The organism is Rhizobium sp. 01T444, assembly GCF_056398305.1.
The window spans coordinates 1-56,938 of the sequence record NZ_JBFTPD010000036.1; the positions used below are offsets into that span (position 1 = coordinate 1).

General features: G+C 59.5%; 54 protein-coding genes (1 of these 54 cut by a window edge). 36 read left to right on the forward strand and 18 right to left on the reverse strand.

Features of this window, described 5'->3' with window-relative positions; translation table 11 throughout:
* From AC1DTN_RS31925 to AC1DTN_RS31935, 3 genes are all read left to right on the forward strand, one after another.
* A partial coding sequence (locus AC1DTN_RS31925; protein ID WP_477924150.1) for a c-type cytochrome occupies positions 1–1,698 on the forward strand: 1,698 nt, incomplete at its 5' end.
* A 2-nt stretch (positions 1,699–1,700) separates the two neighbouring features.
* Positions 1,701–3,494, forward strand: a complete 1,794-nt coding sequence (locus tag AC1DTN_RS31930) for a GMC family oxidoreductase (RefSeq protein WP_477924152.1) — start codon at positions 1,701–1,703, stop codon at positions 3,492–3,494.
* A gap of 14 nt (positions 3,495–3,508) precedes the next feature.
* On the forward strand, positions 3,509–6,403 hold the full coding sequence (locus tag AC1DTN_RS31935) for a hypothetical protein (protein ID WP_477924153.1): 2,895 nt from the start codon (positions 3,509–3,511) through the stop codon (positions 6,401–6,403).
* Between the two features lie 131 nt (positions 6,404–6,534).
* Here AC1DTN_RS31935 and AC1DTN_RS31940 read toward each other — a convergent pair whose 3' ends face one another.
* A complete protein-coding gene (locus AC1DTN_RS31940) occupies positions 6,535–7,650 on the reverse strand; it encodes a zinc-dependent alcohol dehydrogenase family protein (RefSeq protein WP_442206586.1) in 1,116 nt (371 codons plus the stop codon).
* Between AC1DTN_RS31940 and AC1DTN_RS31945 the strand changes: the two genes are divergently transcribed.
* Positions 7,649–8,521: a LysR family transcriptional regulator gene (locus AC1DTN_RS31945; protein WP_477924154.1), complete on the forward strand. Its 873-nt coding sequence runs from the start codon at positions 7,649–7,651 to the stop codon at positions 8,519–8,521. The genes AC1DTN_RS31940 and AC1DTN_RS31945 overlap by 2 nt on opposite strands.
* A 202-nt stretch (positions 8,522–8,723) precedes the next feature.
* Here AC1DTN_RS31945 and AC1DTN_RS31950 read toward each other — a convergent pair whose 3' ends face one another.
* Together AC1DTN_RS31950 and AC1DTN_RS31955 are read right to left on the reverse strand one after the other, a co-directional pair.
* Positions 8,724–9,995, reverse strand: a complete 1,272-nt coding sequence (locus AC1DTN_RS31950; RefSeq protein WP_113320849.1) for an RNA polymerase sigma factor — start codon at positions 9,993–9,995, stop codon at positions 8,724–8,726.
* 31 nt (positions 9,996–10,026) lie between these two features.
* On the reverse strand, positions 10,027–10,419 hold the full coding sequence (locus tag AC1DTN_RS31955) for a YciI family protein (RefSeq protein WP_113320821.1): 393 nt from the start codon (positions 10,417–10,419) through the stop codon (positions 10,027–10,029).
* A 378-nt stretch (positions 10,420–10,797) separates the two neighbouring features.
* On the opposite strand from AC1DTN_RS31955, the gene AC1DTN_RS31960 reads away from it, so the two are divergent.
* Positions 10,798–11,019, forward strand: a complete 222-nt coding sequence (locus tag AC1DTN_RS31960) for a hypothetical protein (protein ID WP_113320822.1) — start codon at positions 10,798–10,800, stop codon at positions 11,017–11,019.
* 107 nt (positions 11,020–11,126) lie between these two features.
* Here the strand turns inward: AC1DTN_RS31960 and AC1DTN_RS31965 are convergent, their stop codons facing one another.
* Complete coding sequence (locus AC1DTN_RS31965) at positions 11,127–11,591, reverse strand: Lrp/AsnC family transcriptional regulator (protein WP_113320823.1); 465 nt, start codon at positions 11,589–11,591, stop codon at positions 11,127–11,129.
* 162 nt (positions 11,592–11,753) lie between these two features.
* On the opposite strand from AC1DTN_RS31965, the gene AC1DTN_RS31970 reads away from it, so the two are divergent.
* The 5 genes from AC1DTN_RS31970 (at position 11,754) to AC1DTN_RS31990 (ending at position 15,820) form a co-directional block, all read left to right on the forward strand.
* Positions 11,754–12,533 carry an ABC transporter ATP-binding protein gene (locus tag AC1DTN_RS31970; RefSeq protein WP_113320824.1) on the forward strand — a complete coding sequence of 260 codons (780 nt, stop codon included), beginning with the start codon at positions 11,754–11,756 and terminating at the stop codon, positions 12,531–12,533.
* 44 nt (positions 12,534–12,577) lie between these two features.
* Positions 12,578–13,351 (forward strand): transporter substrate-binding domain-containing protein, encoded by a 774-nt coding sequence (locus AC1DTN_RS31975; protein ID WP_113320825.1) that lies wholly within the window; start codon positions 12,578–12,580, stop codon positions 13,349–13,351.
* 12 nt (positions 13,352–13,363) lie between these two features.
* Positions 13,364–14,089, forward strand: coding sequence for an ABC transporter permease (locus AC1DTN_RS31980; RefSeq protein ID WP_477924156.1), 726 nt, complete (start codon positions 13,364–13,366; stop codon positions 14,087–14,089).
* A gap of 12 nt (positions 14,090–14,101) precedes the next feature.
* Positions 14,102–14,791 (forward strand): ABC transporter permease, encoded by a 690-nt coding sequence (locus AC1DTN_RS31985; protein WP_477924157.1) that lies wholly within the window; start codon positions 14,102–14,104, stop codon positions 14,789–14,791.
* A gap of 120 nt (positions 14,792–14,911) precedes the next feature.
* Complete coding sequence (locus AC1DTN_RS31990) at positions 14,912–15,820, forward strand: homocysteine S-methyltransferase family protein (protein WP_439018300.1); 909 nt, start codon at positions 14,912–14,914, stop codon at positions 15,818–15,820.
* A 52-nt stretch (positions 15,821–15,872) separates the two neighbouring features.
* On the opposite strand, the gene AC1DTN_RS31995 is transcribed toward AC1DTN_RS31990, so the two are convergent.
* The 8 genes from AC1DTN_RS31995 to AC1DTN_RS32030 all read right to left on the reverse strand — a co-directional run bounded on the left by AC1DTN_RS31995 (position 15,873) and on the right by AC1DTN_RS32030 (position 23,223).
* Entirely contained in the window at positions 15,873–16,079 is a 207-nt protein-coding gene (locus tag AC1DTN_RS31995; protein WP_477924211.1) for a helix-turn-helix domain-containing protein, read from the reverse strand.
* Positions 16,080–16,408: 329 nt separating this feature from the next.
* Positions 16,409–17,296, reverse strand: coding sequence for an MBL fold metallo-hydrolase (locus AC1DTN_RS32000; RefSeq protein ID WP_477924158.1), 888 nt, complete (start codon positions 17,294–17,296; stop codon positions 16,409–16,411).
* Positions 17,297–17,344: 48 nt separating this feature from the next.
* Complete coding sequence (locus tag AC1DTN_RS32005; RefSeq protein ID WP_477924160.1) at positions 17,345–18,730, reverse strand: zinc-binding metallopeptidase family protein; 1,386 nt, start codon at positions 18,728–18,730, stop codon at positions 17,345–17,347.
* A gap of 1 nt (position 18,731) precedes the next feature.
* Positions 18,732–19,352 carry a cysteine hydrolase family protein gene (locus AC1DTN_RS32010; protein WP_113320833.1) on the reverse strand — a complete coding sequence of 207 codons (621 nt, stop codon included), beginning with the start codon at positions 19,350–19,352 and terminating at the stop codon, positions 18,732–18,734.
* Positions 19,353–19,368: 16 nt separating this feature from the next.
* Entirely contained in the window at positions 19,369–20,169 is an 801-nt protein-coding gene (locus AC1DTN_RS32015; RefSeq protein ID WP_477924161.1) for an ABC transporter permease, read from the reverse strand.
* Complete coding sequence (locus AC1DTN_RS32020; protein WP_439018298.1) at positions 20,166–21,038, reverse strand: ABC transporter permease; 873 nt, start codon at positions 21,036–21,038, stop codon at positions 20,166–20,168. Before AC1DTN_RS32020 ends, AC1DTN_RS32015 begins: the two co-directional genes overlap by 4 nt.
* Positions 21,039–21,040: 2 nt before the next feature.
* A complete protein-coding gene (locus tag AC1DTN_RS32025) occupies positions 21,041–22,093 on the reverse strand; it encodes an ABC transporter ATP-binding protein (protein WP_477924162.1) in 1,053 nt (350 codons plus the stop codon).
* 14 nt (positions 22,094–22,107) lie between these two features.
* Positions 22,108–23,223: an ABC transporter substrate-binding protein gene (locus AC1DTN_RS32030; RefSeq protein ID WP_477924164.1), complete on the reverse strand. Its 1,116-nt coding sequence runs from the start codon at positions 23,221–23,223 to the stop codon at positions 22,108–22,110.
* 304 nt (positions 23,224–23,527) lie between these two features.
* Between AC1DTN_RS32030 and AC1DTN_RS32035 the strand changes: the two genes are divergently transcribed.
* The 3 genes from AC1DTN_RS32035 to AC1DTN_RS32045 are packed head-to-tail and all read left to right on the forward strand — an operon-like array spanning position 23,528 to position 26,360.
* Positions 23,528–24,163 carry a cysteine hydrolase family protein gene (locus AC1DTN_RS32035; RefSeq protein WP_477924166.1) on the forward strand — a complete coding sequence of 212 codons (636 nt, stop codon included), beginning with the start codon at positions 23,528–23,530 and terminating at the stop codon, positions 24,161–24,163.
* Between the two features lie 11 nt (positions 24,164–24,174).
* Complete coding sequence (locus tag AC1DTN_RS32040) at positions 24,175–25,605, forward strand: MATE family efflux transporter (RefSeq protein ID WP_477924167.1); 1,431 nt, start codon at positions 24,175–24,177, stop codon at positions 25,603–25,605.
* A gap of 35 nt (positions 25,606–25,640) precedes the next feature.
* The gene (locus tag AC1DTN_RS32045) at positions 25,641–26,360 is read left to right on the forward strand and encodes a GntR family transcriptional regulator (protein ID WP_310381635.1); all 720 of its coding nucleotides are present in this window, start codon (positions 25,641–25,643) and stop codon (positions 26,358–26,360) included.
* Between the two features lie 212 nt (positions 26,361–26,572).
* Here AC1DTN_RS32045 and AC1DTN_RS32050 read toward each other — a convergent pair whose 3' ends face one another.
* Positions 26,573–27,649: a LacI family DNA-binding transcriptional regulator gene (locus AC1DTN_RS32050; protein WP_477924168.1), complete on the reverse strand. Its 1,077-nt coding sequence runs from the start codon at positions 27,647–27,649 to the stop codon at positions 26,573–26,575.
* Between the two features lie 227 nt (positions 27,650–27,876).
* Here AC1DTN_RS32050 and AC1DTN_RS32055 point away from each other — a divergent pair, with 227 nt between their 5' ends.
* The 13 genes from AC1DTN_RS32055 (at position 27,877) to AC1DTN_RS32115 (ending at position 40,717) form a co-directional block, all read left to right on the forward strand.
* Complete coding sequence (locus AC1DTN_RS32055; protein ID WP_477924169.1) at positions 27,877–28,710, forward strand: ABC transporter substrate-binding protein; 834 nt, start codon at positions 27,877–27,879, stop codon at positions 28,708–28,710.
* Between the two features lie 60 nt (positions 28,711–28,770).
* A complete protein-coding gene (locus AC1DTN_RS32060) occupies positions 28,771–30,279 on the forward strand; it encodes an amino acid ABC transporter permease/ATP-binding protein (RefSeq protein WP_113320840.1) in 1,509 nt (502 codons plus the stop codon).
* Positions 30,280–30,533: 254 nt separating this feature from the next.
* Positions 30,534–31,664, forward strand: a complete 1,131-nt coding sequence (locus AC1DTN_RS32065; RefSeq protein WP_477924170.1) for an NAD(P)/FAD-dependent oxidoreductase — start codon at positions 30,534–30,536, stop codon at positions 31,662–31,664.
* 324 nt (positions 31,665–31,988) lie between these two features.
* Positions 31,989–32,651 (forward strand): response regulator transcription factor, encoded by a 663-nt coding sequence (locus tag AC1DTN_RS32070; protein WP_113325174.1) that lies wholly within the window; start codon positions 31,989–31,991, stop codon positions 32,649–32,651.
* The gene (locus AC1DTN_RS32075; protein ID WP_477924171.1) at positions 32,648–34,018 is read left to right on the forward strand and encodes a sensor histidine kinase; all 1,371 of its coding nucleotides are present in this window, start codon (positions 32,648–32,650) and stop codon (positions 34,016–34,018) included. Before AC1DTN_RS32070 ends, AC1DTN_RS32075 begins: the two co-directional genes overlap by 4 nt.
* An 87-nt stretch (positions 34,019–34,105) precedes the next feature.
* Complete coding sequence (locus AC1DTN_RS32080; protein ID WP_113325176.1) at positions 34,106–34,792, forward strand: MtnX-like HAD-IB family phosphatase; 687 nt, start codon at positions 34,106–34,108, stop codon at positions 34,790–34,792.
* Positions 34,793–34,804: 12 nt separating this feature from the next.
* Complete coding sequence (locus AC1DTN_RS32085) at positions 34,805–36,217, forward strand: aspartate aminotransferase family protein (RefSeq protein ID WP_477924172.1); 1,413 nt, start codon at positions 34,805–34,807, stop codon at positions 36,215–36,217.
* A 4-nt stretch (positions 36,218–36,221) separates the two neighbouring features.
* Positions 36,222–37,175 (forward strand): arginase family protein, encoded by a 954-nt coding sequence (locus tag AC1DTN_RS32090; RefSeq protein WP_477924173.1) that lies wholly within the window; start codon positions 36,222–36,224, stop codon positions 37,173–37,175.
* A complete protein-coding gene (locus tag AC1DTN_RS32095; RefSeq protein ID WP_442206602.1) occupies positions 37,172–37,522 on the forward strand; it encodes a DMT family transporter in 351 nt (116 codons plus the stop codon). Before AC1DTN_RS32090 ends, AC1DTN_RS32095 begins: the two co-directional genes overlap by 4 nt.
* On the forward strand, positions 37,519–38,394 hold the full coding sequence (locus tag AC1DTN_RS32100; protein WP_477924174.1) for a fatty acid desaturase family protein: 876 nt from the start codon (positions 37,519–37,521) through the stop codon (positions 38,392–38,394). The genes AC1DTN_RS32095 and AC1DTN_RS32100 overlap by 4 nt, the downstream gene beginning before the upstream one ends.
* Positions 38,384–39,199: an alpha/beta hydrolase gene (locus AC1DTN_RS32105; protein ID WP_113325181.1), complete on the forward strand. Its 816-nt coding sequence runs from the start codon at positions 38,384–38,386 to the stop codon at positions 39,197–39,199. Before AC1DTN_RS32100 ends, AC1DTN_RS32105 begins: the two co-directional genes overlap by 11 nt.
* A gap of 52 nt (positions 39,200–39,251) precedes the next feature.
* Entirely contained in the window at positions 39,252–40,355 is a 1,104-nt protein-coding gene (locus AC1DTN_RS32110) for a peptidogalycan biosysnthesis protein (protein ID WP_442206653.1), read from the forward strand.
* Between the two features lie 5 nt (positions 40,356–40,360).
* Positions 40,361–40,717: an EamA family transporter gene (locus AC1DTN_RS32115; protein WP_442206603.1), complete on the forward strand. Its 357-nt coding sequence runs from the start codon at positions 40,361–40,363 to the stop codon at positions 40,715–40,717.
* 18 nt (positions 40,718–40,735) lie between these two features.
* On the opposite strand, the gene AC1DTN_RS32120 is transcribed toward AC1DTN_RS32115, so the two are convergent.
* Entirely contained in the window at positions 40,736–41,563 is an 828-nt protein-coding gene (locus tag AC1DTN_RS32120; protein ID WP_477924176.1) for a MipA/OmpV family protein, read from the reverse strand.
* A gap of 165 nt (positions 41,564–41,728) precedes the next feature.
* Positions 41,729–42,541 (reverse strand): AraC family transcriptional regulator, encoded by an 813-nt coding sequence (locus AC1DTN_RS32125; RefSeq protein ID WP_477924178.1) that lies wholly within the window; start codon positions 42,539–42,541, stop codon positions 41,729–41,731.
* A 109-nt stretch (positions 42,542–42,650) separates the two neighbouring features.
* Between AC1DTN_RS32125 and AC1DTN_RS32130 the strand changes: the two genes are divergently transcribed.
* Entirely contained in the window at positions 42,651–43,544 is an 894-nt protein-coding gene (locus AC1DTN_RS32130) for an NAD-dependent epimerase/dehydratase family protein (RefSeq protein ID WP_113325186.1), read from the forward strand.
* Positions 43,545–44,018: 474 nt separating this feature from the next.
* Here AC1DTN_RS32130 and AC1DTN_RS32135 read toward each other — a convergent pair whose 3' ends face one another.
* Entirely contained in the window at positions 44,019–45,026 is a 1,008-nt protein-coding gene (locus tag AC1DTN_RS32135; protein ID WP_477924180.1) for a zinc-dependent alcohol dehydrogenase family protein, read from the reverse strand.
* A 93-nt stretch (positions 45,027–45,119) separates the two neighbouring features.
* On the opposite strand from AC1DTN_RS32135, the gene AC1DTN_RS32140 reads away from it, so the two are divergent.
* On the forward strand, positions 45,120–46,061 hold the full coding sequence (locus tag AC1DTN_RS32140) for a LysR family transcriptional regulator (RefSeq protein ID WP_477924213.1): 942 nt from the start codon (positions 45,120–45,122) through the stop codon (positions 46,059–46,061).
* A gap of 161 nt (positions 46,062–46,222) precedes the next feature.
* On the opposite strand, the gene AC1DTN_RS32145 is transcribed toward AC1DTN_RS32140, so the two are convergent.
* On the reverse strand, positions 46,223–46,432 hold the full coding sequence (locus AC1DTN_RS32145) for an SDR family oxidoreductase (protein ID WP_442206607.1): 210 nt from the start codon (positions 46,430–46,432) through the stop codon (positions 46,223–46,225).
* Positions 46,433–46,810: 378 nt separating this feature from the next.
* Between AC1DTN_RS32145 and AC1DTN_RS32150 the strand changes: the two genes are divergently transcribed.
* The 5 genes from AC1DTN_RS32150 (at position 46,811) to AC1DTN_RS32170 (ending at position 53,054) form a co-directional block, all read left to right on the forward strand.
* Positions 46,811–48,601 (forward strand): ABC transporter ATP-binding protein, encoded by a 1,791-nt coding sequence (locus tag AC1DTN_RS32150; RefSeq protein ID WP_477924182.1) that lies wholly within the window; start codon positions 46,811–46,813, stop codon positions 48,599–48,601.
* Between the two features lie 302 nt (positions 48,602–48,903).
* Positions 48,904–49,818 carry a phosphotriesterase family protein gene (locus AC1DTN_RS32155; protein WP_477924184.1) on the forward strand — a complete coding sequence of 305 codons (915 nt, stop codon included), beginning with the start codon at positions 48,904–48,906 and terminating at the stop codon, positions 49,816–49,818.
* Between the two features lie 567 nt (positions 49,819–50,385).
* The gene (locus AC1DTN_RS32160) at positions 50,386–50,565 is read left to right on the forward strand and encodes a hypothetical protein (RefSeq protein ID WP_477924186.1); all 180 of its coding nucleotides are present in this window, start codon (positions 50,386–50,388) and stop codon (positions 50,563–50,565) included.
* A gap of 296 nt (positions 50,566–50,861) precedes the next feature.
* Positions 50,862–51,740, forward strand: coding sequence for an alpha/beta fold hydrolase (locus tag AC1DTN_RS32165; RefSeq protein WP_477924188.1), 879 nt, complete (start codon positions 50,862–50,864; stop codon positions 51,738–51,740).
* A 330-nt stretch (positions 51,741–52,070) separates the two neighbouring features.
* On the forward strand, positions 52,071–53,054 hold the full coding sequence (locus AC1DTN_RS32170) for a GGDEF domain-containing protein (RefSeq protein ID WP_477924191.1): 984 nt from the start codon (positions 52,071–52,073) through the stop codon (positions 53,052–53,054).
* A 97-nt stretch (positions 53,055–53,151) separates the two neighbouring features.
* Here AC1DTN_RS32170 and AC1DTN_RS32175 read toward each other — a convergent pair whose 3' ends face one another.
* Positions 53,152–54,294: a mandelate racemase/muconate lactonizing enzyme family protein gene (locus AC1DTN_RS32175; RefSeq protein ID WP_477924193.1), complete on the reverse strand. Its 1,143-nt coding sequence runs from the start codon at positions 54,292–54,294 to the stop codon at positions 53,152–53,154.
* 62 nt (positions 54,295–54,356) lie between these two features.
* On the opposite strand from AC1DTN_RS32175, the gene AC1DTN_RS32180 reads away from it, so the two are divergent.
* From AC1DTN_RS32180 to AC1DTN_RS32190, 3 genes are all read left to right on the forward strand, one after another.
* Positions 54,357–55,055: a GntR family transcriptional regulator gene (locus AC1DTN_RS32180; RefSeq protein WP_113324374.1), complete on the forward strand. Its 699-nt coding sequence runs from the start codon at positions 54,357–54,359 to the stop codon at positions 55,053–55,055.
* A 105-nt stretch (positions 55,056–55,160) separates the two neighbouring features.
* Positions 55,161–56,405, forward strand: a complete 1,245-nt coding sequence (locus tag AC1DTN_RS32185) for an ABC transporter substrate-binding protein (RefSeq protein WP_477924195.1) — start codon at positions 55,161–55,163, stop codon at positions 56,403–56,405.
* A gap of 69 nt (positions 56,406–56,474) precedes the next feature.
* On the forward strand, positions 56,475–56,938 hold the 5' portion of the coding sequence (locus AC1DTN_RS32190) for a carbohydrate ABC transporter permease (RefSeq protein WP_442206612.1). The gene runs 454 nt beyond the window's last position; the window shows 464 of its 918 coding nt (coding positions 1–464); its start codon is at positions 56,475–56,477; its stop codon lies off the right edge, out of view.

Sequence of the window (56,938 nt, forward strand, 5' to 3'; positions counted from 1 at the left end):
GATTACATGAACAATCCCCGCACGATGAATGCCGTCTACGACGTCCTGGAGCGGCTGCGCATCGGGGCAAAGACCGGCAAGGAGATCATCAAGGGGGACGAGAAGGACAACAAGCAGGCGCAGGACTATCCCCAGACCGCGGCCTTCGGTTCCCTCTACGACAAGGCGACCGGCACGGTCGCCTCGATGCGCGTCCTGAAGGACGGCGCCGATTCCGTCGGCACGCTCGGTGCGCTCAATCGCGTCTATCTCAATATCGGCCTCTTCAGCGAGGAATGGCTGCTGCACTTCCGCCCCTTCCTCGGCGGGCAGAAGATCTCGCCGATCCGCATCGCCGATGCCGAGAGGAACTCGGTCTACTGGCAGGCCACCGAGGCGATGACGCCTGACATGGCGATATTCTTCCTGGTCGCAGCCCGCGCCGATCACCTGAAGGATACGCCGGTCGGTGAAAAGGTGCTCGAAGCGCGCGATCCGGCCGAGGTCGAGCGCGGAAAGATCGTCTTTGCCGAAAACTGTGCCGCCTGCCATTCGAGCAAGCAGCCGGTGCCGGCGCCGGACCTCGGCGTCGATCAGGGCATCTGCGCAGGCGGCGGTGCCGGCCCGCATTATCGCGAATGCTGGGACCGCTACTGGGCCTGGGCGCAGTCGGATGCCTTCAAGCACGGCATGGTCAAACTCGTCACGCAAAAGGATGAGAACGGAAAGGATTTCCTCGACGGCAATTACCTGTCGACGGAACGGCGCGTGCCGATGGATGTCGTGCGCACCAATGCCTGCAGTGCGATCGCCACCAACGGTCTTTCGGGTGACATCTGGGACAATTTCACCTCCTCCACCTACAAGTCGCTGCCGCCTCCGCATGAGGTGACGGTCAATCATCCGGTTTCGGGGGCGGCAACGCCGCTACAGGCGGCAGGCAACGGGCGCGGCTATCTAAGGCCGCCATCGCTCGTCAGCCTCTGGTCGACCGCGCCCTTCCTGCTCAACAATTCCGTTGGCCACGAGGACAGCTATTACGGGACGGACTATTACAATCAGGACTATGCCGGCGGCTACGGCGCCGGTCGCGGCACCGCCTGCCCGGCGGCGGATGCGGGCGATCCCTATCTGCCCTGCGTCGAAAACAGGCTTGCGGTCTTCGACCGGTCGATCCGCCAGATGCTCTCGCCGCAAACGCGCCGGATGGATAAGATGACCGAGGCGCCGGTGCCGGGCTATATCTACCGCACCAGCGCTCCCTCATGCCTCAACGTGCCGCCGGGCTTCGTGCCCGACAAGGTGAAGCCCTTCACCGGCCTGCTGAACAAGGTCGCCGGCTGGGCCTTCAAGAAGGACGGCTCGATCACCGTCGGCCCCTTCCCAGCCGGTTTCCCTGTTAATGCGCTGACCAACACCGAGCTGTTGCCCGACAATGATGAGGAGAGCAAATTCGCCAATTACAAGCGCCTGATCGCCAACGGCCCGGCGCTGATCGGAGCCTTCTCCGAGCTCGGCGGGCAATGCACGCCGGAGGAACTCGCAGATCCCGCCGTGCTCGCCAAAGCCGAGAAGGTGGTGCGCGACACCAAGCTCATCGATCGCCTGGTGGGCTTGAGCAAATGCCCTGACTATGTGGTCAATGGTGGGCACACATTCGGCGCCGATCTCCCGCAATCGGACAAGAATGCCCTGATTTCCTATCTGAAGCAGTTCTGACGATGTCCGGCGGGCCGACTCACGATTATATCGTTATCGGCAGCGGTGCCGGCGGCGCCGTCCTCGCCGCGCGGCTGGCCGAAGAGGGGCGGACGGTGCTCGTCATCGAGGCCGGCGGCGATCCGCTGGCGAAGGCCGACGACGGCTCCGACATGCCGCTTGCCGATGCCTGTCGCGTGCCTGCCTTTCACGCCTTTGCCTCGGAACATCCCGGCATGGCCGAGAACCATTGGGTGCGCCACTACGAAAATCAGGAAATGCAGGAGCGCGACTGGCGCTACAGCAAAGAAAAGGACGGTGTGCTTTATCCACGCGTGCGCGGGCTCGGCGGCTGCACCGCCCATCATGCTATGATCATCGTGCGGCCCAATCATTGCGACTGGAACCACATCTTTGCGATTACCGGCGACGAAAGCTGGAAGGCTTCGCACATGCAGGGCTATTTCGAGCGCATCGAGCGCTGCCGCTACCGCTTCTTCCTGTGGCGGTGGCTCGCCGCGGCAACAGGCCTCAATCCGACGGGCCACGGATGGTGGGGGTGGATGACGACGGAGCGGGCCCTGCCACTGCGGGCTCTGCGCGACTGGCCGCTGTGGCGGGCGCTGCTGCGCTGCGTCGGCGCGGCCGCCGATGCCTTCGGCAAGCGGGGTTCCGACTGGGAGACGACCGAGATCGACCCCAACGACCACCGCAATTGGAACGTCGGCGCCTGCGGCGTGCGCGTCACACCGCTTTCGACGCGACGCCACACCAGGCAGGGGCCGCGCGAGCGGCTGCTCGACGTGATGAAGCGGCACCCCGACCGCCTGACGCTTCGTCTGAACACTCTGGTCACGCGCATCGAATTTGACGGCAAGCGCGCGGTCGCGGTTCGCTGCATTAACGGGGAGGGGCGCGAGGAAGTCATTCGGGCCGGCCGCGAGATCATCCTGTCAGGCGGCGCCTTCGCCTCGCCCCAGCTTCTGATGCTCTCCGGCATTGGCGATCCCGGCCATCTCGACGAGCACAATATTCCCGTCGTCGAGGCGCTTCCAGGCGTCGGGCGGAACCTGCAGGACCGCTACGAGGTCGGTGTCGTCAGCCGGATGAACGAACCCTGGTCGGCCCTCAAGGGCGTCACCTATACGACGGGCGACGCCCATTACCAGCGGTGGCGCAGATTTCGCATCGGCAACTATACGAGCAACGGTGTCATGTTTTCCCTGACGCTTAAATCCCGCGACACGCTGAGCGAACCAGACCTGCATTGCTTTTCGCTGCTGGCCGATTTCCGCGGCTATTATCCTCGCTATTCCGAGCGCATCCGCAAGCCTGATTACATGACCTGGGCGATCCTCAAGGCCTATACCGAAAACCAGGGCGGAACGGTGCGGTTGAGAAGCGCCGATCCCGCGGCCCTGCCTGCTGTCATGTTTCATTCCTTCTTCGAGGGAACAGGCAATTACGACCTCGATCTCGACGCCGTCGTCCATGCCATCCGTTTCGTAAGAAAGGTCAACGATGCGATGGACGCTCCGATCGCAAGCGAAGAGGAGCCCGGCCGGCAGAACGAGAGCGACGAGGCGCTTCGCCGCTATGTCGCGGAAAACGCCTGGGGCCACCATGCCTGCGGCACCTGCGCCATCGGCCCCCGCGAAGATGGCGGTGTGCTCGACAGCCGCTTCAGGGTGCACGGCTTCGAAGGCCTGCGCGTCGTTGACGCTTCGGTCTTTCCCCGCATTCCCGGCTACTTCCTTGCCACTGCCGTCTACATGGTCGCCGAGAAGGCGGCCGATGTCATTCTCACCGACAGCTGACTGGAAACACGCTGATGAGCGAACACCCCATCCATCGGGAAGCCAGCATCTACAATTGGCTCGGCGAACGCGTCCGGGGCTTCGTTCGATGGTGGCGGGAATTCGATGCCTGGCTGAACCAGCCGCTGCCGAAGGGGCGGCGCCTCGCGTGGCGATGGCTCGCGCCCGACGGCTATGCCTGGTTTGTGCCGCTGCTCCCGGGCATTCTGACCCTTGCCATGGCGCTCGGTCCGACCGTCGAGATGCGCTGGGGCAATCTCGGTCTGCTTGCGATCGGGTTCGCGCTTCTTTTCCTGCTGCATGCGGCAGCTAGCCGGCGAGCGGTCTTCAACCAGTATCTGCTTGCCGGACAGCTGGTGATCCTTGCGGCCCTCGCCGCGCTTCTCATCATCAATTCGCGCCCGGAAACCTACGGTATGATGACGGCGCGGCCCCGCCTGCATATCGGCGCCGCGATCGTCTGCGCACTCGTGCTTGCGCTGCCGGCGGCCTGGATGCTCTCGCGGTGCCTATTCCGCTCCAATGCAGGCGGCGGCCTTGCCGACAGCCTGCCTAAAGTGGAGCTTTTCTTGCCCAAGAATCGCTACGATTTCATGGGCCGCGGACCGATTGCCGCTCTGGTGTCGGCCCTTGTCATCGCCCCAATCCGCTATCCGGTCGAATTGCTTCTGCCCGGATCGCTGCTCACCCTGTTCGTGCCCGATCACTATCTCTGGTACGCTTTCTTGGTGACCGGTGTTGCCGCATGGATCGCCCTTTTCCTCGGCATCCTGTTCGATCGGTTGATGGAAATCCTGCAGACGATCGGGCGTCTTTTCTTCATTGGCCCGCAGCGGGTCATCAGCGTTCTCGTCATTGTCGTCGCAGTGCTTCGCCTCGCTGACGTCCATTACATCACCTATCTCTTCAATGCCGGCTCCGAAGGCTACGGCAACACGACTCTCATGCGCTATATCGCCTTCGCCTATGCCGTCGCCTGGTACTATGCCTTCTGGTGCGATCACTTCGTCGCGCGCCGGCTCATGCGTCTCATGGACAGGGAGCAGCAAGCGATCACTCCGGTCGAAATCGCTTACGACTATGAAGGCAGCGAGACCTTGAGCACGGTCCGCAACCAAGGCCGCGCGATCGCGCTGCATGGCGCGGGGCGCCTGAAGATCGAGGGCCGCTATGAGGATCAGTATCAGCGGCAGACCAAGGCCGCGTCTGACCGGGCGATCCAGTTCATGACGCCGGCGGAAGTGCTCGCGCAGTTTCGTGCCCAGCTGGAGCGCCTGCCCGCCGAGCAGGCGCCGGCCGGGGATCTGCTTGCGAGCCTGCGCAATTTCCAGCGCTCGACGCTCGTCTATCCCGCCCTCGTCGGCGCGCTGGCTTATGGCCTCATCGGCGGTCCTGCTGTCTTCAGTTTCCTGCGGGCGATCCAGCCTCCGGAACTTGCAATCCGCTCCGAACGACATGTGGGCAAGCAGCCCGCATCATTCCTATTCGAAAGCGGCCAACCCAACGGCGGCTGCGGTCCGCTCCAGCCCACAACGCCGAGAGTTGCAGTTATCGCCTCCGGTGGCGGCACGCGTGCGGCGATCTACACGGCCTCGCTGCTGCGGGGGCTGGCCGAGCACGACCAGATCTGCAACGTTGTGCTTGTCAGTGGCGTCTCTGGTGGCAGCGCTGCGCTCGGCTATTTCGCGCTTCATGAGCAGGAGCTTCGTCGGCCACGTGACAGCATGGACGTCAAGGCATGGGATGATTTTTCGCAAGCCATGGCGCTGCCCTTCATCGAACAGGTGATCGACAGTGCGAGCGATATGCGCTTCGCCTTCGGGCGCTGGCATTGGGCGTCCTCGGCCTGCCGTGAAGCTCAAAGGCCGGAGGAGGACGTGACGGGCTGGATACCGGCACGCTCGAGATTGGGCGCGATTCTCGCTGAATCCTTCGTCTGTCATATGGGTGCCGGGACGATGGGAGCGCCGTCCTTCGGCCTGATGCTCAACACCGCGATCGTCGGATCTTTTTCCGATGACAGCCCCTCCTGCCAAGCCGATCGGAGCCTTTCGCTTCCCGAGAGAGCGACGCGCTGCCGCCAATTTCTGGATGCCGCCCAGGCGGGCGGGCGGCTGGTGCTGACCAATCTTGCCGCGCCTGCGTCTCCGCCTGACGACGGATCGCTGCACATGCAGCTCGTCACACTCGACAATGCGGACATGTCGATCGCGCGCGCCGCAGCCCTGAGCGCAAACTTTCCGCCGGTCTTTCCCGATGCTGCAATCGACATCGAAGTATCCGGAGAAGCAAGGACACGATACTGGGTGACCGATGGCGGAGCGGTCGAAAACCGTGGCGCCATGACGCTCTACTACGCCATCCGCAATGCGTTCCACTCAGCGCCGCAATCACCGCAGACGCTGCCGCCGCTGCACGTCGTCATCGCCGATGTTTCAGCACCTGCCGGCCGCTATAGCGAGAGCTTCGGTTTTGGCTCGGTGCTTGGCGCCGGGGGCCAGTTGGGCCTCGGCCTCGAGACGGAGCTTCGCACGGCGATCGAGAAGCTCTATTGCGATCATAATTCTGAAGTCAGCATCCACGAGATCACCATGCCGCGTGTTTTACGAGATGGCGGAATCGGGACGCATTGGCTGCTTCCCAACTCGCTCTCGTTCACCAATCCCAAGAGCTTATCGGAGACCGAGATCCTGTCTGCCCGAGACGTCGAAACGCTGGTTCTGGCGCTGCATAGCGATGTCGCGGAAACCTATCAGGACGAGGCCGCAACCAAGAAAGTCAAACTTTGGGCTCAGCAGGACGACGTCACAAAGCATGACGAGCGGTGGAGGGATCTTCTGGCCAGTCTCGCGGAAGCAGGAGGCAAACACGGTTGCCGGGACATTCAGGGAGGAATGACGGGGCAATAGAAAAGGCAAGCCGGTGTCGCTGGCTCTCGGTTTGATCTAACACAGTGCTCGACAAAAATGTGGTTGTCCGTAGTTACGGCGAAGACATAGGTAGCGGAACCCACCTTCCGAGAGATCGTCCGCAGCATGCTTCATCCGGCGAGTTGCAGCACAACCTTTCCGAAACGGGAAGCGGCTGAGAAATAGCGCATCGAATTTGCAACGTCTGTCCAATCGAATACACGATCAATTACCGGCTTGAGGTCGAGGGCTTCTATGGCCCGGTTCATGGCTTCGAAGGATTCACGCGATCCGACAGGAATGCCGCGAACGTCTATTTGTTTTCGAAAGATATCGAGAGGATTGATCGTGCCCTGTATGCCACCAAGGTAGCCGATCACATTGATCTGGCCGCGACGGGATGCCGCCTTTAGCGACTGCTCAAAGCTTTTTGGTCCTCCGACCTCGATGATGTGGTCGACGCCACGACCGTCAGTCATATCGAGAACGGCGGCAGACCATTCCGGTGTGCGTCGATAGTTGATCCCACCAAATGCACCGAGACCCTTTGCGCGTTCCAGCTTTTCGTCGCTGCTGGAGGTGACGATCACACGAGCGCCGCTCGCGCGGGCGAACTGCAGTGCAAAAAGCGATACCGCACCGGTTCCCTGGACAAGAACGGTTTCTCCAGCCCTGATGTGCCCCTCCGTTACAAGGGCTTGCCACGCCGTAACGGCGGCGCACGGCAAGGTCGACGCTTCAATATCGCTCAGATTGCGCGGCGCGAAAACGGCTGCTTGTTCATCGAGAATTGCATATTCCGAAAGAAGCCCGTCGAGCGGGCCGCCGCGTTGGTAGGACGGTTCTGCCATCCGAAAGGAACCGCCGGTCCAGCGTTGCCAGAACGTGCTGCAGACCCTGTCGCCGATTTTGAAACGAGTTACGTCACGACCGACGGCAATCACCTCGCCGACGCCGTCCGACAAGGGGATGAGCGGCAGCCTGAATGCCGTATGATAATGTCCCTGCGCAATTTCGAGATCCCGATAGTTGAGTGCCGTTGCCTTGACGCGGATCAGGATTTCCTGGCGCTGGGGCTGTGGCATCGGGCGCTCTTGCAGTGTCAGATTGTCGAGGCTGCCTGCCTCGGTGAGGACGATCGCTTTCATCATATTTCTCCGGGTTGATTTATCCGTGCCCGCAAAATGACCTTGATATCCGTGATACTCAAATTCATAATATGCAAAATAAGTATGTGGAATGAACATGTTTGACGAGATGCGGACATTCGTGATGTTTGCCGATGAAGGATCGGTTCAAAGGGTCGCGCAACGTTTGCCGCTGACCCAGCCAGCCGTCAGTCGTCAGATCCAGAGATTTGAACAGGCACTCGGCGTCACGCTGCTCGACCGTCGGCAGAAGCCGCCGGTTCTGACGCCGGCAGGACGTGAAGTGCTGGCTCGTAGTCGCGATATTCTGACTGCTTTCGAGAACATGAAGGCCGTTGTGGCGGCGCCGGAGGCGCATGGCCTTTTCCGGCTCGGCGTGGCCAAGGGCCTTGCGCATGACAGTCTCGCCGGAGAACTCGGCTCGGTGACGGCATGTTTTCCTAAGGTGTCGATGCGGCTGAAATCGCAATGGAGCCAGGAACTTGTCGAGCAGTTCCGGTTGGGGCATCTCGATGCCGCCATCGTGTTATCCGAGCGATCCCGATATCCGCAGGCCGAAAATATCGGCGACGAAAAACTGATCGTCATCGGTGCCAGCGGAACCAGCAGAGCCGATGATCCAGCGAACAGGACGTGGATATTGAGCCCAGAACCCTGCGACGCTCGCCGTTGTCTCGCAGAGTTGTTGGCCGGCCAGCGCCAGCCCCTGACGATTGCGGCCGAAATTGAGGATGCAGGTATGCAGCTCGCGCTGGTGCGCAGGGGCTTCGGTCTCGGGTTGATGCCCAGACGCCTGTTTGAAAGCTCGCCGCCACATGGCATCGAGAGGGTCAACATAAGCGACCAGGATATGCATCTGGACGTCGTGATGCTGCGCTCTCCGCATCTTGGATCCATGTCGAAGGTTGCCGATGCGATTTCGGCCGTTGCGCGCAGTTTTATCACTGGCACGCAACCCGAAATCAGCTAGACCTACGTTCTGAGGAAGCCCCCCGAGCTCACCGGATCTTCCGCCTCACGCATCATCATCCGGGCAAGCGGCGTCAACCGCTTCAGCAGCGTCCATCCGGAAAAAGCGTAATAAGATCTGATCGTCTGGAGACCGGAGTCAGATGGGGCCGCCTTGAGACTCTAGAATAGCCTAAAGTAAAAAAGGGCCGCCCTCAGCCGGATCAACCCTTCGCAGCGGCGCCAGCTTCGCCAGCACGGCGCATGAGGAGATCACGCTCCCTCTTATTTTCGGCAAGCGCGGCTGCCGCTTCAAAGGCTCGCCCCGCTTCGTCGTATCGGCCAAGCTTATAAAGAAGATCGCCGCGGACGCTGGGCAGTAGATGATAGTTCTTCAATGCAGGCTCATCGCGCAGGCTTTCAATAATGTCCAGCGCCGCCTCGGTGCCTTCGACCATGCCGATGGCCACGGCTCGATTGAGTTCGACGATCGGCGAATGCAGAAGCCCGGCAAGTTCCGCATAGAGATCGGCGATCCGCCTCCAATCGGTTTCATCGGCGTTCATCGCTTTTGCGTGACATGCGATGATCGCGGCCTGCAGGGCATAGATCCCTCCGGCGCCGTGAAGCTCCTGTGCCCGCATCAACGCCTTCAACCCGCGCTGAATCTGCAATTGATCCCAGCGGCCGCGATTTTGTTCGAGCAGCAGGATCGGATTGCCGGCCGCATCCGTCCGCGCCGCAGCACGGGACGCGTTCAGCTCCATCAAAGCCAGCAAAGCGTGCGCCTCCGGCTCCTGCGGCGCCACTGACGTTAGAACCCGGCCCAGCCGAAGTGCCTCATTGCACAATTGCAACCGAAACCAGTTGTCGCCGCGGGCGGCCGTGTAACCCTCGTTGAAGATCAGGTAGATGACCTCCAGCACCGAGGCGAGACGTTGCGACAGCTGCTCGCCATGCGGTGTCTCATAGCCCAGCCCCGATTCAGACAACGTCTTCTTGGCGCGGACGATGCGTTGGGCGATCGCCGCTTCCGTCACCAGAAATGCCCGGGCGATTTCTGATGTCGTCAGGCCGCAGATCATCCGCAAGGCCAGGGCCACACGCGCCTCGCGCGAGATCAGCGGATGGCACGCCGTGAATATCAGGCGCAACATTTCATCGCCGATATCGTCATCCAGAGGCGTGTCTAGATCTGGCATGATCTGCTCTTCTGCTTCCATTTCCCGGATAATCATCTCGTGCTTCTGATCCAGCATCCGGCGATGCCGCAGATGATCGAGCGCCCGACGCTTGGCAGTGGTCATGAGCCATGCGCCGGGCCGCTCGGGGATTCCCGTCTTCGGCCATCGTTCCAGGGCGACAGTCAGCGTTTCCTGGGTCAGATCCTCGGCCAGCGGCACGTCACGCAGCAATCGTGCCAGGCTGGTGATAAGCCGCGGCTGTTCGATCCGCCAGACCGCCAGGATCGTTTGATGGGTGCCGGCGACCGTCACGGCCATCCGTCCCGATTACAGGTCGAGAGGATCATGCCCTTGCTTCGGCGAGCGGGTCGCAGATCCCCTCCGCACCCGGTTCAAAATAGGCGCGCACTTCACACGTGCCTTCCCAGCCGGGCATAAGATCCTTGTGCAACTGCATGAATTCGACCGCCAGCGCCACAGCCTCCTCCTTGCTTTGCAGCTCGAAGATCGCATAGCCGCCGACGACCTCCTTGGCTTCGACGAAAGGCCCGTCGATCACATTCAGCTTGCCCTCACGGATCGTGACGCGGGCACCGGTCGCGAGCGGCATCAGCCCTGCGGTGTCGAGCATGCGGCCGGCCTTGATTTCCCGATCGGCAAGCTTGCCGATAGCCTCGCCAAGCTCCGGCGTTGGATGCATGAAATCGGTAGATGTGACGATAGACATGAAACGCATTGGAAGATCCTCCGGTAGCGAGACGCCGGCACTATTGCCGCTGAACAAGCCCGCTCATATTGACAACGAAGCAGCCATTCGCAAATCGACAATAATCTTGAAAAGTCGGATTGGAGCAAAGCGCCGTCAAACCTGCATGGTCCCCGGAGCTCTTCAAGATCGCCATAAACGAATTCACCGCAGAAAATCCTTGGATCGAACGATCCGCCAAGCAATCGCTGCGCCTTTGACTTCCACTGGGCTCCTTGGGACAACCAGCGGAATAAATGTCGTAGTTCACAAGAACGTCCGATCCTGGACAGATCACGCCACGTCGAAGGCTGGCCTTTCCTGGCGCGAGTGGGTAAATCCTCGCTGCTGATCACAGGAGCCCAGCGCATGAACGATACAATCAAGATCGATAACCGCGGCGATTTCGGACTATGGGCAATCGAAATGGCCAAGCAAATCGTTGGCGACCAGGGCTTCGAGCTTGCAAGGGCAGCGCGGGACGGCACCGATGACGATGTTCGCCACGCCGGAAACGCGCTGGGTCAGGCGATCACCAACGCGCTCATGGATGTCTATGATGGCCTTCTTGAGGGCGTGCCCGAGGAATGAACTGTCAGGTCTGTTGAGCCTTGATTGTCACCCAATAAATGGCCGGTGCTACCTGCGGCCTCTCCGCTGCCCAAACCAAGCGGGGTGGCGGGACTATTGCTCGGACGCTATTCCAGCGGGACGAACAGACCGAGCTTGACGTCTCGCAGCACAACATTCGTGTGCATGCGGCGGATCTGCGGGTTTTCCGCCATGATCAGGGCCGCGATGTCGTCATAGTGCTCGACGTCGCGGGCGGTGACGATCGCGATCAGATCGACCGCACCTGTGACGTAATAGACCTGTTGTATGTGATCCTGCTTCTCTGCCCAGAGGCGGAACTTCGCCAGCGCGTCGTAATTGTCCCGCTCGATCTCCATCCCGACGATGAACACCATCGATGTCGCCGTCGCCTTGCGGTCGACGACGGCCACCTCCGCCTTGATGATTCCTTCCTCGCGCAGGCGCTTCAACCGCCTCTGCACGGCCGAGACCGATAGCCCGACCCGTTCGGCGATCGTTTCGGCTTTCAGCTGGCAGTCGCGCTGAACGATATCGAGAATGTCACGGTCAAAACGATCCAGTTGTTCCATTGTCCAGTCCAATTCTTGCCGCGACACTTCACGCATTCTGCCGCATTTGCCGCACAGGGAAGATTATTTTGCATAAAATATGCATAATGGATGAAAATTGCGCGAAAAAACCGCGTTATTTTATCATTATCCTTCGCAAATTCAGTTCAGCCGGAACCATGCATGTCGGATCAACCCTTTCCTGCTCTTCGCGTCGAAGATCTTCATAAAAGCTTCGGCTCGCAAGAGGTTCTCAAGGGTATTTCGGCGCAGGCCCACAAGTCCGATGTGATTTCGATCATCGGTTCGTCGGGCTCCGGTAAGAGCACCTTCCTCAGATGCATCAATTTCCTGGAAATGCCGGATCGTGGCCGGATTGCGGTCAACGGCGAGGAGATTGTGCTGAAGATCGGTCGGGGCGGACGGCCGCAGCCGCGCAGCTGGCGGCAGATCGAGCGGGTGCGGACCGGGCTGGGGATGGTCTTCCAGAGTTTCAATCTCTGGGCCCATCGGACGGTGCTGGAAAATGTCATCGAGGCGCCGGTGCACGTCATGGGCATTTCGCGGCGCGAGGCCATCGAAAAGGCCGAGGCACTGCTCCACAAGGTCGGGCTCTTCGATAAACGCGACGTCTATCCCGCTTTCTTATCCGGTGGTCAGCAACAGCGCGCGGCAATCGCAAGAGCGCTCTGCGTGAACCCTGATGTCATGCTGTTTGACGAGCCGACATCGGCGCTTGATCCGGAGCTGGTCGGCGAAGTTCTGAAGGTCATCCGTGATCTCGCGGAAGAAGGCCGGACCATGCTGATCGTCACGCATGAAATGCGCTTCGCCAGGGATGTCTCGAGCCGTGTTCTCTTCCTGCATCAGGGACGGATCGAGGAAGAAGGTCCGCCGGAGCAGATATTCGGGGCGCCGGTGAGCGCCCGCTGCCGGGAATTTACCGGTCTGCGCGCCCACTGATGCGCGAACTCTCGTCGACAACACAAACCAGGAGAATCCTGCGAATGAAACTGCTCCCCACGCTTTTCGCCGGCGCGGCACTCGTGCTTTCCGCCGTCACCGCACAGGCCGAAGTCCGCTTCGGCGTCATGAACGAATCCTATCCGCCCTTCTTCGCCAAGGACGCGTCGGGCCAATGGCAGGGATGGGAAATCGACCTGATGAATGCCGTTTGCGATGAGATGAAGGAGAAATGCTCGATCGTCGACATTTCCTGGGATGGTCTCATTCCGGCTCTCCAGAGCAAGAAGTTCGACGTGATCTGGTCGTCGATGTCGAACACCGCGGAACGCTCGAAGGTGATCGACTTCACCGACAAATATTACAACACGCCGAGCACTTTGATCGGTCCCAAGGACCAGAAGCCGGGCGCCACAGCCGAAGACGTGAAGGGCAAGACCATCGGCATCCAGGTGTCGACGATCCAGTCGGAATATTACAAGAAGTATTTCGCCGAGGCTGCGGAAGAAAAAACCTACCAGACGCTCGACGAGGCTTTTCAGGATCTCGCCTCCGGCCGTATCGACTATGTCTTTGGCGATTCACTGGCGCTTGACGCTTTCCTCAAGAGCGATGGCGGCAAGGATTGCTGCGCCAAGATGGGTGACGTCACCGACGACAAGGAAATTCTCGGCGCCGGCGTTTCGGGTGGCCTGCGCAAGGAAGACACGGAGCTGAAAGCCAAGCTGAACACGGCCATCGCTGCGGTACGGGCCAGCGGCCAGTATGACGCCATTACCAAGAAATACTTCGATTTCGACATCTACGGCGCAAAGTAAGCAGTCCTGATAATGGCGACCACGCAACAAGGTATTCTGGACCTGCTGTCTCCCTATCCTCCGGGATGGGGTGGCGTTCTTCTGGCAGGTGCGGTCTCCACGGTCGCCATCTCAGCTTGCGCCTTCACGATCGGCCTGCTGCTCGGCACGGGTGGTGCGCTTGGAAAGCTTTCGGGCAATCGCGGGCTCTGCTTGCTGCTCGATTTCTACACCACGGTGATCCGCGCCGTTCCGGAGCTGATCCTGATCGTTGGGCTTTATTATGCCGGCACCGATGGCCTGAACCGGCTCCTGGCCGCCTTGGACCTGCCACCGGTCAATGTGAACGGCTTCGTCGCGGCCGTCATGGTGCTGGGCTTCGTGCAGGGTGCCTACATGACGGAGGTACTGCGCGGCGCGATCCTCGCCATTCCTGTCGGCCAGATCGATGCCGCCAAGGCCTTCGGCATGGGACCGGTGCTGAGGTTCCGCCGGGTCTTGCTGCCGGCGCTCCTGCCAAACGCCCTGCCGGGTCTCGCCAATCTTTGGATGTCGGTCACGAAGGACAGCGCACTGGTCGCGGTCGTCGGTTATCAGGAGCTGGCGCTCGCCACCCGTCTTGCCGGGGCAAGCACCAAACACTACTTCGTCTTTTTCCTCGCTTCGGCCCTTCTCTATCTCGCCATCACGCTCGTTTCCAACGTCATCGTCAAGCTGATCGAGGGACGGGTACGGCGAGGGCAGCCGCGCCTTGCCTGAAGAAAGCGCCCCATGAGTTTCACCTGGATCTCTTCCTATTGGCCGCTGCTTCTGACGGGCGCCTGGCAGACGGTTTGCCTGCTGGTGATCTCCGTGATGTTCGGCTTTGTCATCGCCATCGGTCTCGCCTTCGCGCAGGTCAGCGGCGGCGGGCTGACACGGCTGCTCGCCCGCAGCTACTGCACCTTCTTCCGCGGTACACCTCTATTGATACAGCTATGGCTCCTCTACTACGGGGTGGGCTCGCTGCTCCCCATGATCCCCGGCATCCGCCAGAGCCTGTTCTGGCCAGTCTTGCGCGAGGGCTTCTTCTTTGCCGCCGTCAGTTTCACCCTGAACTATGCCGCCTATGAGGCAGAGGTGTTGCGCGGCGCGCTGCTTGCAGTTCCCAAGGGCGAGCTCGAAGCGGGCCGGGCCTTCGGCCTTTCACCCTGGATGCTGACCCGCCGCATCTGGCTGCCGCGTGCCATTCGCATCGCCCTGCCGACGATTGCAGGAGAGATCGTCATGCAGCTCAAGGCGACACCGCTCGCCTTTACGGTGACGGTGATGGATCTCTACGCCRTGGCAAACAAGGTTCGGCAGGACACGCTGCTCGTCTATGAACCGCTGCTGGTCGTCACCCTCTTCTATCTCGCGCTGACCGCAGTGATCGCCCGCGTCTTTCGAGGTCTCGAAGCGCAGGTGCCGGTCCGCCGCTAGGCCGACGTAAAAGGACTGGCTCATGAATTCCCTGGCGCACGAACCACGCGCAACTCGCCCACTTTGTTATGAAAAGCCCGCCGCCGCTGACGGCGCGACAGCCTGAATGGAGACCTCTTCATGAGCACGACGCGAATTCTCGATGGCGGCATGAGCCGCGAGCTGCTGCGGCTGGGCGCGGAACTGAAACAACCGGAATGGTCGGCATTGGCGCTGATCAACGCGCCGGATATCGTCCGCAAGGTACACCAGGAATTCATCGCCGCCGGTTCTGAGGTCGTTACGACGAACAGCTATGCACTCGTGCCCTTTCACATCGGCGAGGATCGGTTCCGGAAGGAAGGGCCGGCGCTGATCCGTCTCGCCGGTCGCCTGGCGCGCGAGGCGGCGGATGCCGTTACGGAGCGCAAGGTGCTGGTCGCCGGGTCGCTGCCGCCGATCTTCGGTTCATACGAGCCGCAGAATTTTCAGCCTTCGCGGGTGCAGGATTATCTTAAGGTGCTTGTCGAGAACCTCGGCCCCTTCGTCGATATATGGCTCGGCGAGACGTTGAGCCTGATCGCCGAGGCAGAGGCTGTCCGCAAGGCGGTGGCGACATTAGGCAAGCCGTTCTGGATTTCCTTCACATTGGCGGATGACGAGGCAGCCCTCAGTGGCGGCGAACCGAAGCTTCGCTCCGAAGAAAGGGTCGAGGACGCGGCATCCTGGGCGGTTTCATCGGGCGCCGAGGCTCTCCTGTTCAATTGCAGCAAGCCCGAAGTCATGCAGGCGGCAGTGGAGACGGCAGCGCGGGTCTTCCGAAAGATGGATGCTTCCATCGAAATCGGCGTCTACGCCAATGCATTCGAAGGGGAAACAGGCGACGCAGCCGCCAATGAAGGTCTGCACGACACCCGCAACGATCTGAATGACGATGCCTATTCGCGTTATGCCTGCTCCTGGGTCGAAGCGGGTGCGACAATAATCGGTGGCTGCTGCGGCATCGGTGCTGCTCATATTCATCGCTTGAGGAAGACGTTTTTGGATTGAAGCACCCGCCGAAATCGCTCATAGCCTGGGAGTTGGCAGCGGCAGCATTGTTTTAGCGGCTCCTTCCGTTGCTGATCTGACCCAGCCGATAGGCGAACTGGGCCCGATTGAGCCCGAGCCTACGGGCTGCCCGTGCTACGTTGCCATCTGCTTGCCGCATGGTCATCTGATAGATCTGGCGGTTAAGATCATCGATGGCGAAGCCACCTCGCTCGAGTGTCTGCGCCAGAACGGCCGCCAGTGCTTTATCTGTTGCCAGAGGTTATGGCAGCATTCCCATATCCTCGGCCACGGTTTCGAGCGTCGATGCAGTCACCCGATCTTGCTTCGCGGTGAACGATAATGTTGTCGGAAGCTCCCAGTCTGGCAGTTCGAATCTCATCAAGACCATCACGCGAGGGGGTCGGGGCAGAGGCTCGATCGGATTGCACATCAGCGTGAGATTGCAGACCGGCATAGCCTGCATGAACCCGAAACTTCAGTCTGATCCCCCGTGCCGCTTGTTCAAGGATGCTCCATAAATCCGGTCATCGCCCAGGCCGGGTCCGTTGGCGTAGTGGATGTCATTGGAGAGCGTTCGTAAACGCCTCACCTTTCTCGGAAGGTCTTCAGCAATGCGATATTGGAGACATGCACATCTTCATAGGCGGGGATGTAGATCAGCGCACCGCTTTTCACATCCTCTCTGACCGCTTCGGCCAGAGGCTTGCGCCAGATCTCCGGTTCTGGCGCCTCGTCACTCATCGCCTCGACATACCGGATCGTCGCGTCGATGAAGGAAGGCTCGTAGCCGCCTGCGAAAATACGATCCGGATCGCCATGGCAGGGGAGGATACGGGCGATGGGAAAGGAGCGCAGACGTTTCAGTTCTTCCAGATGCTGCGGCAGGGCGGCAGCATCCGTTATGTAGGTGACGGTGTCTTCGAGTGTGTCGCCGGCAAACAGAAGCCGCTCCTCAGGCAGCCATAGGATCGTCGCATCGGGACTGTGGATGTTGAACTCGTGGAGTTCAATCGCGCGGCTTCCGACCGTGATCGACCGGCTGCCGTCGAACAGGCTGTTCGGCATGATGACAGGATCGATCTTCGGCAGGCGTGCGGCGATGCGCGGTTTTTCCGCTTCGAGAAGCCGGGCGGTCGCGCCATTCGCGACGATGATGCAATCGGCAAATACCTCGTTGCCGGCGATATGGTCGTTGTGAAAATGGCTGAGGACGACCGTGATCTTCGAGATGTCTCGCGCTTCCAGATGGGCGCGGATGGCGCGGGCATGGTCTAGGCTTATGTGGGTGTCGTAGACCAGCGCCTCATTGCCATCGACGATCGCATAGGATGCGATGCCGAGGCTGAAGGCGCCGTCGTCGAGCCAGTTGGGCCCTTCCGAATAGAGCCGCTTGCCGGCGATGCGCCCGTCATAATAGGCGAATATGCCTGGATATGGTTCGAATATGCGGAAGTCGTCAAGCATGCCCTTCATCCGGTTCCTCCTGGACATCAGCCTTTACATTATGATGAGCGGGGTGCTTCAGCGCGCCCAGGTCGCGTCCCAGAAGGACTGCGGATCCTTTGCCAGCACGTCGGAAATCGTCGGTGCCGGTCCCGGAATACGCTTGCCGCCGGTGCGTTCGCTGAGTTCCGCCTTGGCGGTAGCGATCGTTTCCGGCGATGCCAGCAATGTGATTGCGCCCATGGCAAGCGCTTCCGACGCCATCAGCGGCCCCGGACTGCTCGACGAATGTCCTGACAGCGCCGTCCATGCCCAGTGATGGATCGGCACATTGTCTGGATAGGCCCAGTTAACCCGTCCGAGCGGGATATGCCAACTGATGTCGCCGTCATCCTGGCCGTAATAATCGATGCCAGTGTCGAAATATTCGAGTTCACGATGCAGCTTGAAAGGTTTGCCGGGATCACAGGCGGCGGAAAGCTGCTCCATCCATTCGATATCGGCTTCGGTCCAGCGCGGCGGGCCGATTTCCCTCAGGCACGTATCCAGCACACGTGCGACGGTGTCATTGCCGAGATAACCGCGGCAATTGGCGATCTGCTCGGCCACCAGTTCAACGCCTTGTTCGGCAGCGATCCGGCTGTAGGTGTCGAGCATCAGCTGGTAACCTTGCTGCACTATGTCGAAGTCATGATGTCGGACGGAGGACCAGAGGCGCACTTCCTCAGGCGTCACGCCGGGTGTGATGCCCGCGAAGCGATAGACGTGCTTCAGCTGCAGGCCGGGAACCTCCTTGCGGAGGCCGTCGAATTCCGCATAGGCGGCTTCTGCGGCCAGCAGTGCGTTGCGGGTGGCGGTCTTGCCACCATGGGCGCTTTCGCCGATGAACTTGAATTCGCCACTCGCCATGGCGTGGCATGGCCGGGCAAGCGAGCCGTTCTGGTAGTCGCCGTGCGAGGTCAGGACGAGGTCGAGCCCGTCAAACACGCCGGCCGCCTGCAGCGCAAGCTTGCCCCAACCGATTTCCTCGGCCGGGCAACCGACGATGACGATCTCGCCGGGCAGTCCGAGTTCGATCATCGCCTTTGCGGCGGCGATGCCGGCGCCGGTATTGGCCGGGCCGATGTGATTGTGGCCGCAGCCATGGCCGGGCAGGCGACGATTGCCCCGCCGGTAGGGAACCGCGTCATTGTAGAGGCTCGGCAGCGCATCGTATTCGATCAGGATTCCGACTGTGGGGCCGTCGCCTTTGGCGATGCGGGCGATGAATGAGGTCGGCACGCCGCCGACGCCGCGCTCGACCGAAAAACCGTGCCGTTCGATGAAGTCGCAGAGGATCGCCTGCGACTTGTATTCCAGCGCCGGCAGTTCCGGCACTTTCCACATCTCGGCAAACAGTTGCTCGATTTCTGCGGCAAGCCCCGACCAGATGCGGCGTGTTTCCGTCTTCAAGCGATCCTGCATGTCAGGCAGCCTTCCCCTGTTTGAAAGCGAGGAATGCTTCGTTGATCTCTGCAGCGGTACGGCGGGCGCCATGCTGCAGATATTCCATATTGGCGAGCGCGGCGTCATGCGCCTCGATCGAGGATCCCGCGACGCAATCCTCGACGACGCGGCAATGGTAATCGGACTGGTGGCCATCCGCGAAGGTATAATGGACGCAGATATTCGTGAGGCCGCCGACGAGGATCAGCGTCTCAGCTTTCAGGCCACGCAGCAGGATCTGCAGGTCGGTACCGATGAAACCGGAATAGCGGCGCTTGACGATCACGTAATCGTCGTCACGCAAGCCGACTTCCTCGGCGGCGATTTTGGTGCCCTCCCAGTCTTCGCGCAGGTGCATGTCTTCGTCGCCATCCATTTCGCGGCCGTAATCGACGCCGCTCTTGCGGTGGCTTTCCTGCAGGAAGATGATCGGCACGCCACCTTCGCGGGCGGCATCGATGACGGTACGGGCCTTGCGCATGCGCTCGATGATGCCCGGCATAAGAGGGATCGAGCCGTCATCGTCGAAACCGACTTTCTGGATGTCGACGACGATCAGGACCGGCTGGCCGACGATCATGGGATTTTGCTTCTTTGGCATGGGATGCTCCTTCGATCTAGAAACGTGCGCCGAGAAGTTTCGGAAGATTGCCCAGGCGAGCAACGGTGATGAAGCCGAACAGGCCGATCAGCATGAACAGGACGGCGCCGACGCACATGGTCGGCGAGAAGCCGGTGCGCATGTTGGAAAAGATCTTGACCGGCATCGTCTCGGCGGTGAAACCCGCCACCATGAAGGCAATCACATATTCGTTGAGGCTGAAGATCGCGACAAAGATGAAACTCGAGATGACGAAAGGCAGGACGATCGGTATGGCGACAGTTCTGAGGATATCGTTTTCGCGCGCGCCCATCGTCCGGGCGGCCTCGACGAGTGACTTGTCGATCCCCGAAAAGCCAAGTGAGATCATCACCAGCGGCACGGCGATGAAGGTCACGGCATGGCTGATGACGATGTTCTCGATCTGGCCGACATGGCGGACCGTACCCCAGAACAACAGGAACAGGACAGCGATGACGACGGGCGGCAGGATGAAGGGAACGCCCGCCATTCCGGCCAGCAGTTTTGCAAAGCGCGAATTTGTCTTCCACTGCATATAAGCGATCGGAAAGGCGACAGTGATCGTCAGAAGCGAAGAGGCGATCGCGATGACGACGGAGCGCAGGAAGGCCGAGGTCCATGCCGGGTCTTCCATGAAGGTCCAATACCAGCGCAGGCTGATATTCTGCGGCGGAAAAGTCATCTGCGCTGTGGTGTTGAAGCTGACGCCTGCAACGATGATGAGCGGCGCCGCCAGGAAGAAGGCCAGGCAGAGGAGGAAGAACTGGCGCACGAGCTTGAGAGCAAACCGGCTCATGACGTGTATCCTTTCCCGCCGATGCGGTTAATCACCAGGATCATCGCGCCGGTGACCAGCATCAGGAAGACTGCGATTGCGGAGGCCTGCGGCAGGTTCTGGGCGGAATTGGCGACTTCGCTGATGATGACGCCGATCGTCCAATTGCTCGGGCCGCCGAGCACGAGAGGCGCGACATAAGCACCGATCGTCATCACCACAGTCGTCAGATAGGCGGTGGCGATCGGTTTGCGCATCAGGGGCAGAAGCACGTTGAAAAAGGCCCGGATCGGAGGCGCCCCCATGGTGGACGCCGCTTCCATATAGGAGGCATCCATGCGCGACAGACCGGGATAGATGGTCATCACGTTAAAGGGGATGACGACATAGATCAGGCAGCTGACGACGGCATAAAAGCTCGGGGTCAGCGATACCGGCTTGTCGAGGAAGCCGAGGAAGACGGCGATGTTCGATATACCGACCCGCTTGGAGAGAATGATCTGCCAGGAGAAGGTGATCAGCACTTCGGAGAGCGCAAGCGTCGTCAGCAGACCGATCAGCCAGACGATCTGCGCCTTGCGGCTCATCCGGGTGATGAAATAGGTCGCCGGGAAGGCGATGATCATGCTGAGCGTGGCGACCGTCAGCGCAAGCCAGAGCGAGAAAGCGAGCCCGTTCATCACCATCGGCTGGAACAGGCTTGCCATCGCTTCGAGCGACCAGCCGCTGCCCTCGTAATAGGCGGGATCGACGCGGGCGACACTCACGCGCAGCAGAAGCACGAAGGGCACGCCGAAAAAGGCGACGATCATGAAGAACGGCCAGGCGAGACCGAGCGCTACCGACAAGCGCTGCCGGTTCATGCCTTCTTGTCCGGATACGCGCGACATGGTCAGTCCTCCAGCACAGTCACCGATCCCGGTGCGAAGGAAATGGAAAACTCTTGGCCGCCGTCGAGTTCAGCCCAGGCGGCCGGGGCGAGCGAAGCGACCACCTGACGGTCACCGCTTTCGAGAAAGACTTCGACGCTCGAGCCGAGGTCGCGCACGAAGGTGACTGTTCCGAAGGGGCCGTCGCTGCCGGCGGCCGACCGGCTGATGAGTGTGCTTTCCGGCCGAGCGCAGACCGTCACGCGATCTCCGGTCTTCAGCGCGGCGGAAGCGGGGCTGGTGGTAACGACGCTTTCGCCAATCCGTACATGCTCGCGATCGACGAGAATTCCCTCGGCAATATTGCTCTGGCCGATGAAGTCGGCCACGAACCGGTTGACCGGCTTGCGGTAGATATCGATTGGGCTGCCGACCTGCTGCACCTTGCCATGCGCCATGACGACGATCTGGTCGGCGATGGTCATTGCCTCGCGCTGGTCGTGTGTGACGAAAATCGTGGTGATTTTGAGCTTCTGTTGCAACTGCCGCAGTTCGACCTGCATATGGTCGCGCAGCTTCGCATCGAGCGCCGACAGCGGTTCGTCCATCAGGAAGAGAAGCGGTTCCTGCGCCAGCGCGCGGGCAATCGCGACGCGCTGCCGCTGGCCGCCGGAGAGCTGATCGACCCGCCTCGACTGCATGTCGGGCAGATCGACCAGCTTCAGAAGCTCGTCGATCCGTTCCTGCTTATGGTGCTTCGCCATCGTCCGATAGCGAAGGCTGTAGCCGATATTGCCGGCCACATCGAGATGCGGGAACAAGGCAAGGGCCTGGAACACCATTCCGAAGTTTCGTTCGTTCGTCGGAATTCCGGTGATGTCACGACCATCGAGACGCACTGTGCCGCTCGTGGGTTGCTCCAAGCCGGCGATGATCCGCATCAGGGTCGTCTTGCCGCAGCCGGACGGACCGAGAAAGCAGACGAACTTGCCCTGTTCGATGGCAAGCGAGACGTCGGAGACGACCGTGTTTGTACCGAAGGACTTCGTGAGGTGTGAAATTTCCAAGCCTTGCATCATTCCGTCCAGACTTACTGACCGAGCATTTTGAGCATCTGCGTCGAGATGTAGTCGGCGTTCTTCACCTTTGCCGCGGACGCGACGACGATCGGCTTGCCGGTAAAGGAAACCGCGTTGAACTCGTCATCCGTCAAGCTGAGCTTCGAACGCTCGATCAGCGGTGCTGCGCCGACATTGCGGGCGATCAGTTCGTGGCATTCCGGCGTGGCGCTCCAATCGAGGAAGGCGATCGTCGCGTCGCTCACCTGGGCGACCTTCGGAACGCACCATGCGTTGTAGCCGAGCACGGCACCTTCCTTCGGGAAGATCGAAGCGACGTCGGTGCCTTCCTTTTTCATGATCATCGAGACGTCGTGGAAGTAGAGGCCGCCGACGACCTCGTCGTTCTGATAGGCGCTTTGCATCGAGCCTTCGTCGGTCCACCAGAGCTTTGCATTGGGCTTCAGCTCGGCGATCTTGGCGATGACCTTGTCGATGCCTTCCTGGGTATCGAGCGTCGGGGGGCCGCCGAAATAGACAGAGGCGACGATGTCGAGCAGCACGCTGTTGCCGCCGCCTTGCAGGCCCCAGGCGGAAGCGCGCGGCTTCCAGAGTTCCGTCCAGCTGTCCGGCAGCTTTTCGAATTCGGACGGGTTGGCGATCAGAGTGATGTACCAGGCCATGGCGCCGACGCCGTCGACCTTGCCGCCGTCGCTATAGACGAAACCCTCCATCAGGTTGCCGAGGTTCTTGAGCTTCGAGCTTTCGACCGTTGCCCAGAGGCCGCGCTGGCGGCCGCGGATGACGTCCGCCTGACCGGCGCAGCAGATATCCATGGGTGCCGAGCCAGCCTGGATTGCCTGGCCGAGCTGGACCAGGAACTGCGAGCTGCCGGATTGCGGAATCGACTGAACCGCGATGCCGGTCTGCTTGGTGAAGGYCGGATAGACGCTCTTTGCGAAAGCTTCCTCAAAGAAGCCGCCGAAGTTCGAGACCTTGAGCGTTGCTGCGGCATAGGAGGGACGCACGAAGGGCGCCGAAAGGATCGATACAGCGGCAAGGCCGCCGGCGGCTTTGAGGACCGATCTGCGCGATATCGCCGAGTTGTTGTCCTGACCGGAAGGCGAGGAGGGCTTTCTGGATGCCATGCTATGTTCTCCTTAACTGTCCCATGAGCGGATGATCAAGAACTATGCAACGGCCGTGCCATGTTGGAAGAATCTCACGAAAACAGATAGATATGGAAGTTGAAGAAGTTTTTGTTTGTCTCTATGCGCCCTAAAACGTGAAGCCAAATAGGCATATGCACAAATAATATGCGTATTGTATGCAATGTTGCATACTGAATTTCGACGTGTATAGTTGCGGCCGTGAAAGCCGTTCCTCCCAACCGAATCTGATGGTCGAGGAGAGGGATGGCGAGGGTGTTTATTCAAAGCGAGCGAGTGGAAAATGACGTCTGAAAATCCGATCGTGCCGAAGCCTATGATCGTCGGTCGTGCCGCCCTGATCGTTGTCGATATTCAGAAGTCGGGCTTCATGCCGCGTCCGACGACGTCCCGCCTGGAATTCATGGGCGATCACATCGAGCGCAACTGGCGTGCGAAGTCGGTCGTCGATGCCGCCCGCAAGGCCGGCATTCCCGTCATCTTCGTGCAGGAAGCCCATCGCGACAGCCTGATCGACTTCGGGCGCGAGCTGGATGGCTCGGAAAGCATTCATTGCCTCGAAAGCTCGCCGGGCACGCCCTTCCCAGTCGAGGAAATGGAGATGCGTCCGGATGACCTGCGCATTACCAAGCGCCGCTATTCGGTCTTCTACGGCACCGAAATGGAAATCCTGCTGAAAGCTGTCAAAGCCGAGACCCTGTTCTTCGTCGGCGGCTTCACCGATGTCTGCATTCATTACAGCTTTGTCGATGCGCACCAGGGCGATTATTACTGCCGCGTCATCGAGGATTGCGTATCCGGTTCTGGGCAGGCTGCACATGATGCGGCGCTGGTCGCCATGGAATATCTGCAGGCCGGCGCCCGCCGCAGCGCCCAGGAGGTCATCGATGCCCTCGCCGGTCAGGTTGCTGCAGCCTGATCGGGACAAGCATGAGCCGTACGACATGGAATGAACTGCGCTCGCTTGCAGGCATCGCAGCTCCCCTGGCTGTGACCCAGGCAAGCCAGCTCGTTATGAGCCTGGCGGCGAGCGTCATGCTCGGCCGCCTCAGCGGCTCGGCGCTCGCGGCCGGTGGCCTCTGCGCCATCTTCATCCAGGCGCTGACGGTCGTCTCCCAAGGTGTGATCGCCGGCGCGCACCCGCTGATGGCGGCCGCAAAAGGAAGAAGCGAAACGGCGACGGTTGAGGAGGATGGCGCGGCCTATGCCTATGGCGGGGCCGTGCTGGTCGGCCTCGTTTTTTCGCTCCTATCGGTGGCGATCCTCCTCAATCTGCCGTCCGTACTTGCGCCGTTCGGCGTCGCGTCCGAAATTCTTTGCGATGTAGAGCAGTTCATCAGCCGGGCGGCCTGGGCGCTACCGGCTATCCTGTGGATCGCGCCGATCCGTCTCTATTGCTCGGTATCGGGAAAATCCTGGCTGATCATGGTGTCGGTCGGGCTTGGGGCGCTCTCGTATGTGCCGCTTCTGTCGGTTCTCACCTTTGGTGCCTTCGGCGATCCCGGCCATGGGATTGCGGGTGCCGGCCTCGCCTATGTGATCGCCTGGTGGCTGATCGCCGGCGGTTTGACGACCTATGCAATTGCTCGAGGACATTTGCCGCTTTCGATGTTCCGCAGCGCCTTTCCGACGGCGGCAAAGGCGGCGAGGGATGTCTGGTCGATCGGCTGGCCAATCGCGCTGATCTATGCGGCGGAGCTCGGTATGACGCTGGTGCTGACACTGATTACCAGCGGCTTGGGGACGGTTGCGATCGTTGCCAACCAGATTGCCTATACGCTGAACAACATCGCCTTCAACCCGATCGTTGCGATTGGCCAGGCGGCAACCGTCCGCGTCGCCTACCATCTGGGTGCCGGCAGAGACGCGGTCGCCCGGCTGGCCGGCAATCTCTCACTGATCGCCGCAGCCGGCCTGATGGCGCTGTTCGGCGCGATCTTACTCGTGGCGTCGGAAGACATTGCCAGCATGTTCCTCGCCGAAGGGGTCGCCGAATTTTCGGCGATCCAGGCGCTGGCGCAGAAGCTGATCATGATCCTCGCGGCGTTTCTCATCTTCGATGGCATGCAGTCGGCAGCCAATGGCGCTCTGCGCGGTTTGAAGGACACGAGAGTGCCGATGATCATTGGTCTTTGCGGCTATTGGGTGCTCGGCATGCCAATCGCAATCTTTCTCGCCTTCGGGCTCGGTCTCGGCCCCGTCGGCATCTGGTTCGGCGTATTGGTGGGCATTACAAGCGTCGCCTGCACGCTTCTCCTGCGCTGGAGGAGGCTTGCCGATAGCGCGGTTATATCGGCGACGGGTCCATCTAATACACGCCGAGGTCGAAGCATGTTGCGCAAGCTCACCAGTCCGACATAAGAATACTCGCAAAGATGGCTGCTTTGGACAACATAATGAAGACTAGACCCAGCCGGGGCGAAGACAATTCCTTGATCAAGGAAGCCGGATCGCGGCGGAAGCTGACGCGTGCCGAGGAAGTGCGCACGCGCCTTGCAGACGATATCGTTGATGGCAAGCTCTCGCCGGGAATGCCGCTAGACGAGACCGAGATTGCCGCAAGCTACGGCGTTTCGCGAACCCCCTTGCGGGAAGCGATCCGGGACCTGGCAGCCATGGGCCTCGTTGAGACGCGGCCGCATCGTAGCGCAATAGTCACCCGTCCTTCGCCGGAACATCTGCGGCAGATGTTTCACGTCATGGCGGAGCTTGAAGCGCTTTGCGCAAGCCTCGCCGCCGCCAGCATGACCCTTTCGGAACGGCGCAATCTCGAGACCATTCACGAAGGCCTTGCCCAGATTCTCAAGGAAAACGATCCGAGCCATTACCATGTGCTCAACGAGAAGTTTCATGCGGCGATCTATGCCGGCAGCCACAACGCCTATCTTGTGGAGATCACGCTCGCGACACGTCGGCGGCTATCGCCGTTTCGTCGCGCACAGTTTCTGACCACGGGACGTTTGGCGAAATCGTACAAAGAACATGACGCGATCCTCGTCGCCATCCTGCAGGGCAACCGCGAACTTGCCGCCGATACGATGCGAAGCCATATCCTCACCGTCGAGGATTCCTACGAGGAATATGCCGGCTTAAAAGCCCCGTCCGTTTCTCTGTAGCGGCGATGCTTAGAGCCCTTGTCGATTGCAAAATAGTACGATTGTGACCAGATGCAATTCGGCGGAATTGGTCGTCTGGGCCGCCAAAAAGGGGCCCTGACGCGCATTTGCTGATGGTTTCGAGCGCGTTTTGCTGATTTAGTAGAGGATCAGTAGATGTGCCGTCATGATGGGCGCAAGGACAGTTGCCGTCTGGACCGCATGGAGGGCTATCACGGTAGGGTCGGAGCGCTGGAGATAGACGCACGTTCAACGAACTCTGTCTGAAGGACGACTTCGCGTCCTGGCCCCGCAAACCCGTTCAAGCGCTCGACGAGGAGACGCGCAGCCATTTCACCGAGCTGATAGACCGGTTGGCGCACGACCGTTACGGGAGGAGAGGTGACCGCGGTCCAGTCAGCATCATGAAATGAGACGAGTGACAGATCATCTGGAATTGCCAATCCGTTCGTGCGGCTCGTCTTGAACACTTCCAGCCCGATCACGCTGTCGGAGGCGATGATTGCCGTTGGGCGATCCTTTCCCTTGAGCAGCCGCTCGGCGATCTGACGCGTTTGCTCGGGGATCACGGCGCCCATGTGAATCCAACGTTCGACCGGGCCAAGACCGGCCTCGCGACAGGTGCTAAGAAAGCCCTCAATTCGCCTGCGAACGGAACCGGTATTGATGTCACCAGGCGTTCTAAAAAGGTGATCGGGCGTGTCGCAGGCCGTGAGATAGGCGATATGCCGGTGTCCCAACGCGATAAGCTGGCGTGTGACACCCTCGGCTGCCTGCCGGTCGTCGGCAATGACCGTATCGACCTCGAAAGCATTGATGCCGCGGTCCAGCAACGCCAGCGGCCGTCCTGAACCGACAACCTCCCGAAGATGCTCGACGTCGGTCTCCTTGGCCGGAGAGACGATCAGGCCGTCTACCCGCTTGGCAATCAGCGTCCGGATCGCTGCTTTTTCTGCCGATACGTCTTCACCCGAATTGATAAGGATGACGGTAAAGCCGGCTTGTCGGGCGACGTCTGTGATGCCGCGCATCGCGAGGCTGAAGAAGGGGTTTTCAATATCGCCCACGACCACGCCGATCGTGCCGGAACGTCCCGTCGTCATGCTGCGTGCAAGTTCGTTGGGCCGATAGTCGAGCGCGCGGGCGGCGGCGGTGACAGCATCGCGCACCCGATCGCTGACGGTCCCATAGCCGCCCAGCACGCGCGCAGCGGTTGCCTTTGATACGCCCGCCTTGCGCGCGACATCGGCCACCGTAACGGAGGCGGTTTGAGGTGAGTTCGGATTCATGAAAACTAGCCTTACAAGAGATATTGACGACTAGCAAATGCGAAGATAACAATTGATAAAAGCCAATGAGACCGGTCTCAATTCGAAAAGAGACCGGTCTCATATAAAAATCCTTCGAAATCCGACATGCGATCGCATGGGCCGGACGTGCGGTTTCTGCCGTCGCCCGGATGGGATCCCTGCATCGTGGAAAATCGCAAACGATACCACCAGAGGAGAATGAAACGATGAAATTTCCCGAGATTGTCACGTCCCCCTTCGCCAGAGTTCGCGTCGCCATTTTTGCCATCGCCATTGGCCTTTCAGCAGGTGCGGCGCCGGTCTCTGCCGAAGATAATCCCTATGGCCTGATCGATCCGGGCGTTATCAGCGTCGGCACGATGGGTGACGCAAAGCCCTACGCTTTCACGACCGCTGACGGCAATTTCACCGGCTTTGACATCGAACTTTTTCTCAATGTCGCCGAGCGCATGGGCTTCAAAAAAGAGCAAGTGGTCTTCACTGGCCAGGAATTCTCGGCCCTTATGCCATCGGTCGCCAACAGCCGCTTCGACGTTGCGGCCGCAGCGATCGGTACCACCGCAAAGCGCAAGGAGACGGTCGATTTCTCTGATGGCTACCTTGCGGGTTACCTCACCGTGTTGACGTCGGATGCCGGCATTACCGACGTTGCGGGCCTCAAGGGCAAGCGGCTCGGCGTCGTGCAGGGAACGCTGCAGGAAATCTATGCACAGAAGAACTTCACGAGTGCCGACCTCGTGAAATTTCCGGACAACAATTCCGCTGTGTCGGCACTCAACAACGGAACGGTCGATGCGCATTTCCTCGACTACGAGGCTGCCAAGGACTATTCGGCGCGTTACCCAGTGCTGAAGGTGGCGATCAACATCCCGAGTTTTGATGCGCCGGCCGGCTTCGTCGTCCGCAAGGGCAACGACGCACTGCGCGAAGCTCTGAACAACGGTCTTCATGCCGCCATGCAGGACGGAACATGGAAAAAGCTCCACGAAAAATGGTTCCCCGGCACCCCCATGCCAGACGCCTATCTTCCCAAGCAGTGATGCCACCTTCCGGTCCGACCTCTGTCGGTCGGGCCGGCCTTTCTTGCAAGGGACCATTTGATGAACTGGCTTGAAAATCTGCGTCGCAGCTTCCTTGACTGGAATGCGATGGCCGAAGTCCTGCCGACCATGATCACTGTCGGCCTGAAGAATACATTGATCCTGGCCGCGGCTTCGACCGTGCTTGGCGTCGTCATTGGCATGGTGCTTGCCATCATGGGCATCTCTCGCTCACCTTGGCTGCGCGTTCCCGCTCGCGTCTATACCGATGTCTTCCGCGGTCTGCCGGCCATCGTCACCATTCTTCTGATTGGCCAGGGCTTTGCGCGCATCGGCCGCGAACTCTTCGGCCCGTCGCCCTATCCCCTTGGCATCCTGGCGCTCAGTCTGATTGCCGGTGCCTATATCGGCGAAATCTTCCGCTCAGGCATTCAGAGCGTCGATCGCGGCCAGATGGAGGCGTGTCGAGCGCTGAGTATGAGTTACGGCCAGGGCATGCGGCTGATCGTCGTGCCCCAAGGCGTGCGCCGCGTGTTGCCGGCGCTTGTCAACCAGTTCATCGGCAATGTGAAGGATTCGAGCCTTGTCTACTTCCTCGGCCTGCTTGCATCGGAGCGCGAGATTTTTCGCGTGGGGCAGGATCAGGCGGTCGTAACCGGTAATCTTTCGCCGCTGCTGCTCGCAGGCATTTTCTATCTCATCGTCACCGTGCCGCTGACCCATGTCGTCAACGCGATCGACAATCGCTTGAGACTTGGAAAGCAACGCCCTGCGATCATCACCAGTGGGCTGGAGGAGGTCAGCGAACTCGACGGCACCGGCAGCATATCTCAGCCTACATTCAAGGGGGGCAGCCTCGATGTGTGCCGGCTCGGCATGGCCTATGGCGAACTCGATGTGCTGAAGGGCGTCGATCTTACGGTGAAAGCTGGTAGCGTCACCTGTATCATTGGTCCGTCCGGCTCGGGCAAATCCACTCTCTTGCGCTGCCTCAACCGATTGGTCGAGCCGAAGAGCGGGGATATCCTTGTCGACGGACAAAGCATTCTCGCCATGAAACCGGAGCGGTTGCGCCGGCGTGTCGGCATGGTCTTCCAGCACTTCAACCTCTTCCCCGATCACACGGCGCTCGAAAACGTCATGCTGTCGCTGACGAAGATCAAGGGCCTGCCGAAGGCTGAAGCCGAACGCATCGCCAAGGCGCGGCTTGCTGATGTTGGCCTTGCAAGCCGCCAGCATCACCGTCCCGGTGGTCTTTCGGGTGGTCAGCAGCAGCGTGTTGCGATCGCCCGCGCGCTGGCGATGGAGCCTGAGGTCATTCTGTTCGACGAGGTGACAAGCGCGCTCGATCCCGAACTGGTCAAGGGTGTGCTCAACCTTATGGCCGATCTTGGAAAGCAGGGAATGACCATGGTCGTCGTCACCCACGAGATGGGCTTTGCCCGTCGGGCCGCCGATCAGGTCGTGTTCATGGACGAGGGCCGCGTGGTCGAGGCGGGAACGCCCGAGGCGATCTTCGACAACCCCGAAAGCCCGCGCCTCCAGCGCTTCCTTGCGGAAGTGCTCTGACCACCCGGCGCATGGAGATGACAATGACACGAACGATAGGATGGGGCGTGCTTGACTGCGCAAGGAATACGGCGAGCAGGCCGACGCCTTTGCCTCAACCGTTTCAACGGAGGAACCGCTCTTGTCAGGGCTGGATGATGCCATCGCCAACATGAAGGCGGTTGACGTTCTCATTCGCTCAGCGACGACCGGCGGCTGGGAAACCTTCTGATCTTTCTCACGATCATCACGCACAACCATTGAAAGACACGAAAATGAACGACAACATCATCAGTTCAACGGTCATCATCGGAGCCGGTATCTTCGGCGTTTCCACCGGTCTGCAGCTGGCCCGGCGCGGCATCCGGGTGACCATCGTCAATGACGGGCCGCCGGCCAACGGCGCTTCGGGCCGTTCGCTCTCCTGGCTCAATTCTGCGCGCATGCGCTCCAGACCCTATCATTTGTTGCGCATGGCAGGGATCGACCGTTATCGCACGCTGGCTGCACGTAACCCCGATGCGGACTGGCTCCGCTTCGAGGGCGGCCTGACCTGGGACGCCGAGGGCGAGGGGAATGAGATCGTTCGCGCCTTCGACTACGAGACCTCGATTGGCTATGACGCTCAGCATCTTTCGGCCGACCGAATCGCGAGTGTGACCCCGGGCGTCGATGCAAGGGCCGTCACGTCGCCGGGCGCCATCTTCAATCCGGGGGAGGGGTGGGTCGATTTGCCGCGATTGATCGACCATTTGCTTGAGGAGTTTCTTACGCTGGGCGGCGTGCTCATTACGGATCAGGGCAAAGCCAGGGTCGTGGTCGAGGGCGGGCGGGCCATCGGGGTCGAAACGACATCCGGTACCCGTTTCAAGGCGGATTCCGTCCTTCTTGCCACTGGCCCTGCCGTACCGGAAATGGCGGCCGACTCTGGGCAGACGATCGGTGATGGGACGCCGATTGCGCTTCTGGTGCAGACCAAACGGCTTGACCATCCCCTCAAGGCCGTCCTGAACACGCCACGTGTCGCGGTGCGTCCGGCACCAGACGGAACCCTTTCGCTTGATGCCGACTGGGCGGCAGATCAAGGCGTGAAGATCAATCCGGATGGCAGCTATGAGATCGACCACTCAGTCGTTGTGGCTTTGCTTGAAGAAGCGTCGAAGGTATTGGAGGGCAATCCGAAACTTGAGGTTGCTTCCATCGGCGTCGGCGGCAAGCCAATCCCCGGCGATGGAGAACCGGTCCTCGGTGCATTCAAAGCCATTGCAGGCTACCATGTTGCCTTCAGCCACAGTGGCGCAACGCTCGGCCTCATCGTGGGCGAGTTGCAAGCTTTCGAAATCGCCACGGGGAGGGAGCATCCTATGCTTGCTTCGTTCCGACCTGAACGGTTTGCTGCGCATTAGTTGGCATGTGGTTCTTGCATGTGGTCCCGCCGCGAAATACAGCGGGACCCTTAGCGCAATTGTCGCATCAAGGTGAGCGGCGAGGTAATTCCATTGATTTGACACAATGCCGAGCCGCAATCTGCTGGCTGGGACAGTTTGCGTTCCCTCGTGGCGTGAGAGCGTCAAGGCATTGAACAACGAGGTGGCGTCCTCGCTGCTTCGAGCCGTATGCCGAGTGGTAGCGTGGAAGGGCTTCGGACAGCCCGCGGAAACCTTCCCGGATTTCGGCCTCAATCGAGACCGAAGAAGCAGGTTGATAGTTGAAATCGCAAGGACGCGGACGTGCGCATACTCCTGGTCGAAGATGATTACATTCTCGGCTCCTCGCTGAAACGCGCATTGGAGAAGCACGCCTATGGCGTGGATTGGTTCCGCGATGCCGAGACGGCGCTCGATGCGCTGCGCGACAGCCAATTTGGATGTGTGATCCTCGACGTCAATCTTCCCAAGGCAAGCGGCTTCGAGGTTGTCCGTTCGCTGAGAAGGGGAGGCAACGACGTCCCGATCCTGATGCTGACAGCGCTTGACAGCGTGCGCGATCGTGTCAACGGCCTGGACGAGGGTGCGGACGATTACCTCGTCAAGCCCTTTGACCTTGACGAACTGCTCGCCCGACTGCGTGCGCTTATCCGGCGACGGCAGGGCCGTACCGAAACCATCATTCGATGCGCCGACGTCGAGCTCGACCCTTCAGCCATGGTGGCGCGTCGAAATGGCGTACAGCTTCACATCCCGGCCAAGGAGTTCCATCTGTTACGGCTCCTCATGGAGCGGAGTGGACGTTACGTTACGAAGAACGATATCGAATATGCACTCTACGACACGGATGTTTCGGTCGAGAGCAATACGATCGAAGTGACGGTCTATAATCTGCGCAAGAAGCTCGGTACCGATTTCATCCGATCGATCCGCGGCGTCGGCTACATGGTCGAGCGGCAGCAGTGACACTCAGCCAACGCCYTTTTCTCCGCATTCTCCCGACCCTCATCATCACGATCGCCATCGTCGGCATCTTCGCCTATCACAGCGCAACGCGCGAGATCGACAACATCTACGATGCGCAGTTGATCAACGATGCCAACGTGCTCTGGTCGTTGATGAAGCACCCCCTCACAAGATTGACTGCGAGGCCGACGGTGCAGGTTCCGGATCTTGATTTCAATATGGACAATCAGCTTGCGCTTAACGAGGACGCGGACGACTATGCCGACGCCCATTCGTTTCGCGCCTGGAAGGGGCCGGCGCTGGCCTTTGCCAGCAGCAACGCCTTTCCAGCCGAGGTCAAGCGCTTCTCGGCCGGTTTCTCCGATGTGACCTATCAGAACGAGCTCTGGCGGATCTACTCTCTGCCGATCCCGAATAGCGACGTGACCATCGAGGTCGCCGAAAAGATCATCCTTCGGGAAGGTCTTGTCGATAACATCCTTCTCAATCTCGCCTTTCCGCTGCTCGTCCTTGTGCCCGTCAGTGCCATCATCATCTGGCTCGCCATCAATAACGGGCTTGCCAATGTCCGGGGACTGGTCTCGCAGATCCGGACCCGCACGCCGGATGATCTGTCGATGATTGCGACGGGAAGACTGCCGCGGGATCTGACGCCGCTTGTCCACTCGCTCAACAACCTTTTGCGAAAGCTAGGCCACTCGCTGGCAATGGAGCGGCGCTTTTCCGATCTTGCCGCCCATCAACTGCGAACACCGCAGGCCGGCATCAAATTGCTTCTGCAAATGTTCGATCGTGCCGATTCCGACGAGGAGCGCGCCGCCCTGCTGAAGGATCTTGTTGTCAGCAACGAGCGCGCCATGCATCTCATAGAACAGCTGCTGCGGCTTGCACGGGTCAGCCATCAGCCGCTGCAGCTGGAGGCGTTGCCGCTGCGCCAGATTGCGGCGGCAGCCCTGGCGGATTTTGGGGTCATGCTCAATCGCCGCGGTTTCAATGCCGGGCTGGTCGGAACCCACGACCCACAAGTCTTGACCGACCGTGCCCTGCTGCGCGTCATGATCGATAATCTCCTCGACAATTCGATCAAATATTCCCCTGCCGGCGGTCGCATCGAGGTACGCATCGAACCTAGCTCGCGCGGCTTTCGCCTCTCCATTGAAGACAGCGGCCCCGGTATCCCACCCGAACAGCGAGAAGCCGCATTTCAGCGGTTCAACCGCCTTGACGCGCGAGCCGGGGAGGAGGGCGCGGGATTGGGATTGCCGATCGTCGCCGATATCGGCAACCGTCTCGACATTGGGATCAGCCTCGGCACGCCTGCCTGGGGATCCGGCCTGAAGGTGGATCTCGATATTCCTGCCGCATAAGCGGTCAATTCAGTTTCGCTTCACATTCGCCTCATCTCGCCTTCAGGTAGCGACGCTAAATGCTTCGTCACATTGAAGGAGCATGCGATGCAGGTGTTTTGCGATTTCGACGGAACCATATCGAAAGAAGACGTGACCGATCTGGTTCTGGACCGTTTCGCGCGTCCAGAGTGGCGCGAGATCGAAGATCAGTGGACCAACGGCAGGATCACAGCCGCCCAGTGCATGCGCCGCCAGATCCAGCTGCTTCAGGCAAAACACGAAGACATCGACGCATTCCTGGACACGATCGAAATCGACAGTGCCTTCGGAGCTTTCAAGGCATTCTGTGAAGAGAACGGGTTAAGCCTCATCATCGTCAGCGACGGTGTCGATCATTTTATCAGGCGGGTCCTTGCCAAACATGGTCTTGAAGACATTCAGATCATCGCAAACAAGCTGATTTCTCGCCCGCACGCTTGCACTATGCCCGATTTCGATCTCGGCTTTCCGTTCAAGAGCGCAGCCTGCGCTGCCGGCGCCGGCGTGTGCAAATGCGCCCAGGTGAGGCCGTCCGGCAACCATATCTATATCGGCGACGGCCGCAGTGACTTCTGCGTCTCCCACGAGGCGCAGCTTGTCTTCGCCAAGGCCAAGCTTGCGGATCATTGCCGCGCGAACTGCCTTCCTTTCATCCCCTATAGCGGTTTCGCCGAAATCCAGGCGAGTGTCGCAGCCATCCTTTCCAGCCCGTCACGACAGCCTGTTGCGCTGCCCGTGGCAAAAACTGCGTGAGAAGAGGACTTCATGCGTTCCAACCTGAAACTTGCTGCAAGCATGCACCCCATCGCTTCCGAAGACGAGCTGCGACGGCTCGAAGAGACCTATTGCTCCCACGGCGATACGGTTCACTATTCGCAGAAGCCGAAATTCTTCGAAAGCTGCGATGGTTCATTCGTCTTTGACGCAGCCGAGACGCCATTTCTCGATCTCCAGATGTGGTATTCCGCCGTCAATTTCGGCTATCGCAACGAGCGTTTGAACAATGTCGCGCATCGGCAGCTGGATCGATTGCCGCAGGTCGCCTCGCAATATCTCCATCGCGAAAAGGTCGAACTCGCAGCGCTGATCGCTCGGGATGCCGAACATAAATTCGGTTCGAAAGGTCGTGTTCACTTCAATGTCGGCGGCTCGCAGGCCGTCGAGGATTCCTTGAAGCTCGTTCGCAACTATACCGGCGGCAAGAGCCTGATGTTCGCCTTTGAGGGCGGATACCATGGGCGAACGCTCGGCGCGACGTCGATCACCTCAAGCTACCGCTATCGCCGGCGTTACGGCCATTTCGGCGAGCGTGCCCAGTTCATTGAATTCCCCTATCATTTTCGCGGGCCGAAGGGCATGTCGAAGGAAGAATACGGGCACTATTGCGTCCAGAAATTCGCGCGGCTGTTTGAAAGTGAGTACAACGGCGTCTGGGATCCGAAGGCCGGAAAATCGGAATATGCCGCCTTCTACATCGAACCCATCCAGGGTACCGGCGGCTATGTCATTCCGCCGATGAATTTCTTCAAGGAGCTCAAGAAGGTCCTCGACGATCACGGCATCCTGCTTGTCGTCGACGAGATCCAGATGGGCGTCTATCGGACCGGCAAGCTCTGGTCGATCGAACATTTCGGCGTGTCGCCGGATGTGCTCGTCTTCGGCAAGGCGATCACCAATGGTCTCAATCCGCTCTCGGGCATCTGGGCCAAGGAAGAGATGATCAACCCGACGATCTTCCCGCCAGGCTCCACGCATTCGACCTTTGCCAGCAACCCGATGGGCACGGCCGTCGCTCTCGAAACGCTGAAGATGGTGTCTGAGACCGACTTCGGCGCGAATGTGATGGAAAAGGGCGCGCATTTCCTCGAAGGCCTGAAGGACCTGCAGTCGCGGCATGCGATCGTCGGCGATGTCGATGGCCTTGGCCTTGCCCTTCGCATGGAAATCTGCGGTCCCGATGGCTTCACCCCCGACAAGGCGACGCTCGACTGGATGGCGGATGAAGGCATGAAGGGTGATCTTGTGGTCGATGGCAGGAAATATGGATTGGTGCTCGACGTCGGCGGATACCACAAGAACGTCATCACTCTTGCTCCGAACCTGATGATCACCCGCGAGGAGATCGAGCTTGCGATCTCGCTGCTCGACCAGCTTCTGACACGCGCCGAGCGGAGGTAGAACCTTGCAGCTCCTCCTTCTCCATCTTGATGATGCGTTGGAGTTGCAGCCCGACTTCGTGCATTCCTGCCGGATGGCAGGGGCGCGCGAAGTCGAGGCCAAGGATAGCGGCCGCGCCATCAGGCTGTGGGGGCGCCGGCCGGACCTTGATACCCTCTGGCGCAACCTGGCGAAGGCACGGCCATCAGCCGGTGACGGCGCCCGCCTTTGTTTCATGGGATCGGGCGACTTCCATCATGTGACAGCTCTTCTTCTGTCGCAGGCTCTGGAAAATAGCAGCAAAGCCGTTACCGTCATCCATATCGACAATCACCCCGACTGGGTCCATTTCGACCCTGGCATGCATTGCGGTTCCTGGGTCAACAAAGCGCTCGAACAGCCACTGGTCAAAAAAGTGATAACCCTCGGGGTCTGCAGCCGCGATCTCAAGTCGCCGGAGCGCAAGGGGGCCAATCTCATGCCGCTATCCGATGGCCGCCTGGAACTCTATCCCTATCAGCATCCGCCGAGCAAAGTGAAACTGCACTACGGCTCCGGCCCGAGTTTCAGCCAGATCGACGGCGCCCTGCACTGGCAATCGATATCGGAACTCGGCGAGAGCAATTTCCTCGACCGGCTTCTTGGCCGCATCCAAACCGAAGCGGTCTATGTAACGATCGACAAGGACGCTCTCTCCGACGCCGATGCCGTGACCAATTGGGATCAGGGCTGCATGCGGCTACCCTACGTCCTTTGGCTGCTCAGCGAAATCGGTGAACGGTATCGCGTCATCGGAGCAGACGTGACCGGCGATTATTCGACGCCGCACTACGGCGGCGATTTCTACACCCGCGCGATGAAGAAAGCAGAGGTGCTGATCGACCAGCCCTTCCGCCGTCGCGACATGAAAGTTGTCCGCAACATCAACAGCGCGGCAAACCATGCACTGCTCGAAGTCCTGTCGGAGCTGATGGCATGACGACGGGACTGACAGGATGGACGTTCGCCATCATTGCTTTTTGCATTCTTGCCGAAACCGGCCGCGAGCTGTGTTTCAAGTATGGCGCAGCGAGCGCGCTGTTTGAGACCATGCAGAAACCGGTCATCTGGCTCGGGATCGTTTTCTGGGCAGTCGAACTGGTGATGTGGACGCGCGTGCTGGAACAGGTGGCGTTGTCGGTGGCCTTTCCGCTGATGGCGCTGAGCTATGCGGCGATCGCTTTTGCGGGCGCCGCCATCTTCAAGGAAACCATCAATCTTCGCCACGCTCTCGGCATCGTCCTGGTGACGGCCGGCGTGGTCTGTGTTGGAGCGACGGGACTATGAAAATCTTCGCGCACACGAAATGGGATATTGTGCCGGTGCTTGCCGCGACAGCGCATCTGGCATTCAACATCTATCTGATCGCCGGCTTCCAAAGCCGGCCGCTCTGGCTGTCGGCGGTGCTCGGTGCGGTCTATGCCGTGTCGATATCGTGGAACATCAACAGCATCTCGCACAACTTCATCCACACGCCGTATTTCAAGCCGAAGTGGATGAACTACGCATTCAGCCTGCTCGAATCCGTAACGATCGGCTTTTCGCAGGTCTACTATCACTGGGTGCATATGCGTCACCATTCCGGCAATAGCGACCGTCCCAACGAGAACGGCGAGACGGTCGACCTCCTGTCGATCTACAAGCACGGCAAGAACGGCGCGCCGGAAAATGTCTTCTCCTATACCTTTCTCAGCTTCTTTCGCGATGATGTCGGCGACATCCATCGAGCGATTGCAAAAAAAAGGCCATTCGATGCGAGATGGGGGCGCATCGAGCTCGTGTCATTCTTTGCCTTCGTCCTCTTCGCTCTTATCTACGACTGGAGAGCGGCGTTCTTTTTCCTGCCGTTTTATTATCTTGGCAACTGCCTGTCCTCCCTCAACGGCTATTACGAGCATCTGAACGGCGACCCCGATGTCCCCATCGTCTGGGGCGTCAGCAGCCATAACGGTTTCTACAACTGGCTCTGGTTCGGCAACGGCTATCACGCCGAACATCACTACCGCCCGAAGATGCACTGGACGAAGCTCAGGACCTTCCACGATCAGATCAAGCAGGAGCAGGAGGCGGCGGGCACACATGTGATCAGCACTTGCCATGCTCTGGGTTTCATGGCGAAGGAGAACCGCCAGCAGGGAGAATTCCCGCATGTCGGCTGACAGTCTTTCCTTCTTTCTCGAGGGCACGAACGGCAAGGGCGTCATCCTCGTTCATGGGCTGACGGGGGCGCCGGCGGAAATGCGGCTTGTGGCGAGGCAATTCCATCGCCGCGGCTTCAGCGTCTACGCCCCGCTGCTGGCCGGCCACGGCGAGGACGAAGCGGCGCTCCGTCGCTCGCGCTGGGAGGACTGGCTCGGCAGCGTCGAAACGGCGGCTGGTTGGCTTTGCGAACGCAGCGATATGGTCTTTGCCGCCGGAATTTGCGTTGGCGGCAAGCTGGCGATGATGGCAGCCGATCGCAATCCCATGTCGATCCGTGCCGTCGCCGTCTATTCGCCCTGTTTCCATTACGATGGATGGGACGTGCCGCGCTATTATTCGCTGTTTTCTCCGCACATTCGCTGGATCTCGTTTATCCCATTCATCGACCGGCTGAATTTTCGCGAGACGGCCTCCCTCGGCATCAAGGACGAGCGCATGCGCCGAATGGTGGCCGGCATGACAGGCGAGGGCATGCTCGAAACCTTTCCCGGCCGCGGCCTGATCGAAATGCATGAGCTTGGCCGGACGTTGAAAGCGCGGCTTCCCGACATCAGGACACCGACCCTGATCCTCCATTCGCGCGAAGACGATCTCAGCGGCCCCGCGCATGCCCAGTATATCGCCGCGCATATTGGCGGGCGCCGGGAGCTACGCTGGCTCGACGACAGCTATCACATGATCCATCTCGATCGGCAGCACAGGCGGGTGGCTGATATGACAGCGGAATTCTTCGAGGCAGAATATGCAGCAGCAAGCGCTTAAAGTGCGGTCACCTGAAGCGCAGGTCTCAAGCGATACGTCATCCGTGGCGGCGATGATTGTTCCGAGCATTCGAATGCTCGACCGCGATGAGTGGAACGCCTGCTTCCCTGGTGAGGTCGAGACCTATGACTATCTGCTCGCGGTCGAGGAAGCCAGTATCGAGGGTTTTGAGTGGCGCTATGCGGTCGTGCGCGAAGACGACGAGATTGTTGCCGCCATGCCGGCATTCCTTTGCAGCTACGCCCTTGAGACGACGCTGGAGGCCGGGCGTTTCCGGAAGGCGGTGGAAAGCATCCGCCGCATCTTCAGCGGCTTCCTGACGCTCCGCCTCGCCTGTCTTGGCTCACCCTGCACTGAGACGGCTTCCATTGGCTTTCATCCTGATATCGCCCAGTCCCGCCGGCCGGCGCTTTTTACGGAACTCCTCGACGCTTTCGAGGCGCATGCGCGCATGGAAGGCTGCTCGCTGACGGCGCTGAAGGATCTGTCCTACCCTATTCCGTCAGGCGTCGAACCGGTATTGTCGGCGAGAGGTTACGCCGAGATCGGCGGACTGCCGACAGCATGGATGGACATCAGGTTCGGTACGATCGAGGCCTATTTTGCCACCCTGTCTACAGCAACCCGCAAGGATATGCGTCGGAAACTGCGGAGCCGGCAGGAGGTGCGGGTCGAATACCGCACGGAATTCGGTGATCTTCTGCCGCGCGTCATGCAGCTCTATCGTGAGACGCGCGAGCGGAGCGGATTACAGTTCGAAGAACTGACGCCGGCCTATTTTGAAGGGGTGCTGAAAGGCATGCCGGGCCGATCTTTTTGCGCAATGTATTTTGTGGGCGACGAACTGCTTGCTGCCAATCTGCTGATCCACGACGAGGACAGGTTGGTCGACAAGTTCTTCTGCATGGACGGTCAGAAGGGCAGGACCTACAATCTCTATTATCTCAGTTGGTTCGCCAATATCGAATATTGCCTGAGCCATCGCATGGGCCGCTATCAGAGCGGGCAGGCCTACTATCGCAACAAGGTTCGGCTTGGAAGCTGCCTGACGGCAAATGCGATGTATTTCCGCCATTCCAATTCACTGCTGCAATTCATCCTCAAGACGGTCTCGCCGCTTTTTGCCGCAGACGATGGTGGCGAGGTGCAAGAGTGAGAACGATGCGGCCGATCTGGCTGATGGTGCCGCTCCTGAACACGGCGCAACAGATATTGCTGAAGCAGAGCGCCGTCGATGCGGGCAGAGCGGGCGGAGCTTGGTTGGTCGATATTCTGTCGTCACACTGGTTCCTGGCGGCGATTGTCGCAGAGATCGTCTGCTTTGCCATCTGGATAAGCGTGCTCTCCGAGCTCGATCTCAGCAAGGCCTTCCCGCTCTCGGCCATCAGCTATGTTCTCATCATGGGCGTTGCCTGGCTCGCCTTTGGCGAGCCATTGCCGTTGCTTCGGCTTGCGGGCAGCCTCCTGATCCTGGTCGGTGTCTGGTTGATCGCAACGGCGTCGAGACCGGCCAGTTGAGCGGTTGAATGACGGATTTCAGAAGCTGACGTTGAAGGCCTTGGTGAGGGAGATGCCGATCACATTCTGGTTCTCACTGCCGAGCTTCGATGTGATCGGGCTGTTGGCCGCATCTCCGGTCAGGCGATCGAAGCGATCATAAATCTGCAGCGTCCAGGTCGGGGTCACATTATAGGCGGCGGAAACCGTAAAGCCGATCGACTTCAGGCCGCCCTTTGCATCGAAGGCGGGTAGGGCGCCGTTCTGCAAAGCTTCGCTCGACGAAATGCCGAAATAGGTCCGCATATAGGCGCCGTTGCCGAACGAAGCACGAGGGCCGGCCGAGAGCAGCCATCTGTCGCCGAGCGGCTGGAACCAATCGGCGCCGATATCGACGACGAGACCGCTGCCATTCGATAGGGCCTGACGGATTTCGGAGCGGAATCGAAGCTGGTTCGGAATCGCCCAATATTGTGCAAAAATCCCGGCATCGACGTCCCAATCCACCGAGTGGATGCCTTTCAAGCGGTCATCATCGGATTGCGAACGGCTGTCGCGCAAACCGACTACCGGACCCGCTTCGAAGCCGCCGAAGTCGATAAGGCCATAATCGATATTGTCGTCCGGCGCGCTGTGCTCATCCGGTTCGTCGAAACGCCTGATATCGAAAGAGGGCAAGGCGCTGAAGCCATCATGCTTCGAGCCCGGAAATTTTGGGCCGTACTCGACACTTGCACCCAATGTCACGATCCAGGTGCCGGAATCGGGGTGGCTGGGCGTGTCTCCGCTATCGGCGGCACGCGCTAGCGACGCAGTCAACAGCACCCCCAAGGCGACAGAAAAAAGCGTAAGCCTCTTGGCTCTCATTCTCAACGAGATTGCTCTCCGGATAAAGCATCACCCCTAGGCACCACGATGCAGCCGAAAATGGCTGGCAAGGCGAGGCTAGTCAATAGGTCACCTGCGCGATTATCATTCCATTGGTCGCCGCGGAGGCGACGCGGACTGTCTCGAAATTGCCAATCATCTTCGTTACATCGCGCTGGCTCGCCTCAACCCGAACGGGGTTTGACCGATCTCGCGTCGCATCCATTGAGCGAGATGGGATTGATGTGCAAAGCCTGTTCGATGGGCAATCTCGCTGATACTGAGGTTTGTCGAGACCAACAATGCACGAGCTCTTTCGATTCGACGATGCAGCACATAGCGATGTACGGTCAAACCGGTCGCGGCCTTGAACCAGGTACGCAGGTGCGAATTGCTGACACCGGCGACTCTGCTCAGCGTGTCGAGGCTCAAGCTGGTTTGAATCTGTTCTTCGATGAAGTCCATCACCCGCTTTAACTGAGCATCAGACAGCCGACGCTCAATGGCGGGAGCCGAGCATTCAAGGCCCAATAGGCGCACCGCTATCGCGATGCCAATGCTCTCCGCGTACAATGGTCCGCTTGGCGAACCAGCTTGGTAGTCTGCCTGGATTGCACGCGTCAGGTGCTCGATCTGCTCGTCTCGGAGGAGGTGGCGCGTCTGGAGCCGGCCGGGTCCTTTTACACCGGCACTGTCAGCGACGTCCTGGAGGAGCGATTTGGGAAGGCTCAATATGATTGTGTCAAAAGCGGACTCAGCATCGAATCCGCCAAGCTCTCCTGCAGCCAGCACATCTATGTCCCCTGCGCGACGCACGAAGTGTCTGTTCACCTGACCACAGTAGGAGCGTGTCGCGGGGCTCGCGTGAACAGCAACGCGGTGCGGATCCGCCTCCGGAAGAAGAAAGCTTCCGGCCCCAATTTTGAGAGACGCGATCGATACGCTACCCGACTGATATGCGGTGGAATGCAGGTTCACGGTGCCCTCCTTGATTGGCGGAACGTGCTCAAAATTTGGCGATTACGGCGCGATTTTCAATCTGCTCCTTTGCAAACTGTATTCATCGCAATGGTGAGCAGAGGTTGATATGAGCACTTATGTTGTTGTCGGAGCCGGTCCGGTTGGAGTTGAAACGGCGAGGCTACTTGGTGACGCGGGTCATGATGTTACGATCACAAGCCGAAGCGTCAATTTGGAGGATCAGACGAACGTAAGGACTGTCCGGGCGGACGCTTCCGACGCGGAAGCTTTCACGCAGGTGTGTAAGGGGGCAGATGCGATCTTCATGTGCGCGATGGCAGCATATGATCGCTGGCCGACGGATTTTTTCCCGATCATGGATGGTCTCACTCGCGCGGCTGAGAATGTCGGCGCAAAATTGATTGTCCTCGGAAATCTCTATGGCTATGGGTCGAACCCTGAGGGACTGCTCAGGCCCGACCAACCGCTCGACCCCAGCTCTCGCAAGGGCACGGTACGCACCATCATGTGGCAGCGGGCATTGCGGGCCAGTGTTCCCGCCATCGAGGTACGGGCGAGCGATTACCTTGGGAAGGGAGCAGTGACATATTTCTCGCTATTGGCGCTGCCGTCACTTCTGGCGTCGAAGCCCGTCACGTTCCTAGGCGACCTGGACGCGAAGCATGCTTGGTCATTCACCAAGGACGTAGCACGCACGTTGGTGGCCGCTGCAGAATATAGGGGCGCATGGGATCGCGCGTTCCATGTTCCGTCACACCATATCTCGCCCCGCGAGTTGATCCTGAGATCCGCGGCTTTCCTCGGTCAAGAGCCGCCCGCGCTCGGAACGTACTCACATGCGCAGATGGAAGAATTCGGCATGCACGAGCTTGTGGAGATGAGCTATCTCTTCGAAAGGCCGCTGCTGCTAGACGCCTCGGACACGGAGTCTCTCCTCGGCGTGAAGGCGAAGGAGATTGACGTGATGATCGCGGACACGATTGGGGAGCGCCAAAGATAGCTTTCCTTCATTCGCAATTCCTTCCGAGAAAACCGTGGGATTGATATGTGCATTGTCGCCGCTCGCTTCGGTACTTTGCATGAGGCGGGCGGCTGTTATAGGCTCTCCTGCGATGCTTTGCGCCAATTTAAGGCTCCTCCGTTCAACCGGATCCGCGATGCGGCTGCTTCTGCCGAAGCAGGATTCCGACCTGCCAGAAAGACCATGGCGCCTTCGTTGGCAAATGTTTGTGCAACGGTGCTCCCCACCGCGCCGCCCGCGCCATGAACGACTGCAACTTTCTTGTTTAATCTCATCTCTAACGTCCTCTTGATATGGTGGCCACCACGGCCACCCCGATCCAAGGACTGACCGATGAGCTGAAATTCACCGGTCGTACGCGAGTTAGCCGCCCTCGAGCCGCTAGGCGAGCAAGACGTTTGCGGCTCAGAAATGAGGCCGACGTTCCCGTCGACCCAGCCCATCGCGAAGCGGTTACCAATCCAACCGAATTGCAATTTTGCCGACGGGGCCGTGGGATTGCGCATGATACGCTTCCGCCAATTCTCCGATCCCGAACGTCTTGGCGAGGACGGGTTCGATCCGCGATGCCTGTATCGCCTGCATGGCCTTGGCAAAATCTTCTGCAGAGCCCGTATTGTTGCCCTGCACCCTGAGCGCTTTAACGATGATGGGCATCAGGTCGATTTCCAGAGCGGTGCCGGTGACGAAGCCAATTGTAAAGACGACCCCTCCATAGCGCGCCGCCGACAGAGAGCGGGGGAAGGTTACCGTTCCCACGGTATCGAGGACGAGGTCTGCGCCAAGGCCGTTCGTCAACGCGACGACGTCCTGATCCCAATTAGGGGAGGTCGTGTAATTGATTGTTTCGTCGGCGCCGATTTCGCGCGCAAACGCAAGCTTTGCGTCGGATGAGGACGTCACGATCACCCGGGCGCCTCGAGCCTTGGCAAGTTGAAGAGCAATCGTGGAGACGCCCCCGGTTCCCAGAAGCACAACGTTTGAGCCCGGAACGATATTGGCGCAGGAAAGAGCGTTCCAGGCGGTTGTTGCCGCGATTGGCAGTGTTGCTCCCTGCTCCCACGAAAGGTGGTCAGCGAGTCTAACGACTGATTGGGCATCTACGGTCGCGATCTCCATCAAGGACCCAGGAAGCGTAACACCGCGGGTGATCCCAGCCTTTTCCACTGATCCTCGGCCAGAGAACCACATCGCTTTGGGATGTAGGGCCACCCGGTCACCGAGGGCGACGCCGGTGGCGCCATCACCGATCGCGATAATTTCGCCGACGCCATCGGCCACAGGCACCAGCGGATAGACAATGCCAGGATATTGCCCGAACGCCACAGCAAGGTCGAGAAAATTGAGGCTCGCCGCGTGCATGCGGACAAGCAATTGCCCATGGCCGGGCGGTGGCGGATCGGGAAGGTCTGTTCTTTTCAACTGGTCCAACGACGGGCCGCCGAGTGATATTGCGAACATCGTGTTTGCCTCTTTTGAGTTTCAGCAGGGGCGATTATGATGCTGCAAGAAAGAACTGGAATATGGATAAGCAACAGGTTATAATTGCAAAATATGCAGCAATCGCTCCATCTTCCTGATATCGAATGTCTGACTGCGTTTGTGGCCGTCGCAGAGGCCGGATCATTTAACGCGGCGGGACAGCGGCTGCACCGGGATGCAACCGTTGTATCCCGGCGGGTAAATTCACTCGAGGAGATCCTTGGCGTGAGGCTTCTGGAGCGTTCGACACGTCGGACGGCACTTACGGAGGCAGGGGAGGTCTATCTTCACAGGGTTCGCCCGCTGCTACAGGAACTGATTGCTGCGAGCCAGGAAACCGAGCGATTTTCGGACGGTGAACCGCGCGGTAGGCTCAGGCTGGCTTTGCCTGGCAGCTTTGGCCGAATGTGGCTGATGTCCCTTCTTGTCGAGTTTCGCGAGACGTTTGCGGCGGTGTCGCTCGACGTTTCTTTCTCAAATCGCTTCGTGGATCTTATCGGTGAAAACTTCGATCTCGCAATTCGTCTGGGCGTTTTGCCGGACTCGCGGTTGGTGAGCCGTAAGCTTGCCGACCGGAAGCGAGTGATTGTCGCTTCACCGGACTATCTCTCCAAGCGAGGCACGCCAGCCACGCCACAGGATATTCTGGCGCATGATTGCCTGATCTTCACGGGAAAGGCCAACCCCAGCGCCTGGGAATTTACAGCGCCGCGGGGAGGTCAGCTTTCCATCCCGATCACCGGCCACTTCGCGTCGGATGATGCGGAAGCGCTGGTGCACGCGGCGGTCGCAGGACATGGTTTGCTCTATGCGACGGACTGGCTCGTCGGCCGCGAGCTTGCCGACGGTCGTCTTGTCAGCGTCCTGGATCGATTCCCAATTCCCGACGAGGGCGCCATCTACGTCGTTCATCCGTCCACGCAGCACATCCCAAACAAGACACGCGCCTTCGCTGACTGGATCACGCAGCGATTTTCGCAGCCCCTTCCGTGGCAGTTGCGACAGACGTCGTGAGGCCGCCGCCGTCTCAGGTTCGGTGCGGAGCGCCGAAGACGGAGTTGGCCGGCAGGGTCACGGGAAGGCCAAAAGCTTCGAACAGGCGCGTTTGAGCAGGTTCGCCGAAGAGAGTGATCCTTGAGGTTCGTCCTCCAGCGCGAGCACGTGAATGGAATGAGCTAACCAAGGGCCATCGCGAAATCTTCCCACTTCAGCTCACCTAAAGGACCAGTCGGCGGAAACGCAGAGGCCGCAATAACAAGGATGTCGGGGAGCACTGCTCTGAAGACGGTTTGCGGTGCCTCGTCGTTCGGCGTGTCGAGTTGCAGGATGTCGACCGAAGGGAAACCCGCGGCCAGTTTGTCAAGGTCTTCGCGGTTCCGCGCCACCGAAAAGGCCCCTGGGCCGATATGACTAAATACAAAGCCGCAAGTTGCTAAATTGTGTCATTTTCGCATCACTTTCCATAAGGTTGTAAAAAACCGGTTGGCAATGGCGAATTGGTTCGGTACAAAATACTAACCGCTCCAGATCGAACACAAGGGAGGCGTTGCATGAGACCAGCAATCATCGAAACCTTCCTATGTGGAATGTCCCGACACTAGGTCATTTCCATTCGCGGCCCGCCTCGAGCGCGCGACACGCGGTTTTATGTCTCTTCATAGCCCGATTGATCTGACGGGATCACTTCGTCTCCCGTACGGGCTGTGCCCTTTAACTCTCTATTTTGAGGACCGGCTACCGAGATACGGGCCGGGCTGGTTAAAATGACTCGCAAGAAGCTCGATTTTCGCGCTGATGCCTATCGCCACGTGCTCGGCTTTGTTTTCCATCATTGGACCCATCGGCCGGCATTGGTCGGCATGATCATGATGCTTGTGATCTCAAGCACGCTGGCCGAAGTCATGGTGCCGGTGTTTTCCGGCCAGATCGTCGATGCCATTGCAGGCAGCAATGGGATTGATGGTGCCCTGCGCGCCTTTGTCATCGTCGTGGCTCTGGGCCTGACCAGCGTGGCACTGCGCTGGTTCATCTTCAATGGCATCATCCGGCTGACGCTGCGCACAATGGCGGATGTGGTCAACAATGGCTTCCACAAGGTGCAACGGTTCTCAACCGACTGGCACGCCAACAGCTTTGCCGGTTCGACGGTGCGCAAGATTACCCGTGGCATGTGGGCGCTCGACTCGCTCAACGACCTGCTCCTGGTAGCCTTGTTGCCGTCCATCGTCATGCTGGTCGGCGCCAGTATCGTGCTAGGAAGCTACTGGCCGATCATGGGCCTGGTCGTGAGCGTGGGGTCGCTCATCTATATTGGAGTGACTGTGACGCTCTCCATGGGTTTTGTGTCGCCGGCGGCAAGGCTTGCCAATGCTTGGGACACTAAGCTTGGTGGTGCGCTGGCGGATGCCATTAGTTGCAACTCAGTGGTCAAAGCCTTCGGCGCCGAGAGCCGCGAAGAGACGCTACTGGCCCACGTGCTCGCCAAATGGGACAGCCGTACGCGGCGAACATGGAAGCGCGGCACATTGAGCGGCACGATCCAGGGCTTCATGATGGTTTCCATGCAGGCCGGTATCTTGGGAACGGGCTTGATTATGTGGCAGCAGGGGCTGGCGACAGCCGGGGACATTACCTTCGTGCTGGCAATGTTCTTCGTCCTGCAGGGCTATCTGCGCGATGTAGGCCAGCACATCCGCAATCTGCAGCGGGCCGTCAACGACATGGAAGAATTGGTGCTGCTCGACAAGATGCCGCTGGGTATCGAGGACAAACCGCGCGCAGCGCCGATCAAGATTGGCAGGGGTGAGATTGTCTTCGACCGAGTCACCTTCCAATACGGCGCTCATCCCAACCCGCTTTATGAGGATTTTTCGGTCACCATCAAGCCGGGCGAGCGCGTGGGACTGGTGGGACATTCGGGCTCGGGCAAAACGACCTTCGTCAAGCTCATCCAGCGTCTCTATGACGTGAAGTCGGGCTCGATCCGCATCGACGGGCAGGATATCGCCCAAGTCAAACAGTCAAGCCTGCGCGGCCAGATCGCCATCGTGCAGCAAGAGCCCATTCTGTTCCATCGCACGTTGGCGGAAAACATCGCCTATGGTCGGCCGAACGCCTCACGGCGCGAAATCGAGCAGGCGGCGAAACAGGCCAATGCGCACGACTTCATCATAGACCTGCCCAAGGGTTATGAGACGTTGGTGGGGGAACGTGGCGTCAAGTTGTCGGGCGGGGAGCGGCAGCGTGTCGCCATTGCGCGGGCGTTCCTGGCTGATGCGCCCCTGCTGATTCTGGACGAGGCGACATCGAGCCTCGACAGCGAGAGCGAAGTGCAGATCCAACAGGCCATGGAACGTCTGATGGACGGCCGCACGACGCTTGTCATCGCGCACCGGCTGTCCACGGTGCGAGCGCTGGACCGACTGCTGGTCTTCGACAAAGGAAAGATTGTTGAAGAGGGCGACCACCAGGCGCTGATCCGGTTCAATGCAGGCATCTATCGCCGGCTGTTCGAGCGGCAGGCGCTGGAGCTAACCAAGGGTCTGGTGGCCTGACGGAAAACACGGGTGGTGGCTTAATTGGCGCCGCCAATCCACTGTTGTCTCAGGAAGGTCTCTTGCCGGGTGCCCACCCGGCAAGAGACAAGATCGTACAGAAGCACGTCTGTGCAGATACAAGGGAGATTGCAGGCTCAAGATGCGAGCCAGCGGCCATTCCGTGCATAAGTGCAGATGGTGCTGCACGATGTCGCCGGATGTCCTGCCGACAATTGACCCAACTATTTCTGTGGACCAGATGGGTCCGATGCATTCAAAGTTCTGTCGTTCTACCAATTGGGGGAGGGGAGCCGTCAAGGATGAAGCAGATTTACACGACTCTGGGACCAAAGCGTCGCGAAGAACTCGGGATGATTCTCCCGCACGAGCATGTGTTCGTCGATCTTAGAACGCCTGATCAGCCCGGCTATGCCGAGGCGGAGACAGACGCCGTTGTGGCACTGATGGTCCCACAGATTGAGGCGATCAAAAGACAAGGCGTTACGCTGCTCGTCGAGTGCACGACCGGTGGTGTCGGAAGACGTGCTGACATTGATCTTGCTGTGTCGAAGGCAGCCGACTTTCCGATCGTCGTCCCGACCGGCAACTATCGCGAGCCATGGATACCCGCTTGGATAGTCGAGGCTAGTGAGAGTGATCTCGAACAGTGGATGGTAAGTGAGCTCACCGAGGGAATGGAGGACACCGGTGTACTGGCGGGATGGATTAAGCTCAGCGCTGGCGACGATGGAATTACGCCGCTCGAAGCCCGTATCCTGCGCGCAGCGGCAAGAGCATCCGTGCGGACCAATGCGGTGATCGGCTCGCATACAATCCGGGGACGCGTTGTGATGGATCAGTTGGACATTCTTCAGTCAGAGGGCTGCGCACCAGAGCGCTTCATATCCATTCACACTCAAGAGGAAAAAGACTTCGGGCTTCACCGGGCACTGGTGGAGCGCGGTGCGTGGATCGAATACGATCATGTGGGAAGGGCTCCAGACCAAGAACTGGTCGCAATGATAATGCGCGCCCTTGAAACCGGGCTGGGCGAGCACCTGCTCATAAGCCACGATCTCGGCTGGTATGATCCTGCGCGGCCCGGTGGTGGAATCCCGCGACCTTACACGCACCTTGTCGAGAACCTGCTGCCAGCGCTCACAATCGAGGGCGTAAGCCAGGATGCGATCCGCCAACTCACCGAAATCAATCCCTTCGAGGCATTCGCACGCTGAAGAAAGGCGCAGTTCTCGTTTCTGGACGTTGCTGCGATTGTTTTGCCAGGAAGAGCGAAGGCTTCCTGTATGGCTTTGTACGAGGGGTTGCCGAAGGCGCCGAGACCTATCTCATCTGGCTCTGGGCGGTTCAGGAAGGACTTTAAGATATAGATTTTCTTCTTGCTGCACGGACCAATGTGTCTCCGCTGGCCGGGATCATCAGGTGTTGGGCAATGCCGGGTGAAGGCTGTCCTCTCAATGCCTCGCTTCCGCGCAACCAGCGATCACGGTTGTTACGGGTCGTGGTGAGAAGATGTGACAAGATGTGAGCAAAATTCCTGAATTGTGGCAGGTGTTCGCCAATTTCGATGAACACATACGGATAGTGGCTACACAGAGCCGCTTTTTAGGAAAACCACCATGTCTATGTTTCGCAAAATCGCCGCAACAGGTCTTATCTCCCTGACCCTCGCAGTTGGCTCCATCGCAACGCCCGCACTGGCTCACGGTGGAGGCGGAGGTCACGGAGGCGGAGGCCACGAGGGAGGGGGGCACATGGGAGGGGAGCACATGGGAGGATTCAGTATGGGCCATTTCGACAGGGAAGGAAACCGCGGTGCGTTTTTTGCCCACGACCGCTTCGATGGACGGTTTAGGGATCGCGGGCCGTTCTTCCTGGGCAGCAACGACGACTATGATCGCTGCTATTGGCAATGGGACGCCGAGCGCCCCGGGCGCCCGGTCAGGACCGAGGTATGCTACTAGTGGACGCGAAACGTAAGGTCCTTCTGACCAGCCGATGACAGGCACGAAGCAAAACCAGCAGTCCACCGTGCTTGGCCTTCCAGCTCAAACCTTGCCGCAGCTTTCTTCCTACAATGCTGCGGCAACGGCGATCGGCGGAGTTTAGGACAAGTGTGTCCTGCGCCTCGAAGCGTGCGGCATCCCTTACAGGTTCGCAGTGACACCAATGTGTTCGTTCACGGCTCCCCGGACTCAATCCTTTTCTCTGGCGCGGTGCAACGACGGCCGTGCTTTTCAAGCGATATAAGGTCTAATCGATGTCAATGCGAAATAGCCTCAATCCCGGACATCATGTCGTCGATATCGACGGAATTCAGCAAAGCTTTCATGTCGCGGGCCAGGGGCCGGTCATGGTCGTTCACCCTGGCGGCCCAGGGATCCACTGGCAATATCTTCGCATGGGTTTTTTGGAGCGGCATTTTACCATGCTCTACCTTGAGCCGATCGGCACCGGTGGCTCGGGCCGGTTGGCGGAGCACCCCCATGGCTATACCGTCGAACGCTTCGCCAAACAGCTGGGCAGGTTCCTCGAAACACTCGATCTTTCGAACGTTGTGCTTCTTGGCCATTCCCACGGAGGATTCGTCATCCAGCAATATACGATCGAGCACCCGGATCGCGTATTAGCGATGATCCTGTATTCCTCGTCGGCGGTGACAGGGAGTGACTTCATGGCGGCGGCCGCAGACGGTGTGCGGAGTTTTGCTGATCGCCACCAGTTGGAGGGACGGGCAGTACTGCGAGCGTGGCAGTCGGTTCCGAAAATGTCGAGCGACGAACACTATACCGAGATCATGCGCGACCTGCTTCCCGCTTACTTTGCCGACGATGTTCACGAGAAGCTTGATCTTGGAGTATTCCGCTTGCGGATAAAGGCGACAATTCTGATCGGCAATAATGAGCCGTTTGACGTCCGCTCAAGACTTCAGGACCTTTCCGTACCGGCGCTTGTTCTGGTCGGAGCTCACGATTTCATATGCGGTCCGAAATGGGCAAGAACCCTGGGTGACAGCTGCTCGAATTCGGAGCTGGTGCACTTCTCCCAAAGCGGTCATTTCGCGCACTTGGAACAGCCGGAAGAATTCTTAAACGCCGTCCTCGCATTTTCTGAAGCTCACGGACYGACCCCGCGATGAAGTTGTGCCTGATCTGCTATGTCAGCGCGAGAAGATTCATTCAAAAGTAGCTCTCGGAGATTATAGACATCAGCATCCCGGTTGTTTTTCGGTTTGACGATGGATCTTGCTACAGTTCTTCTTCTTCACAAGTGCTCCTTCATAGTCGGCGCCATCTGCTGTTTCTACGTCAGGTGGCGCTCCAGAGAGCCAGGTCTCGATTTTCTGGCGATCGGCGACGGCCTTCTTGCCGTTGCATCCACGCTTGCCGGGATCGGAGAACAGGGCATACTGCCATATGAGATTTGGACTCTGGCAAGCTTTTCCATCGGTGTCACAGGTTATGCGTTGATGACGACGGGACTGATCCAGTTGAGCCGTCGCGGGCGAAAGCGTTCGGATTGCCTTCTGGTGGGTTTCTCCCTCATCTTTTCCGTCGTTGTTGGTTGGATGCATTGGTATGCGGATAACCAAACGCGCGCCGCAATATTCAATGCGAACACCGCGGCTTTCCTTGGCATCTCCTGTATTGTCATCTTACGGGATTTCTTCCTCGACCGCCTGCCGGCGAGATTGGGTCTGCTTGCATCACTCGCTGCTGCCATGGGCTTTTCGACGCTGGTCACTGTCGGAATGATCTTTCCGCAGTATGGGCCGGTCGAACCCCGCTATGCCTTTTTCATGCTCATCATTTGCCATTTCTCCGTCGCGCTTTTCGTGGTTGTCCTGGTCCAGGAACGCGCAGAAACTCAGCTCAGAAGTCTGGCAAATACCGACGCGCTGACGGGAATCCCAAACCGGCAGCACTTCCTGGCATCCCTTCCGAGCGAGCTCAGGGGAGGCGACGCTTTCATCATGATAGACATCGACCACTTCAAGAGTGTCAACGACCGCTACGGCCACGAAACTGGCGATGAGGTTCTTGTCGGTGTCGCACAAGCCATCGCCACAGCCGCTGGACGCAAGGTCACGCTTGGCCGTCTTGGTGGCGAGGAGTTTGCGCTGTTTCTGCGTGATCAAACCGAAGAAACTGCTGTTGCCAAGGCGGATCAAATCCGCAGGACGGTCAATGCCTCGGCATTCGCATCTGGCGCGGAGACTATAGTGCCGAGTGTGAGCGCGGGCGTTGCCGTTTGGAGAGGCGATTGCAATGCACAGAAGCTGCGGGATCAGGCAGACCAGGCACTCTACCTTGCGAAGCGAGGCGGCCGTGACCGAGTTGAGCTATATGCAGATCCACAAAGCATGGAAGAACGCCCCTCAAGCGCGACGGCAACGACCGCAACCCAGCATTCGAGCGGATCCGAACATCCCCTGGGGGAGCTTGCCGCTTAGCAGCAATTATCAGGTAGCCGGCTCTGTTGGCGTCGCTCCCATATCCCTGCCCAGCCATCTCACCTGCAGTGGCTGTTCGCCTCTTGCAAACTCCTCCTCACGAAAGGAGGGGGAGGCGGTTGTTTTTCGGAGGTGGGCCAAGCTTGGACCGCTCCAACCGGTGTGGCCGGGCCCATTCGCGCCGCGCTTCCCCGGAAAGCACGAGACCATGACCCAAGCGGTCCGGCGCGTAGGCGAAGCCGTCGCGGATCTCGATCGGCGTCTCGACCAGGTGGTCAAAGTTCTGGAAGGAATATTCCAGCCATTCGACCTCCGGCAGTGCGACAGCCATGTGCACACCGATCTCCAGGAAAGTATTGCCGAGGCTGACCGGCACGCCCAGTTCGGCGGCCAGCCAGCCGATCCGCATGACGTCCGTCACCTGGCCGTGAACGTTCAGAATGTCGGTGCCGTGATGGTCGAGCAGGATCCTCTTGCCGGACAGGTCGAGATATTCCCCGCTGTTGATCTGTGTCCAGTTGACGGCGTGACGCAGGGTTTGCAAACCCTCGAAATCGTGGCGCAGAATGGGATCCTCCACCCAAAGGAGATCGTGCCCTGCATCGCGTATTGCCGTCAGCTTGACCAGGGCCTCCTTGGAGCTCCAGGCTTCGTTCGGATCGATCATGATCTGCGATCCCTCCGGCACGACCTTCTTCAAGAGTTCGAGGCGACGAAGGTCGCGGGCAAAATCGGGATGACCAACCTTAATCTTGAAGGCCGTGTAGCCGATGCTTGCAGCATGCGCGAACAGCGCGCTGAAGGCGTCGTCGCTCAGGTGGAAATCAAGGCCGCTCGCATATGCGCGGACGCGGTTGCGTCGGCTTCCGAGAAGACGGTGCAAGGGCATGCCCGCCTGCTTGGCGCCGAGATCCCAGAGAGCCACCTGCAGCGCTTCGTGGAACGGCAGGGAGTAGGCGCGCTGGTTGCCGCCGCGCGGCCTGTTCACGCGATGAACCAGTCCGATCGCCTTTTCTCCCTTGATTGTCGGCCAGACCTCGCTCTCAAAAACGGCCTCGATCTCCGCCTGATCCGGCAGAGGATAAAAAAGCGTCTGGATGAATCCGAGCCCCACCTCGCCTGTGTCCGAGATCAGTTCGAGTGCTGCGACGTTGGTCTCGTCGGCGCGAACCTGGCTGTCGCCGATTACGCGGTCGCGGGCAAACTGAAATCGGGTTATACGGAAGTGGGAGAGAGACATCGCAGCGCTCACTGATCGTTTAAAATGTTGATCTGATCGATCAGAAAGGTGATATCGGACCTATGAAGAAACTGCAAGAGCCAGATGTCGCGAAGTCGGCGATCGGGGATGCCGCAGCAATGCGCCTCAGCGACATAGCCTATGAGCGCATCCTGGAAAGCCTGTTCGAAAGGAAGGTGCCTGTGGGTGCCTTCATCTCGCAGAACGAGCTGTCGGCAATTGTTGATGTTCCCGTGGCACCCTTGCGCGACGCGCTGCGGGTGCTGGAAGCGGAGGGCATTCTGACCATCCATCCTCGCTCGGGCATCCAGTTCGTCCGCCCGGGCATGGAACTGACGCGCTCCACCTATCAGTTCCGCTCGATCGTCGAGCGTGCGGCTATTCGGGTGTTTGCCGAGGAGGGCGACGAGCACCTGATGAATGCCCTGGAAGTCAGGCATTCAAGGCTTATTCGCCAGCTTGAGCGCAACGGCATAGGGCCGGAACAGCTTCTGGAGACGGACGCGCTTGAATTGGAGTTGCACGGCGAGATCATCAAGGCCCTGCGCAATCCGCTGATCGACAGTGCCTACAGGCGCATGCACAACTATCTGCGTCTTCTGCGGCTCGAGCGAAAGGTCACGACGCCGATCCTTGTGCGCACGTTGAAGGAGCACCTCGATATCCTCGAAGCATGCAGCACGAGGGACGCGGATGCTGCCGAAAGGGCCCTGATCGCGCACTTCCAGGCTGCCGTACAACGCAATCTCGGTCTTGTCTGAGCGTTTCTGCATTCGCTGTCTTCGAGCGAGCGTGTTGCGGGATTTCCAAAACGATGATATTGCCGTCTGATCGATCAGAGTGATGGTCTGATATCTCGGGAGGAGATGGTAGTGCAACTAAGCAAGCGTGAATTCCTGATAGCCTCGGCAGCTCTGAGCCTGGCGGCCAGCCTTCGCAGCGCCAACGCCGCCACCGCCATCAACTACTGGCACCATTTCGCCAGCCAGTCGGAGATGGCCGGACTCGCAAAGATCATCCAGCTTTTCGCGGCAGCAAATTTGGATGTGACGGTGACCCAGGAGGGCATCCCCAACTCCGAATATATGGCGAAGGTTTCGTCGGCGGTCGTTGCCGGAGGGCGCCCCGACACCGGCATGGTGATCGCCGAGCGTTTTGCTGACCTCACGGCGATGGGAGCGTTGGTTGACATCAGCGCGCGCGTCAACAATTGGGCCGGCAAGGCGAACCTGCCCGACAACCGCTGGACGGGAATGTCGCAGGATGGTGCTATCTACGCAGTTCCAGCCTACGCCTTTGTCGACTGGATGTACTACAGAAAGGACTATTTCGAGGAAGCTGGGCTTTCCGCTCCTCCCAAGACCTTCGAGGAATTCCTGGTCGCTTGCCGAAAGCTGACCGATCCCTCCAAGAACCGCTATGCATTCGGGATGCGCGGCGGCGCCGGGGCTTTCAAATACGTCATCGACGTGATGGAAGCGTTCGGCTCGCCGCTCGTCAAGGATGGCCAGGCCGCCATCGACAAGCCGGCCGCCATCGAGGCGATCACCTTCTACGCCGATCTCTTCCGCAAGGAGAAAGTGGTTCCGCCCAGCGCGCCGAACGATAGCTACCGGCAGATCATGGAGGGCTTCAGGACCGGTCAGACGGCGATGGTCTGGCACCATACCGGTTCGCTCATCGAGATCTCTGCAGCACTCAAACAAGGCGAGCAGTTTTCCACCGCACCGATGCCTGCGGGTCCGAAGGCGCATATTGCCCGCGTCGCCTACGCAGGCAACGGGATATTCAAGGAAGACAATGTCGAAGCCGCGTGGAAGTGGATCAGCTTCTGGGGCGAGACCGATGCGGCCATCGCGCTTCTTGAGGCAACGGGATATTTCCCGGCCTCCACGGCAGCGTTGAAGGACGAGCGCATCACGGGCAACCCGATCTACAACGCGGCAACGCAGACACTGGAGTTCGGGCGCCTGCCCAACAGTTTCGTCGGCGCCGCCGGTTGGTCGGAGAATGTCGTCAATCCGACCTTCCAGGCAGTCCTCACCGGTCAGTTGACGCCGGAGCAGGCCGTGGACCGTATCATCGAAGGCCTCGAAGCCGCCCTTCGCTAACCTCGTTCAGGCGCGATGTCCCACAAGGGGCGCGCGCCTTAATCAAGGACGGCGCATCGCCGACATCCAATGACATCAGCCTCATACCGCCAACCGCTTCGCCGCCTTGGCGAACTCTCGGAAACACGCTCCTGGGTCTATCTTCTCCTGTTGCCGAGCCTCCTTCTGCTACTCCTCGTCGTCGCTTATCCGACGATCTATGGCTTCGTCATCAGTGCGCGGGAAATGCGCCTCACCCGGCCCGGCCTCAACGGCTGGGTGGGGATGAAGCACTATGTGGCGATGATGTCCGATCGCGTGTTCTGGATCTCGTTGAAGAACACTGCGATATGGGTGATGGCGGCGATCGCCGTCGAGATGACGCTCGGCTTCATCGCTGCCGTTGCGCTGAACCGAAATCTGCCGGGGACGAAGATCTTCGGCGTTTTGATCCTGCTGCCCTATTTCCTTCCGAATGTCGTGGCCGGACACATGTGGGCCCTGCTTCTCGACCCGCGACTTGGTGTCATCAATGACATCCTCGTCCGGATAGG

What these genes read in the sequence shown, in the direction of transcription:
- AC1DTN_RS32050 (WP_477924168.1), bottom strand. Translation starts at nt 27,649, where the DNA reads ATGAATCCGAACTCACCTCAAACCGCCTCCGTTACGGTGGCCGATGTC.
- AC1DTN_RS32185 (WP_477924195.1), top strand. Translation starts at nt 55,161, where the DNA reads ATGGTAGTGCAACTAAGCAAGCGTGAATTCCTGATAGCCTCGGCAGCT.
- AC1DTN_RS32000 (WP_477924158.1), bottom strand. Translation starts at nt 17,296, where the DNA reads ATGAAGGGCATGCTTGACGACTTCCGCATATTCGAACCATATCCAGGC.
- AC1DTN_RS31940 (WP_442206586.1), bottom strand. Translation starts at nt 7,650, where the DNA reads ATGTTCATTCCACATACTTATTTTGCATATTATGAATTTGAGTATCAC.
- AC1DTN_RS32080 (WP_113325176.1), top strand. Translation starts at nt 34,106, where the DNA reads ATGCAGGTGTTTTGCGATTTCGACGGAACCATATCGAAAGAAGACGTG.
- AC1DTN_RS32040 (WP_477924167.1), top strand. Translation starts at nt 24,175, where the DNA reads ATGAGCCGTACGACATGGAATGAACTGCGCTCGCTTGCAGGCATCGCA.
- AC1DTN_RS31980 (WP_477924156.1), top strand. Translation starts at nt 13,364, where the DNA reads ATGGCGACCACGCAACAAGGTATTCTGGACCTGCTGTCTCCCTATCCT.
- AC1DTN_RS31955 (WP_113320821.1), bottom strand. Translation starts at nt 10,419, where the DNA reads ATGCGTTTCATGTCTATCGTCACATCTACCGATTTCATGCATCCAACG.
- AC1DTN_RS32140 (WP_477924213.1), top strand. Translation starts at nt 45,120, where the DNA reads ATGCAGCAATCGCTCCATCTTCCTGATATCGAATGTCTGACTGCGTTT.
- AC1DTN_RS32035 (WP_477924166.1), top strand. Translation starts at nt 23,528, where the DNA reads ATGACGTCTGAAAATCCGATCGTGCCGAAGCCTATGATCGTCGGTCGT.
- AC1DTN_RS31930 (WP_477924152.1), top strand. Translation starts at nt 1,701, where the DNA reads ATGTCCGGCGGGCCGACTCACGATTATATCGTTATCGGCAGCGGTGCC.
- AC1DTN_RS32060 (WP_113320840.1), top strand. Translation starts at nt 28,771, where the DNA reads ATGAACTGGCTTGAAAATCTGCGTCGCAGCTTCCTTGACTGGAATGCG.
- AC1DTN_RS32020 (WP_439018298.1), bottom strand. Translation starts at nt 21,038, where the DNA reads ATGTCGCGCGTATCCGGACAAGAAGGCATGAACCGGCAGCGCTTGTCG.
- AC1DTN_RS32160 (WP_477924186.1), top strand. Translation starts at nt 50,386, where the DNA reads ATGGGCCATTTCGACAGGGAAGGAAACCGCGGTGCGTTTTTTGCCCAC.
- AC1DTN_RS32115 (WP_442206603.1), top strand. Translation starts at nt 40,361, where the DNA reads ATGCGGCCGATCTGGCTGATGGTGCCGCTCCTGAACACGGCGCAACAG.
- AC1DTN_RS31970 (WP_113320824.1), top strand. Translation starts at nt 11,754, where the DNA reads ATGTCGGATCAACCCTTTCCTGCTCTTCGCGTCGAAGATCTTCATAAA.
- AC1DTN_RS32095 (WP_442206602.1), top strand. Translation starts at nt 37,172, where the DNA reads ATGACGACGGGACTGACAGGATGGACGTTCGCCATCATTGCTTTTTGC.
- AC1DTN_RS32155 (WP_477924184.1), top strand. Translation starts at nt 48,904, where the DNA reads ATGAAGCAGATTTACACGACTCTGGGACCAAAGCGTCGCGAAGAACTC.
- AC1DTN_RS31935 (WP_477924153.1), top strand. Translation starts at nt 3,509, where the DNA reads ATGAGCGAACACCCCATCCATCGGGAAGCCAGCATCTACAATTGGCTC.
- AC1DTN_RS31990 (WP_439018300.1), top strand. Translation starts at nt 14,912, where the DNA reads ATGAGCACGACGCGAATTCTCGATGGCGGCATGAGCCGCGAGCTGCTG.
- AC1DTN_RS32045 (WP_310381635.1), top strand. Translation starts at nt 25,641, where the DNA reads ATGAAGACTAGACCCAGCCGGGGCGAAGACAATTCCTTGATCAAGGAA.
- AC1DTN_RS32085 (WP_477924172.1), top strand. Translation starts at nt 34,805, where the DNA reads ATGCGTTCCAACCTGAAACTTGCTGCAAGCATGCACCCCATCGCTTCC.
- AC1DTN_RS32120 (WP_477924176.1), bottom strand. Translation starts at nt 41,563, where the DNA reads ATGAGAGCCAAGAGGCTTACGCTTTTTTCTGTCGCCTTGGGGGTGCTG.
- AC1DTN_RS31945 (WP_477924154.1), top strand. Translation starts at nt 7,649, where the DNA reads ATGTTTGACGAGATGCGGACATTCGTGATGTTTGCCGATGAAGGATCG.
- AC1DTN_RS32010 (WP_113320833.1), bottom strand. Translation starts at nt 19,352, where the DNA reads ATGCCAAAGAAGCAAAATCCCATGATCGTCGGCCAGCCGGTCCTGATC.
- AC1DTN_RS32170 (WP_477924191.1), top strand. Translation starts at nt 52,071, where the DNA reads ATGACGACGGGACTGATCCAGTTGAGCCGTCGCGGGCGAAAGCGTTCG.
- AC1DTN_RS32005 (WP_477924160.1), bottom strand. Translation starts at nt 18,730, where the DNA reads ATGCAGGATCGCTTGAAGACGGAAACACGCCGCATCTGGTCGGGGCTT.
- AC1DTN_RS31965 (WP_113320823.1), bottom strand. Translation starts at nt 11,591, where the DNA reads ATGGAACAACTGGATCGTTTTGACCGTGACATTCTCGATATCGTTCAG.
- AC1DTN_RS32135 (WP_477924180.1), bottom strand. Translation starts at nt 45,026, where the DNA reads ATGTTCGCAATATCACTCGGCGGCCCGTCGTTGGACCAGTTGAAAAGA.
- AC1DTN_RS32065 (WP_477924170.1), top strand. Translation starts at nt 30,534, where the DNA reads ATGAACGACAACATCATCAGTTCAACGGTCATCATCGGAGCCGGTATC.
- AC1DTN_RS32100 (WP_477924174.1), top strand. Translation starts at nt 37,519, where the DNA reads ATGAAAATCTTCGCGCACACGAAATGGGATATTGTGCCGGTGCTTGCC.
- AC1DTN_RS32150 (WP_477924182.1), top strand. Translation starts at nt 46,811, where the DNA reads ATGACTCGCAAGAAGCTCGATTTTCGCGCTGATGCCTATCGCCACGTG.
- AC1DTN_RS31960 (WP_113320822.1), top strand. Translation starts at nt 10,798, where the DNA reads ATGAACGATACAATCAAGATCGATAACCGCGGCGATTTCGGACTATGG.
- AC1DTN_RS32015 (WP_477924161.1), bottom strand. Translation starts at nt 20,169, where the DNA reads ATGAGCCGGTTTGCTCTCAAGCTCGTGCGCCAGTTCTTCCTCCTCTGC.
- AC1DTN_RS32055 (WP_477924169.1), top strand. Translation starts at nt 27,877, where the DNA reads ATGAAATTTCCCGAGATTGTCACGTCCCCCTTCGCCAGAGTTCGCGTC.
- AC1DTN_RS32025 (WP_477924162.1), bottom strand. Translation starts at nt 22,093, where the DNA reads ATGCAAGGCTTGGAAATTTCACACCTCACGAAGTCCTTCGGTACAAAC.
- AC1DTN_RS32175 (WP_477924193.1), bottom strand. Translation starts at nt 54,294, where the DNA reads ATGTCTCTCTCCCACTTCCGTATAACCCGATTTCAGTTTGCCCGCGAC.
- AC1DTN_RS31975 (WP_113320825.1), top strand. Translation starts at nt 12,578, where the DNA reads ATGAAACTGCTCCCCACGCTTTTCGCCGGCGCGGCACTCGTGCTTTCC.
- AC1DTN_RS32110 (WP_442206653.1), top strand. Translation starts at nt 39,252, where the DNA reads ATGATTGTTCCGAGCATTCGAATGCTCGACCGCGATGAGTGGAACGCC.
- AC1DTN_RS32130 (WP_113325186.1), top strand. Translation starts at nt 42,651, where the DNA reads ATGAGCACTTATGTTGTTGTCGGAGCCGGTCCGGTTGGAGTTGAAACG.
- AC1DTN_RS32105 (WP_113325181.1), top strand. Translation starts at nt 38,384, where the DNA reads ATGTCGGCTGACAGTCTTTCCTTCTTTCTCGAGGGCACGAACGGCAAG.
- AC1DTN_RS32180 (WP_113324374.1), top strand. Translation starts at nt 54,357, where the DNA reads ATGAAGAAACTGCAAGAGCCAGATGTCGCGAAGTCGGCGATCGGGGAT.